Here is a 57,671-nt window from a genome sequence, read left to right as displayed (position 1 = left end):
AGCGCGTGATGCGGCGCACAAAGCCACCGTATCCCCGGGACAAGAATCCAAACATCTTATTAAAGAGGCGGAAGAACCATCCAAAGAGGAAATCGATGATGCGCTGAAACCAATCCTTCTTGGCCTCGGGGCTTTTCAACAAAAGGGCACACATTGCCGGACTGAGCGTCAGGGACACAAAAGCCGAAATCATGGTGGCCGCCGCGATGGTGATGGCGAACTGCTTGTAGAACTGACCGGAAATCCCCGAGATAAAGGCGGTGGGGATAAAGACCGCACTGAGAACCAGCGCAATCGCCACCAGCGCGCCACTGACCTCCAACATCGCTTTGCGGGTCGCCTCGAGGGGACTATCGCCCTCCTCCAGGTGGCGCTCCACCCCTTCCACCACCACGATGGCATCATCCACCACGATTCCGATCGCGAGCACGAGTCCGAAGAGAGTGAGGTTATTAAGCGAAAACCCAAGTCCAGCCATCACCCCCAGCGCTCCAATCAAAGAAACCGGAATGGCGAGCAAAGGAATCAAGGACGCCCGCCAGTTTTGCAGGAAAACCAGAACCACGATCACCACGAGGAAAATGGCCTCGATCAAGGTGTGATAGACCGAGTTGATGGACTCCTCCACGAAGATGGTCGGATTGTAGACAATGGTGTGCTCCAGCCCGGCGGGAAAATCCTTTGACAATCGATTCAAGGTATCCTCCACCTCTTGGGCAGTCTCCAAGGCGTTGGAGCCGGGCTTTTGCGTGATGCCGATACCGATGGCGGGCTTTCCGTCGAGATAACTTTCGCGACTGTAATCCTGCGAGCCCAGCTCGATGCGAGCGACATCCTTCAGGTGCACGATCTGTCCGCGCTCGCCGGTTTTGACAACAATTTCGCCAAACTCCTCGGCCGTTTTCAGGCGACCTTGCGCCAACACGCTCATCTGAAAGGCATTGCCTCCCTCCATGGGCTGCTGCCCAATCGTTCCGGCCGCGACCTGGACGTTTTGCTCCCCGACCGCACTCAGCACATCGCTGGTGGTCAATTGACGTGAGGCCAACTTTTGCGGATCCAACCAGACCCGCATGCTGTATTCGGCGGCGCCAAAGACGGTGACATTGCCCACCCCTTTCAAGCGCAGGAGTTCATCCCGCACCCGCAGGAAGGCGTAGTTGCCGACGAAGAGCTGATCGAGGGAACCATCATGGGAGCGCAAGTGAGCCACCAGCAAGAGGTCGGGACTCGCTTTCTCAGTCACCACGCCGGTCAGCCGCACAATCTCGGGCAGCTTGGGTTCCGCACGTGCCACCCGGTTTTGCACCAGGACCTGCGCCTGATCAACATCCGTGCCTTGCGCAAAGGTGACAGTGATGGTGACCGCGCCGTTACTGGTGCTTTGCGAGGTCATGTAGAGCATGTTCTCCACCCCATTGATCTCTTGCTCCAACGGCGTCGCCACCGTGTCGGCCAGAATATCGGGACTGGCCCCCGGATAGGAGGCGGTGACCTGAATAGTGGGCGGCGCGATCTCGGGATATTGCGCGACCGGCAAGCCAAAGTAGGAGATGCCTCCCACGATCATAATGACGATGGAGACCACCATCGCAAAGATGGGCCGGGTGATGAAAAATTGAGGTAACTTCATGGCTGGAAAATGGGGTTCGCGGGTGAGGCTCGGTTTACTCGGATGGGGAGGACTCCGGCTCTTTCTCCTGCAGGGGTTGAGGATTCACAGTTGAGCCGGGAAAGGCGGAGGTCAGCCCCGAAACGATGACGCGGGTGTCCGCTGGCAGCTCTTCCTCCACCACGCGCATGTCGCCTTGCAAAGGCCCCAAGGTCACGGGCACAACCTCCACGACATCGTTCTCCCCCACGGTGAGAATGGAGGTGAAGCTTTGCTGAGTCTGGATGGCAATCTCGGGAACCAAAGTCGCCCGAAACTCACCCCGACCCGGCAGGCGCACGCGGGCGAACATTCCTGGGGTAAGAAAGCCATCATCGTTATCGAAAATCGCACGCGCCCGCATGGTTGCAGTAGCAGGGTCAAAGGTGTTGTTCACGAAGTCGATGCGCCCTCGCCGGGGATACCCTTCATCGTCGCCCAACCCCATTTCAACCTCCACGCCGCCCTCCCGCGCCGACTCCCGCTTGCCCTGCTGGTTCAAGCGCATGTATTTCAGGACCGACGCCTCGTCCGCCTCGATGCGACAGTATATGGGATCCACCGAAACGATGGAGGTCAGCAAAGTCGACTGCGCGGAACCTCCGCTGATCAAGTTCCCTGCGGAAACAAAACGGTCAGCAATCCGGCCGGTGATGGGAGCCCGAACTTCAGTGTAATTCAGATTCAACTGTGCAATCCGAACCCGCGCCCGCTGCGAGAGGACTCTCGCTTCCGCACCAGCAAAGTCACCCTCGCGAACCTCGACATCCTCTTTCGCAATCGCATTTCTCTTCAGTAAAGCTTGGCCGCGTTCGTAGTTGGATTTTGCAAGGTCACGCTCGGTCTCAGCCTGAGCCAGATCAGCCTTCGCCGCTGCCAGTTCAGCTTCAAAAGGCTCTTTGTCGATGGTGAAAAGCAGATCCCCTTCTTTGACCAACTGCCCGTCGGTAAAGTTGATGGATTCCAGCAAACCGCCCACCCGTGAACGAACTTCTACTTCGCGCACCGCTTCGATGCGCCCCGTGTATTCATCCCAGGCAACAATCTCTTTCTGCACGGGATGGACAAACTTCACCAAGGCCGGAGGCCGGGCGGGTGGAGCTTGCGCTGACTCGTCCTTATCCTGACAAGACGCTAGACCTAATACGATTAGAGTGGGAATGAGGAACTGTGATTTCATGAAATGAGCTTACTAATATGTGATTGAAATGGGAGAACGTCGGCCAACTACCAGCGGCCACCGAGAGAGCGAATGAGAGTGATTGTATTGCCGAAATGAACCCCTCGTAGAACCGCTTGCTGACGTCGGGCGTCCAGCGAAGTTCGTTCGGCATCCAATACGCTGAGGTAGTTGGAGATGCCTCCTTCGTATTGCGCATCGGCGATCTCGCTAGCCTTCTCCGCCGCAACTACCGCTCGATCCAAGGCAGCCGATTGACTCAAATAAAATTTGCGGGCAGCCAGTGACGTTTCCACTTCCGCCAAAGCCTCCAAAACGGTTTGTTGATAATTTTCGAGAACCTCCTCATATCGGGCCTGCGCTCCGGCTAAGGCCGCTTCGTTGCGCCCTCCCTGAAGAATTGGAAGATAGACCTGCGGGCTGATACTCCAATAGCGGGCACCCTTGCTGAACAAATTCTCGATATCCGAAGACTGCAAACCCAGGTTGCCACTCAGGCTCAGTGACGGATAGAAGGCAGCTACCGCGACTCCCACCCGTGCGTTCTCCGCAGCCAGAGCTCGCTCCGCCCGCCGAATGTCTGGACGAGCCCGTAATAGCTCGGAAGGAACTCCCCCAGGCACTGATGGCGGCGTCCCACGCAAAGGAGCAGGGGGAACCCGAAAGGTGGTGGCGGGTCTACCAGTTAGGACCGCAAGCGATGCCTCTTGCGCAGAACGTTCCCGCTTCAAGCCTTCCAAATCTGCTTCACTTGATGCCAACAAGTTGCTCGCCTGAGCCACATCCAACTCGCTCACCGCCCCCAACTCGTGACGGTCCTTCACCAGCTTCAACGAATCCTGCCGGCTCTTCACCCCTTGGCTGACAATTTCGATTTCCTCGTCCAATGCCCGCAAGGTGAAATAGCGGGAAGCAGCCTCGGTCTCCAAAGAAAGTAAAAGCGCGTTCAGGTCCTCCTCACTGCCTTGCGCGTCGCTGACTGCAGCTTCCACCTGGCGACGAATCCGCCCGAAGAGATCAACCTCCCAATCAAGGGTCAAAGGTGCTGAATAGGTGTTGAAGGCACTGCCTCCCCCAGTCACCTGCCCGGATGTCCTTTGGCGGGAAACCCCGGGTGCGCCCCCCACTTGTGGAAGTCCCGCCGCCCGACTGATTCCGATGACACTGCGCGCTTGCTCCAGCCTCTTCAGACCAGCCTTCAGATCGTGATTATTACTCCGCACCTGGGTGATCAGGGTATTCAGCTGGGCATCGTTGAAGACCTGCCACCAACCATCGCGTTGCGCTGACGAGCGACCGTTCTTACTGCTCTCCCACCGATAACTGTCAGGCAAGTCCGCCTCCGGCTGCTGATAGTCCGGACCGACCGTGGCACAGGACACAAGGGCCAGAATACCTGCCAGGACTCCAACCCGGACCGCTGCACCATCAAAGGCTTGGATGCTTGAAATGCTGATAAGAGGAAAAAACATGGAATCGAAGGGTTCGTTCGGCCACCCGAAAAACTACACCCATTGGTTTACTTCCGATCCGGAAAAAGTAAACCGGAAAGTTTACTTTTACAAAAATCGCTTATTCGGTTAGATCTCTGCCATGGCACTTACCATGAGTGAAAGAAAGCGCCTGGCTATCATCCAGGCCGCTATCCACGAGTTCAACGCAGCCGGTTTCTCCGCTGCCACCATGAATGAGATCGCGGCCCGCGCCCAAGTCTCCAAGCGCACAATTTACAACCACTTCGAAAACAAGGAGGCCCTCTTCCGAACCATTTCAGAGCAAGTCTGCGAATCCGTGAGCCGTGCTACCGAGATGGCCTTTGATCCCGAGCGCAGTGTGGAAGATCAATTGACCGAACTAGCCAAGAAGCAAATCGACCTGGTGACCTCAAAGGACTTTCTCACCATGATTCGTGTCACTCTCCCCGCTCGCATGCGCTCACCCGAGCTAGCCGACGACGTCTTTGCTACCATTCGTCTGGGCGATACCGGCCTTGGCCGTTGGCTGGAACAAGCCAAACAACACGGAGCACTCGAACTCGAGAACCCCAAGGAAGCTGGCCGTTGCTTTTCAGCCATGATCTTCGAATTCGCCTTCTGGCCCGTCGTGACCAATATCGCTCCGAGCCCCACCAAAGCGGAATGCCGCAGAATCGTCACGGAGACAGTGAACCTGTTCCTCAATGGCTGTCGACTTCGCAAGTAGACCTCCCCGCCAATTCCTTTCAGGAAGAATCCCGAGTGAGCCTTAGCAAGCCCCTGGCATACTTGCGAATTTGCTTCCGCGTGGGATGGTCAGCCAAATTGGAGAGCATATCCGCAATCTTGACGCGGCAGGCAATGGGCGATGCAGCTATGCGCTCCAGATATTGGTCGTAGACGGCTTCGCGCGTCTTCGTCAACAGAACCACTTCCGCGACCAGGTATTCTGGAACCCCGGCCTCGATCAAGGATTCCGCCGATTCGCTGGTATCCTCAATGACATCATGGAGCCAGGCAACCACCTCCGCCTCGTGGTCTCCCGCTACCCGCTCCACCACTGCTCGAGGGTGCTCGATATATGGAATAATCCCTCCTCGCCGAAACTGTCCGTCATGAGCTTTCGTGGCTATTTCTTCGGCTAGTTTGACAAGCGCTTCCCGTTCCATCTCGTTCATCGATTCTTCCGCACCAGAGGTTAAACGTGGCGGCCGGCTCACGCCAAGGGCATTCCAGATCAGCTCTATCCTTTCAGTCCAGCTGACTTTAACGGCCTAGATACTGGGATGCCGAATATCGACAATACGGACAACGGGTTACCCGATGCTGAGGGAAACATCTCACGACCAATGCGATCACGAACTCGGGCATGAATGGCAGAAGAACCAGCATCCAGCCGAGACCCCGCCCGACCATTGCCCCATCCAGAAAGATGAGCGAAGCGACAAAGGTCAAAGCGACGAAAGCGGTCCACCACCCCGTTATCACAAAGGACAATTCATTCAGTTTCTCGGCGATCGGGTGCCTCCTGATTTCCGCGCGCCCTACAAAAGGAAGCGGCTTGCGGCAAGAGGGGCACAGCAATGAACCAGTATTCTCGCCGGATGATGTTCTGAACTTAACTTTTTCTGCGGGTATCAACTTAAGGCTTTTCTCACTCGGTTTGGTCTGTCTCCCGCCAACTGCGGCTTGGAGTCGGCCTCAAGTAAAACGAAGCCCCCGCATCGATAACATTACATTTGCCCTTCCGATTTGTAATCCGCGCGCCAAGAACTCGGGACGAGGCGCCTTCGGTCAAAAAGCAAACACATCAAAGGACATAAAAAACCCCGGGAGCCGAAGCCCACGGGGTTTTTGAAAAGTTGTTGGTAGGCGCGAGTTATGCCTTCAGCTTGCCAGCAAAGACCGCGTCTTCTCCCAAGGCTTCTTCGATGCGGAGAAGCTGGTTGTATTTCGCAATCCGGTCGGAACGGCTCATGGAACCGGTCTTGATTTGACCAGCGTTGGTTGCCACTGCGATGTGGGCAATGGTGCTGTCTTCAGTCTCACCCGAACGGTGGGACACGACGGAATTGTAACCGTGAATCTTACCCAGCTCGATGGCGTCAAGAGTCTCAGTGAGAGTTCCAATCTGATTCACTTTGATCAGGATGGAGTTCGCCACGCCGAGATCGATCCCCTTCTGGAGGAAGTCGACATTGGTCACGAAAAGGTCGTCACCCACCAGCTGAACCCGGTCACCAATCTTGTCGGTGAGCAACTTCCAGCCATCCCAGTCATTCTCGTCGCAACCGTCCTCAATCGAGTCGATTGGGTATTTCTCGCATAGTTCGGCAAGATACTCTGCCTGCTCGGCGGAAGAACGCTTGGCGCCGCCATCTCCTTCGAACTTGGCGTAATCGTAGACACCATCCGCGAAGAACTCGGAAGCCGCACAATCGAGGGCGAAAGTGATGTCCTCGCCGACTTTGTAACCTGCTTTTTCAACCGCCAGGCAAACCGTATCGAGGGCATCTTCGGTTCCTTCGAATGTTGGAGCGAATCCACCTTCGTCACCAACCGCAGTGCTCAGACCGCGGTCATGAAGCACCTTCTTGAGGCTGTGGAAGACTTCAGCACCCATGCGAACCGCCTCGCGGAAGGTTGGAGCGCCTACCGGGCGAATCATGAACTCCTGGAAAGCAATCGGAGCATCGGAGTGGGAACCACCGTTGATGATGTTCATCATTGGAACGGGCAGAACCTTGGCGTTTGGACCTCCAAGATAGCGGAAGAGAGGCAAACCAGCGGAAGCTGCTGCCGCACGAGCGACTGCCAGGGAAACTCCGAGCAAGGCGTTGGCTCCCAAGTTCTTCTTGTTCTTGGAACCATCGAGCTCGATCATGAGGCGGTCGATAGCGGTCTGCTGGGAAGCATCCAGGCCGATGATGGCTGGAGCGATCTTCTCGTTGACGCTGGCTACGGCCTGCAAGACCCCTTTGCCGAGGTAGCGACTCTTGTCTCCATCGCGGAGCTCGTGGGCTTCGTGCTCTCCAGTGGAAGCACCACTGGGAACTGCCGCGCGACCGAAGGATCCGTCGGCGAGCTTGATGTCCACTTCGACGGTGGGGTTACCGCGGGAGTCAATGATCTCGCGTCCGATTACTGCTGTGATTGTCGTTTCAGACATAAGTTTTTTGGTGTGTTTTTGGGTATGAATTGAAAAAAAGTTCTAACCTTTGTTATAGGCCTCGATGGACTTGATTACGCGAGTCTCCATCACTTCGGTTTCCAGGTCTTTCACGTCGACTTGTTCGCCGACCTTCTTGCCGATGAGAACCCGGCCAACCTCGGAGAGATAAGAGACAATGTTTTCCTCCGGGACACTGTCCCATGCTCCCAGAATGGTGTAGGTCTTCTCGTCTCCATCTTTCTCGAGAGTCACGATGGTTCCGATCGTCACGGCTGAAGTGTCAGGCTTCGCGAAGTCGGTGCCTTGTGCGTTCTCGAGCTCCTTCTCCATCTGCGTGCGCTGGTGATTGAGAACAGCTTCCTTCTGCTTGGCGGCGTGATACTCGAAGTTCTCACGCAAGTCACCGTAGGAAGCAGCCAGCTTCTTGTCCTTGAGGTTCTGCGGAATCTGATTGTTGACGAGGTCGGCGAACTCTTCCTTGCGCTTCTTGAGACTCTCCCAAGAAACCACGAGAGATTCATCCTTCTCTTCCTTCACCGCGCCGGTGACCAAATCCTGGGTCTCGGGGTGAGCCTTGATGACGCGTGCCATCAGAGACTTGCGATCCAACTCAGCAAGAGCCGGGCTTTGCAAAAGCTTGCGGGCAAAGTTGCGGGCCTCGTTGAGGTCGATGTCTTTCAAGAGGTCGGGGATGAGCTTCTTGTCGTCCATCAAAAGGTTCTGCAAACGAGTGCCCTTGCGAGGACCATCGTCGACGGCTCCAGCCTCGATTACGGAAAGCATTGCGAAACCAACTTCCGTCGAAAAGACCTTTGCCGCGTTGCCATTCCGCTCGCGGCAGATCCACATCAGGGCCTCGCCACTCAAGGTGCGGAGGGAGATCCCCTTCTTAATGTGCTTCAGCAATGGTTCAAACTGGTCTTCAGCCAAAAGCATTTTGGCGATTTCGTTGACCCCGCGAGTTCCGACTTTTTCGAAAACTCCCATCAACTTCTTGATCCAATCGTCGCCATAAGCAGCAGGAAAAGCTTCATAGATGCGGCGCTGACGAGCAGCGGCCAAAGAGGTGACCTGGGACGCAACATCACCATCGGCCAGACCAAGGGCATCGGGAATGCGCAGTGAACCGTCGGCCAGCTCGGCACCTTCAACTGCGGTAAAGAGCTCATCACGGCAGGCAAGAAGGTCGAGCGCTTGCCCCAGATGGAGACGAATCCCCTTCTTCACGGCTTCATCGATTTCCTTCGCGAGCTCCTGCAATACCTCAGGGTCAGCTTTCAGTCCGTCGGTTTCGTTCTTCAGCGAATCGAGAACTCCAATCTTGGTTTTCAAGTCCCGGGCTTCGCGGAATTCTCCGACCAACGACTCGAGAGGGCTCATGTTTTCATCACGCAGGATGAGAGGCTCGGTGCGCTTGGAAGGAACAACCACCCGACCACCCTCGCGAGCAATCTTTTTGGCTTTGTCCCACCACTTCTTATAATCTTCTTCGGGGATGATGGTCCCGCAGAGTTCCTTATCAACCGCATCTGGCTTCAAGGTTCCCCCGTGACTCTGCAACATTCGCACAATAAGTTCAGCAGGGTCGTTGGCGGCCAAATCGCGGAGCTCGCCCAGTTTGGCGACCCGCTCGGCGCGGAAATCATCATCGGCAAGGGGCTCGGTTTTGGAAAGGGCCAGCTTCAAGCCCATGGTCTGCGGCTCACGCTCACGCTCAAAATCAATCGTGACCTTCCCCCCAAATAAATCCCAGCTTTCTACTTTGCCAGCGCCCCAGCTTTTGTGCAGGCAAAAGGACCCGGGAGCTAACTCATTCAAACGGTTTCCAACTTCTTCGGTTAATCGACCCGCCTCTACGAGTTTCGCGACATCAGGATGCATCAGGCGAACCTTGCGAATACGAAAGACAAAAGGCAAAGGTTTTTCGCTTCTTTCTCAGCCCTTTTCTGAAAAAGTCACTTCTTCGTGTCTTTTGCCGGAGTAGGAACGCGCCTGACCCGTGGCAAAGCCCGGTCGTCCAAGTCTCTTTCCTCCGCATTGAGTAGAGAATGGAAAAGCGCACGCAATTTGCGCCGGTTCTTCTCGTCCAGCGATTTGGGCCACTGACTCTCGTCCGTGTCCTTGAGCAAGCCCTGGTGCAAAACATCGTTGCAATGGGTCACGCTATAGAGATAGCCCTCGGGAGATTTACTGAGACTCACAACCGAATCTCCTTCGGCGATGAAACCGGAACGCTTTCCGATATCCACCTGCCTCACGTAATCACCAGGGATGGGTGGCATGAACACTTCACCAGCCGCCTTCGCGATTTCCCCCGTGCGCTCGGGCCGTGTTCCGATCGTGAGGGGAAGAACGTGGGTTTCCCCCGCTCGCGAAATCGAAAGTTGGACCACGCTTCCAACTCCCTCCATTTTCATGAGAGCATAGAGTTGCCACTTGTTGGCGATGAACTGGTCATTGAACTTCCACAGCACGTCGAGGGGCTGCAAGCCTGCGGCACGCGCGGGTGATTGCGGTTCCACCTCTTCCACCAAGAGGCCGAATCCCTTCGGGACATCCTTGAGCTGGGCTGCGGTTCCTTTTTCCACCCAATCCAGATCAACCCCCAACCAGGGTCCTCCGGCTTGCTCGCGGTGTCCGCCTCGTCCGCGGGAAGGCCCATCGGCCAGCGCGCCGCACATGGAGACGATGAGGATAACTAGAGTGAATATTCTCATTACAAACTACTTGCCGCATAGAGCTCGGCATCGAACTCGCGCTGTAGGATCACTTCGTAACCCGAGTCTTCATGAAGCACCCGCTCCTCCTCGACCCCGGAGTAGCTCCACCCGCGGCGGGTTTCGCCAAATTCGTTGAGGGACTGAATCCCGAGATCCTCCCCGGAATCAATCCAAGTCCTCTTTTCCAAAACCGAAATCCCACTCGAGTGGAAATGGGCGTCCGAGGCCTCCAGAACCGCCACCGCATTCTGGCCCGGCCCCTTGTTAGCAAACATCCCCCCTGCTCCGAGCAAGACCACCGCGGCAACCGCACTGGTCCACAGATACGGCTTGCGCCAAAAAGAGACGGTAGGCTCCGCCGACAGACAAAACTCATCGATCACAGATTCCAGCTCAACGCGGGAGTCTTCGCTCAAACCTCGCGGCATCAAGCGCTCCAAACCGGCTTCGATATCATGCAGACTATCCATTGCGAGCCTCCTTCAAGTGACCCAGTTCCCGTTGCAAAAGCTCAAGCGCGTAGCGGTAGCGCGAGGCAGCGGTGTTGTGGGAGATTTTAAGCACTTCGCCAATTTCAGCGAAAGTGAGTCCGGACCAAACTTTGAGGCTGACGACTTCACGCAACTTGTCGCTCAGGCCTTCGACGGCCTCACGCAGCATGAGGGCGTCCTCATCCTCTTCCATCGCGGGGTCGAGCCAATGCTCGTCATAGTCATGGAACTGAATGACTTTCTCATCGCGCTTCTTGCGACGTCCTTTCTTCCGCCCCGCGTCCATGGCGACAAGTCGGACAACAGAGAAAGCAAGGGGAACATCCGGCGGACGATAGGCTCTCTCCTCTTGATAACCCCACAGGCGAATGAGCGAATCCTGGAGGACGTCTTCAGCCTCTTCGAGCGAGCCTGTTCGCTGGCGGGCATACATCAACAGGCGCCCTCCTTCGGACGCCAGCCAGGACTTCCACTGGTCTGCGAGCTGTTGCTGTTTGCGCTTCATGATTCCTTACAGGATAAGAAATGCCACAGAATCGCTTTCGTGTCTGTCTTTTCAGAAAAAAATGAGCACTTTTATTCAGCCGCGCGCCCTTCAATCAAAGGGTTTCCGGCCGCCATGCGATCACCCACGCATGGCGCAGCCGAGTTACCCCGCAGACAGGAAGCCCTCCGAGTGAAAGAAACGGCCGCTTACTTCACCTCCTCGATACGCCGGAGGACCTCTTGATACCCCTCCATGACATCCCCGAGATCCTGACGAAAGCGGTCTTTATCCAACTTCTTACCGGTTTCGGCATCCCACAGGCGGCAGGTATCGGGGCTCACTTCGTCGGCGAGAACAATTTCTCCCGAGCTCAAACGACCGAACTCAATTTTGAAATCGATAAGGCGCAAACCGCACTTTTGGAAGAAGTCGATTAGGACTTCATTCACCACCAGAGCCTGTTTTTTCAAAAGCGCGCATTCCGCTTCCGTTGCCAGACCCATCTCGCGTGCGTAATCGTCATTGATAAGCGGATCACCAAGTTCGTCAGACTTGTAACTGAACTCGACAATTGGAGTTTTGAAAGGAGTTCCCTCCGCAACTCCCACTCTCTTGCTGAAACTACCCGCCGCCACATTTCGGACAATCACCTCGACCAATAGAATCTCCACCTTCTTCACCAAAAGGTTCACCTCATCCAAATCAGCGTGAAGATGAGTCTTTACTCCTTTGTCTTCCAACATCTTGTATAGAAGCAAAGTGATCGCTTTGTTCAGCTTTCCCTTACTCTCGAAGACCGCCTTCTTCTCGGCATTGAAGGCAGTGGCCTCGTCCTTGTATTCCATGCGGAGGACTTCAGCGTCATCGGTTTTATAGAGGCGTTTTGCCTTTCCCTCGTAGAGTGGTTCCATGCCTCCTGCTCTATCGCCCCAAAGCCTGTCGGAAAAGCTTGAAATCTGTTCCCCGACCTCCCATGACCCTTTCCCGTCTTTCCCTCACAACTTCTAACAGACAAAACTCCCACCGTGTCCCATGCCGTAACCCTGCGCAGCCTATGCCGCGCCCCCGAGATCGGGGCCAATTCCTATCACCTGAGTTTCGGCGACACAAACATCGTGATCGATGCCGGGATGCACCCCAAGCAAGATGGAGACGAGGCCGTCCCGCAGTTCCACCTCCTCGACGCGAATTCCGTGGACGCGATCTTTGTCTCCCACGCCCACCTCGATCATATCGGCACCCTGCCGGTTCTCCAGCGGGAGCAACCCCACGCCAGGGTCTACATGACCCCTGAGGTCGTCGATCTGGCCGATGCCCTTCTCCACAACTCGGTCAACGTCATGACCAGCCAGGGAGACGAACTGGGAATCGACGCGTATCCTCTCTTCACCCACGGCGATCTCGATGAATTGAGCCAGGTTTGGCAAGGCCAGCACTACCGCAAGACCTTCGAGCCGTTCTGGGATCAGGACCTGCAAGTCACCTTCCGCGATGCGGGCCACGTTTTGGGCTCGGCGGGCATTCTTTTCGAAGCGGAAGGCAAGCGTGTCTTTTACACCGGTGACGTCCAATTCAATGACCAAACCCTCATCAAGGGCGCGGACTTCGAAGACCTGGGACCTCTCGACGCCCTCATTGTCGAGACCACCCGCGGCAACGCTCCCAGCTCGCCGGATTTCGACCGCGAGGCGGAAGTGGCCCGGCTGATCGAAGATATGACCGAGACCCTGCATCGCAATGGCTCGGTGCTGATCCCGGTCTTTGCGATGGGAAAGACTCAGGAAGTTCTGACCATGATCCAGAACGCCAAGGAAGCCGGCGATCTTCCCGACGTCCCAGTCACGATTGGCGGGCTGTCCACCAAGATGACAACCATCTACGACCGCTATGCCACCAACGCGAATCGCAAGCGTCCCGACTTTCGGATTTTACGCGATATGGAATTGCGCGCAGGAACCCGCCGACGCGGAAAGTCCGTTCCGATTCGCTATCAGGAGCAAGCGATCTACGCCCTTTCCAGTGGCATGATGTCGGAGCACACAGTCTCGAACAAGTTCGCCCGCAATTTCCTCCCCAATCCCGCGAACTCGGTCCACTTTGTCGGCTATTCCGACCCGTCGACTCCCTCCTACCACGTTCGTCAGGCCTCGACCGGCGACTTGATCAGCTTGGACGAAAGCAAGGATCCCGTGCAGCTCAACTGCCAGGTGGAAGAGTATCAATTCTCAGGCCACTCCACTCGCGAGCAGCTTCTCGACTTCATCGTCGCATCCGGTGCCAAGAAGATCTTTCTCGTGCACGGCGATCTCTCCGCCTCACAATGGTTCGAGAGGGAGCTCGCGGAACGGATGCCGGATGCGGAAGTCACCATTCCCGAGCCCGGAGTGGATTACACGCTTTAGGAGTCTCGCGACTCCTTGAGCTCGTTCACTTCCTTGCGCAACAGCTTCAGCTCCTTGCGGAAAGCAGGGCCATTGCGGGTAAAGACCACCGACTTTTTCTCTTCGTGGATTGGCACTGCTGGTACCCCCCAGTAGATTCCAGGCTTGGTGATACTCTTTGAGACTCCGGTCCGGGCTGCGAGGACCACGTTGTCCCCTACTTCCAAGTGCCCGGCGAGACCGCATTGAGCCGCGATAGTGACATTGTTGCCAATGGTGCAACTGCCAGCGATGCCGGTGTGAGCGACGATGAGACAATGCTCACCTACGACCACATTGTGGCCAATCTGCACGAGGTTATCAATCTTGGTCCCCTTCCCGATGGTAGTCTTGCCGAAGCGAGCGCGGTCGATGGTCGAATTCGCGCCCACCTCCACTTCATCTTCCAACACCACAATTCCAACTTGCGGGATGGAGCGGTGCCGGCCATCGACGAACTCATATCCAAACCCCTCGGAACCGATCACAGCTCCCGGCTGGAGCAGAACGCGATCACCCAATAGACAACGCTCACGCACCACCGAGTTGGCGAAAAGGATGCAATCCTCACCCACCACCGCATCACGCTCGATGACGACCCCGGGACCAATCTCGGTTCCTCTGCCAATTCGGGCCCCGGCCTCGATGACGGCATTGGCCCGAACCATCACCCCCGCCACTTCGGCAGTAGGGTCAACGTAGGCGGTCGGATGAACCTCGGCCGCAAAAGGACGCTTCGACTGAACAGCCTCACAGATTTGACTAAATGCGAGTGATGGGTTCTCCACATCGATCAGGACCATGCCTTCGCGAGCAATCGGAGCCTGGGGCACGACTAGAACGACCCCCGCCGCACTGGACAGGTAGTCATTGATATACTTCTCATTGCCGAGAAAGCTCAGGTCCTCGGGACCCGCGTCATCCAAGGCTGCGAACCCATTGACCCGAAAGTCAGGATCCCCGACACGTAAACGCCCTCCGCAGAGGGCGATGATCTCAGAAACTGTAAAATCCACTTGGGGTAAGGGCTGGGTTACTTCTTGGGAGCGTCTTTGTTGAGCTCTTTGAGAAGACCTTCCGTAATGTCGTAGGTGTCCTTGGAATAAAGAAGGACGGGCACTTGAGTGGTGCTATTTCCGGACTTGTCGAAGACGAAGTCATAATCATCAGCCTTGGCCTTCTCCTCGAGAAGCTTGGTGATTTCCTCCAAAATTCCGCGCATCTGACGCTGCATTTCCTCCTGGACCTGGCGACGCTTGCGGTCGAGATACTCCTTGAGAGAGCGGCTCATCGCAATGCCTTCCTGCTGCTTGAGTTGCAGCTGCTCGTAAATTTCCTTCTTCTTGGCTTCGTTGAGAGAAGGATCCTCGAATTGCTTGCGCAGGGTGTTGATTTCCTCCTCCAGCTCTTGAATCTGCTTTTGCTTCTCGTTGTTTGCCTTGGTGAGAAGAGCTTGCTTCTCATTCAACTCCTGCTGGGCCTCATCGGTGCGATAGTAGTCCTTGAGGAGACGCTTCATATCAACGGTTGCGACCTTAATTTCCTGCGCGCCCACTTGGGCGAAGGACATAACGGCGATAAGAGCGGCAAAGAGAATTCCTGTCTTCATAAACTATTTTTGGGTGGGACGATTTCGTCGGGCCAAGACGTTGAAGAGCTTTTGCCCTTCCGTCAACGATTCTGGCAGTCTTTTAACGTTTGCTCGCTGTAGATTTACTCAATTCTTTTCTCATCATTTCGGTCACATCCACCGCGTCACGACAAAACAAGATGGGCGCCACCTGACTGGAATTATCACCCGAAATATCGATGACCATATCGAATCCTTCAGCCTCTCCTTTCTTTGCCACAAACTCCACAATCTCAGCCAAAATCCCCTCCATGCGGCGCAGCATTTGCTCGTTGAGCCTCTGGTTGGCAGAATTCCGCTCGGCCAGCTTCTCATTCTCCGCCAATTGCAGCTCCCTCACCAAGACCGGAAGCTCCCGCTGGGCCTGCGCGATCTCGGTTTCAGTCGCATGCCCTTCCCGAATCTCCAATACGCGGCGGTCAACCACGCGCTTCTTTTCCTGAATCTCGTTGTTGGCGAGCTGGCTCGTCTTTTGAATCTCGGCCCGGGCCAAATCAATCTCCCGCTCGGCGGAAAGGGTCTTGGGATGGCTCTTGAACAGGCTTTGGATATCGACTGTGGCGACCTTGAACTTTTCCTCCACGGCAGGAAGTTCGGCCGCCGTCACCCCTTCCTGAGCTGTCGCCGTGTAGAGGCAAACAGTTGAGAGAGCGAGACAGGCGAATAGGCGAAAGTTCACAAGCCGCAGTTGAAAGTTGCCACCCCGCCATCGCAAGCGGAAACTGCCCGCCCGCCTGTCATCGATGAAGACTTCCACCAACGCCAGCGAACTCCTGTCCTTCCAATCCGAATGGTCCTCCCCGGTCGCCTTTGTCCCCACCATGGGCGCCTTGCACGAGGGGCACTTGAGCCTGTTCCGGCGCGCCCGCGAGTCGGTTGGTGACTCCGGCACGGTCGTGGCCTCCATCTTCGTCAATCCCCTGCAGTTTGATCGCCCCGGGGACTTGAAGAACTATCCCCGGACTCTCGACGATGATTTGGCCTTTTGCCGACAAGAGGGAGTCGACCACGTCTTCCACCCCAATGCGGCGGAATTCTACGCTCCCGATCACTCAATCCAAGTTCTCGAGAAAAGCCTCGCACAACATCTCTGCGGAGCCACCCGCCCGGGTCACTTCGATGGAGTTTGCACCGTGGTGCTCAAACTTTTCAATCTCGTCGCACCGGACTTTGCTGTTTTTGGAAAGAAAGACTACCAACAACTTGCCATCATCCGGCGCATGGTGCGGGACTTGTCCCTGCGAGTCGAAATCATTGCTGCGGAAACCTTTCGAGAGCAGGACGGTCTCGCCATGTCTTCCCGCAATCGCAATCTAACCGCCGATGACCGCGCCGATGCCCCTCGTCTGCGCAAGGCTCTTTTGGCAGCTCAAAACTTGGCCGTGACTGGCGAGCGCAGCCCGGAAAAATACCTTGCCGCCGCCCGCCAGCAACTGAAGGGAGCGCCGGAAAGCTTCCGGGTGGACTATCTCGAGCTCGTCTCGCGTCAAACCCTGCAGCCTCTGGCCTCCGTTAGCGAACCCGCCCTGATGGCAGTGGCCGCCTTCTATGGGGAGGTGCGATTGATCGATAATATCGAAATCACGGCACGCTAGCCGCCGCTCCCGCGTCATTCCCTCACTTCCGGATTGGACCTTGGCCAGACTCTGGGCAAAGCTTCTGCCGATGCTTGCTTTCTCCACCTGCTGGAACAATTCGCGCCACAGTGATGGCGAAGAAATGGTGGATGAGATTCTGGAACTGGGCTTCGACCATCTGGAACTCTCCCACGGAATGACCATTGCCAAGCTGCCGGGACTCCAGCGAGCCTATCAGGCGGGGAAATTCACTTGCGTGGGCGTGCACAACTACTTCCCCTCCCCGACGGAGGTGATGATCGACGCCCCGGATGCCTACGAGTTCACCTCCTATCGGCCGAACGAGCGGGAACGGGCGATGACGATGACCCTGAAGACCCTCGATATCGCGGCCGAATTCGAGGCCTCCTACGTGGTTCTGCACATGGGCTCCATCCCGCAAATGCCACACAAGAAGTGGACCGGCAAATTGACCACAATGGTTAAGGACGGGGAGCAAGACAACGCGGACTACGTCAAACACAAGCTCAAGTGCGTGAAAAAGAGGGAGAAGCACGGACCTCTCTATTTTGAGCGCGCTTGCAATACCTTGGAAACCCTGGCCGAACGAGCTGCCGAGCTGAACCTGAAGCTCGCGATTGAGTCACGCTCCAAGTATGAAGACATGCCGACAGAGCGCGAGATGATCGCGCTGCAAGAACGGTTCAAGGACCACCCCAATGTGGTCTACTGGCACGACTTCGGCCATGTCCAATTGAAGCACAATCTCGGGCTACTGGACCACGCCGACTGGTTGCGCAAGATGCAGCCCTATCTCTTTGGCGCGCATGTGCACGATGTCGAGTGGCCTGCCCGCGACCACCGGGTTCCCTTCACCGGCGAGCTCAAATACGACGAGCTCTTTCCCTTCTTCCCCAAGGACGCCCCCCTCACCTGGGAGCTCTCCCCCACGCGGAAGGCTGAGCAAATCAGCTCGGCTCTCGAGATTTGGAAAAAGCTTTATCCGGAGACCTTGGTCAAAAACATGCGGGCTCCGAACACCCCCAATCCCCAGGTCTAGTTCACAGCGCTGACAAGGACTCGAGAATCTCACGCGCAATTCCCTCCCGCTTCGGAAGGTCTTCCATTCGCTGGGGAGTATCAATATTGAGCGCGAAAAAGACCGCTCCCTCGGGGTGCTCCACCCAGCCAACCCACCAGCCCACGGAACCATTCCACCCGGTCTTGGCACGGAGAATCCAGCTCTTTTTAGCCTCCACAATCATCACGTCTTTGACCAAGCGCTGATGCTCCTTTGAAAAAGGCAACTGGTTGCGATAGAGCTTTTGAAGAAAGGCGATTTGCTCAAAGGCGGAGATCCGAAGGTCCCCTTCCAGCCAGAACGGTTGCTCTCCACTCGGGCTTTGATTTCCATAGCCAGACCTTTCCAAATACTCCTTCTCCCGTTCTTCACCTATCTCTTCGGCAAAGCGTTCATAGACCCACACCACGGAATTCCGCATCGAACTCCGCAGGTTCTGGTCACCATTCCACGCCTCCAGCCACCTCTTCTTTCCGTCCCAGGGAAACACTTGAAACTCGTCTCTAACAACCCCCGCATCGAGCGCAAACAGGGCGTGTGGAATCTTGAAAGTGGAAGCCGGACAGAAACGCGTCCCTGCCCGTCCGCGATCAAAAACCAGGGAGACTGGCTCGTCCTTCCGCTCATCGACAATCACGATAGTACCTTTGACATTTTGCCGATGAAAAACTTTCTCCCACTCCGGTTTCGCAGCCCCTTCTTCGCCCCATCCGGAAAGAGCTGTTAGAACGACGAACAAGAAAGCCTTCAGCGCGGGACGGAAATTGGACAAGGACATAAACAGTGTTGATAACCGGGAAGCGCCAGAATGGAACACTGGGCTGCCCATGACCATTCAAATGCGAGGGATCACCCTCAACCTCTTGGTCGACAGACTATCCGCACACGAACTTTGCTAAGAAATGTCCTTTCTCCAAAGGAAGAGATTTCGTTAGGGTCTGCCCGTGGGCAATACTTTCGGAACCCTTTTTAGAATTACGACTTTCGGCGAATCTCATGGCGGAGGGGTTGGCGTGATCATTGATGGCTGCCCTCCCGGGATCGCGGTCACTCAGGAGATGATTCAGCACGAACTCGACCGTCGGCGCCCGGGCCAGTCGGAGATCGTGACGCCCCGTAACGAGGCGGACTCTTGCGAGATTCTCTCTGGCATTCACGAGGGCTTTACCTTGGGCACCCCGATTTCCATCCACGTCCGAAACAAGGACCAGCGTCCGGGAGCTTACGACGAAATGGCGGTGAAATACCGTCCCTCCCACGCGGACTACACCTACGACGCCAAATTCGGTCGCCGCAATCCCAACGGCGGAGGTCGCTCCTCGGCCCGCGAAACCATTGGCCGCGTGGCGGCAGCGGCAGTAGCGAAAGAAGTTCTCAAAGTCCTCGCGCCCGGACTGGAGACCCTTGCCTGGGTCTCGCGTGTGAAAGACTTGCAGGCCAATGTCGATCCCGAGACGGTGACCTCGGAAATGATCGAGTCCAACATCGTCCGCACCGGCGATCCCGCGATGGTTGAGGAAATGATCGAACTCATCAAGGCCACCCGCAAGGACGGCAACTCCATCGGCGGCGTCGTGGAAGCCGTCGTGCGCAACTGCCCGGCGGGACTGGGCGCTCCGGTCTTCGACCGCATGGAGGCGGACTTGGCCAAGGCCATGATGTCGCTGCCTGCGACCAAAGGCTTCGAGGTGGGCTCGGGCTTTGCCGGCACCTACCTCACCGGCCGCGAGCACAATGACCCCTTCTACATGGACGGCGAACGCGTGCGCACCCGCTCCAACAACTCCGGTGGAGTGCAGGGCGGCATCACCAATGGCGAAAACATCGTCTTCCGCACCGCCTTCAAGCCCGTCGCGACGATCATGACCTCGCAGGAAACCGTCTCCTCCGCCAAGGAAGAGACCGAGCTCAAGGGCAAAGGTCGCCACGACCCCTGCGTCCTTCCCCGGGCCGTTCCGATTGTGGAAGCCATGACCAACCTGGTCGTTCTGGACCACCTCCTGCGCCAGCGGGCCCAGTGCGGGATCGCGTGACCAGCCTTTCGGTCTCCAGTTCGATTTCCAAGGACGTTGTTTCGGGTTTCGCTCTGCGAAAATCCGGATAAGCTTTTTGCCATGGACTTTCTCGACAAGATCCCGCTCGACCAGACGGCATTGACTATTGCGATGGTGGCCATCGTGCTCGCCTTCGCCCTCGTCTCCATCATCAAGGGCATCATCAAGACCATTGTCATGCTAATTAGCCTGACGATCGCAGCAGCTGCCTTCCTTTTCGGCTTCCTCCAGTCGCCTCCTTACATCGAACAGTTTATTCCCGAAGCGGCCGGCTGGATGCCTCTGCTGGCCGGTGGACTTTGTGCTCTCATGGCGCTCGTTCTCATCCAACTTTTCCTCGGGGTTATTTCAGGAAAGTCCAAGCCCAAGAAGAAACAGAAGCCTGCCAGCGACTCCGGTGGAGAGAGCAAAGGAGGTAAGACCAGCCGCAACCCACTCGCCCCCATTTTCGGGCTCTTTCTCGGAGTCGTTGCCCTCTACGGAGCGATGACAGCCCTCCGCTACTTTGGCACCGCGGCAGAACTGGAGCACCTCCAGACTTATGTCAACGAGGGGGCGGAAAAGGCTGGTGAGACCCCGCTCATCGTGCAAGCCAAGCAATGGCTCGACGACTCCCCCATTGCCACCTGGCAGGAGAAAATCGATCTGCTGAATACCTCGGACTACCGCGCCCGCTTGAATCTCGCAAAGCTCATCATCATCTCGGGAGACAAAGCCGACCTCGCGAAAGCCCTGCAGACTGAGGAGAACAAAGAAGTCTTCAAGATCCCGGAGATCAACGCGGTGACCCTAACCGGAGATGACTTGAGGAAACTCTGTAAAGATTACGACTTTCAAGCTCTCTTCGAAGACGAGCGCTTCCAACGCCTCACCAAGAAGCCGTCCACCCGCCGGGAGCTCTTGAAGGTGAAGCTCAGCGAGTTTCTGGGAGAAGAGAAGTAATCCTTCATTCATTAAGGCTCATAATCGAGGCCCTCACCCCGATGGCTGAACGGGCAATTGGCACCACCCATCCCCCCTGAGTGAGGTTGCCGTTGGAGTCATACTGCCCTCCGACTTCCCAACCGATCCCCGGGGTGTAGGTCACCATCCAGATCGCATATCGTCCCGGGCCGGAGAAGATTTCACCCCAGTCGGTCACGGTAATCGAGTAGTCGTGGCAACTGTCTTCGTTGAAAACCTTGCTCGTTCCACCAACCCAACTTCCACCCCAGGGATACGGTTTGGCCGCATCGTTGATGATGATTCCGACAGTCGTCGAGGGATAAAGATCATACCAAGAGAAAGTGATCTCCGGAGGTGCCCCTTGATAGGTCACCTTGTCCGGCGCCCCCGCGTAGTCCTCCTCTGGATACACCGGTTCCTCCGGCCGCGCCACCTGTTGGCCCAGACTTCCAGTGAACTCGTAGGGCAGGAAGGTTGGGTCCTCCATTCCCTCCATCTTACACCCCCAAACCGGCCACACCTGAACCGCGACTTCCTCAAGGGCGGCCCCTGCAAAACCAGCATCTGCCAGAGAGCGAACCACAAAGTGCTCTTCCCCTCTCGCCTTTTCCGGCCTGTCGGGGCTCAAGGTAGAGTAGAAGGTCAAGTCGCCGGCATCCAAAGGAAAGGTCCCATTCCCCACGAGAGACAATTCGGTATGAGCCGGACTGCTAACTTCGTTGCCCGGTAAAGAATTGGAGTGCTCGGGGTACGCTTCGGAAAAGCGCTGAAGCCGAACCTCGCGCGCCGCCAACTGCACCGCCGAGGGGTCGATCTCAAGCGAACCTTCCTCGAAAAGACCGCTCACAGTCACCTCCAACTCAATCGGACGATCCGCACGCACTCGGAGCGTCGTCGACTCCGTATCATGCGTTCGCACCGTCACTTCCGCCCGGGGAAGATAGGTCCCGACCGCAACTTGATCGAGATACCAATCCATAAAAGAAGGCTGGGATTGAATCGTTGACAGAATGAAGACCGCGCCCCCTTCTGGCACGGGTTCGCCAATGAGATGATCGTAGCCTTGGCTCGGCACGGTGCCTGGCATCCGCCAAATCAAGGGCGGGTTGTCGTCCGTGCTGAGCTCAACCATCTCAATGACATTGGTGTATCCGGCTTGAGCTCCCAGATACCCGGGAATAACCAGGAGAAATCCGCCCGCAACCAGGCGAAAGCAATTCGTTTTCATAGTGTTGTTCCTGTTCCGACTATTTAACGACTACCTCTTCCTCTTGATAGGGCCGGGTCGAGATCGGCCCCCCCCTGAAAACTGAGATAACGGTCCGTCCACACGTGGCAAAGCTCTTCCGAGTGTCCTCCGAGATGGGAGACTTTCCCCGAGCCTGCTGCAGTGAAACTCCATAGGTCACCAACCAACCACGATTGCGCTCGATGAACCGGTTGAAATCGAGATACGTCCCTTTCGACTCTGCCCCGAGCCGATTCTTGTGCTCGGGTGCGGCATACAACACGGCGCCTTTTGGCACACAGGTCCAATGGCGCTCGCTGACGATGATGGTCGAGCGGTCCAGGATTCCGGATTGGGTGGGATGCGATTTATTTTCCTTGGGCACGCTGGGCTTCAACTTGGCCTGACGAGCTTCAGAAGCCGCCCGGGCCGCCAAGAGTTCCTCCCGGCTCAACTGCCGGCCTTCCTGCCCCCAACTCCCTGAAGAACCCAGAGAAAGGGCAGCCACAATAGCTATCATATGCGATACTTGATTTTGCATGGTCATGTTGGGTTTCAGATTTGAGAAAAACCAAGTCGCCCCGCCTATCCCCATTCTCTTCCCCTAAGGTTTGAAAACTGGCAAAAGCAAGAGAACCCTCGATTCATCCTAGTCTGCACGCCAGCGGCAACGCTCACTGACATAGACATTTATGACACATTAACATCCAACAAAACAACACTTTCTGCAATTTAATGGAAATCAATCAAGTTATAAATATTCCGACTTTTCGCTATCAAAATTTGCCACGCTCGTTTTGAGCCCCCCTTCAATCGAAGTTCGCTAGCTCTCCGGGAAAAGTCAGTAGCGCCATTCACCTCGCCCGAGACCAGCGGCTCAAGAACGGCGGGCCGCGCTTCGAATCAGCCGAGCATTCGCCACCTCCTCGAGGCCTTTTCGGATCTCGTGAATCAGATCCTCGGGCAGCGGATGCTCAACCACCAGACCAAGGATCAAAATACCAAACTGCGAGGGCGTCGGAACGACCTCCAGAATCGAGTCTTCACCAATACGGACATGCAGACTCCCTAGCTCAGACTCCCCGGACGAACCGGAGCCGGAAGCCCCTGCCAGCGAGCGGGCCACTTGGATCAATTTCGGGTTGGACAGCTCGTCGATCAAAATTTTGCCCTCGCTGTTAGAAACGAAAAAGTTACGGACTCCCACCGGCCCCTTCAGCCATTTGCCAAATTGAATCACCCGGGCCAAAATCGGGTCGTCACCCGAGGGTGCAGGAGGACGCTTGAGCTTATTGACCGAGATCGGAGGGTGGGAAGGCGCGGCTATGGGCTCCTGGGCCTCCTCGACCTTACTCTCGATGTCGCTCACCCGCCGGAAGGGAGAATGAATCGGCCGGGCTTCCTGAACGGGTGGAGAGGAAACACTCACCGCCTCATCACCGGCGTCCGGAGAAACGGATGGCGGTGGGGTGGGACGGGCACTTCGAATCACTCCCCCGGCCCGACCTTCCGCCTGAGCTTTTTTCAAAAACTGGACCGCAGACCGCATCACGGACGGCGAAGGATTTGTCGACGACGCCTCCACCGCTGGCGAACTCGGAGCCGCCTGCACTTCCTCCTTGGGCGAGGCCGCCGGCACCTCTGCCTCAGAGAAGACGGGTCGCGCGGAAGCGGGTTGAACAGCAGCTTGGGAAGTCGTCTCTACGGGCGAGGCTGCCGGAGCAGGTGGCAAGGCCGTAGGAGCCACTGGTGCGGATCCCCGGGTAGGCTCGGCCTGCACCTCGCGGGCAAAGCCCTCGAACTGACTGCCAAAATCGACCTCAAGGCGGTCCAACTCGTGCCCGAAAGGACGGCTCAAGAGAGACTCGGCCAAGCGCCGCATCTCGTCCTTATCCACCCAAGCTGAAATCGAATCGCTCATTTTCTCTGCGCCATCGCGGTTAGCTTAGCCTCCACCTCCATTCGGACTCGATCGAAGACCGCCATCGCTCCCGCTCCGTTCTCCATCGCGCCCACCGGGAGCCCCCGGGCACTAGCTCGAATGAAAAGATCATCCCGGGGAATCATGGTTTGAAAGAGGAGCTCCGAAGGAAGAATGTCCTTCAAGGACTGAGCAGCCTCGCGACTCTCAGCCAAGCCCGGCTGCATCATGGTCAGCAAAAGGCCCAAAACCGACAACTCGGGATTGACCACCCTCATGCGGGCAAGAACCGACATCAGCTTTGGCACGGATCGAATACCCAGCGGCTCGGCCTGCTGCGGAATGATAACCGCCGAAGAAGCAGACAAGACATCCGCAGTCGCGCCAAAGAGACCAGCCGCGGTATCGACGATACAGACCTCATAGCCCTTGCCCTCCACACTGCGTAGAAACTCGCGAACCCGATGGAGGGTGACACCCATCTCCCCTCCGCCCAGCTCATAGTCGCTGGTTTGCCCCGCCGCGACCAAACTCAGGGTCTCCAGCCGGGTAGGCACAATCAACCGATCGATGGGGTAGACCGGATCAGCCATCAAATCATAGAACCCGGGCAGGACACGGGACTGCCGGGTCAAAGACAGCCCGACCGACCCCTGGGGATCGGCATCCACCAACAAGGTCTTTCGCCCGTTTCGGGCAAAAGAGTGCGCAAGATTGATGCAGAGGGTCGTTTTCCCGACTCCCCCTTTTTGGCTCGATACAGCTATCGTAATCACTTCGTTAGACGGAATACTTGTGCAGCCGGGCCTATCTAAAAAGCATTTTCTTGGGCAACGGGATGCCGTTGACATTCCTGAGCTGAGTTGTCATCAAAGAAGGGTGAAATTTCCCCTTGTTCTCCCTTCGATAGCTCTTTTGATCGGTCTATCAGCTTGCAAGGAGAATGACAAAGCCGAGGTCGTCGAAGAACCTGAGAATACTGAATTCTTCGAAACCGCACCCATCAAGGTCCCCGAGCTGAGCCGCAACGGTCTCGCGACCGAGCCCACCAGTTTTCTGCGCAAACAGGCGACGTCCAAGATCAATTGGCAACCCTGGTCCACCGACATCCTCGAACAAGCCCACGACTCGCAAAAGATGATTTTCGTCTTCGTGGGCTCCACCGTCCACCCCCTTTCCCAATCTCTGCTCACCCAATTGGAAAGCAAGTTCGGTCAGGAGATCAACGAGGACTATTTGCCTGCTCTCGCTGATTCTGAAAGCGACCCTTCGCTCACGCTCGCTTGCTACCTTCTCTCCAACGAGCGCCGGGACCCCATCTCATTCCCCTACCTCCTCTGGCTCAGCCACGAGGGCAACCCGGTCGCTTGGATTCCGATCAACGCCAGAAGCGGAGACGACTTTCTTTTAGGATTTCGCAATGCCCAGAACACGGTGCAAGCCATCCGGGAGAAGTCCAACCGCTACGTGATCGAGAACAGCCGCTACGACAATGATGGGCGTCTTGATCGAATCGACAAGGCATTGACCTTAACCGAGGAAGCGGAAGAACAAGCGAGCCAGGCCACCCTTTCGGAGCTCTTCCTCGCGGCCCAGTCCCTTTGTGATCTCTACGATAATCTCAATCAAGCCTTCGACAATACCGGGGGCATTCCGCCCGGGCATTTGATTACGACCTTGGCTCGCATCGCCCACCATCCGGCCTGCCCTCCCCGCCTGAGAGAAACTGCCACCGAAGCGACCCGAGACTCCATCAAACTCCTCGTTCAATCAGCCATTCGCGATCCCCTTGACAACTACTTCTTCGTTCGCCGAAGCAGCCGCACCTTTGCGATTCCCGCCTTGAGCAAAAAGCTCGAAACCCAAGCGGAAATGCTATCGGCCATGACCAGCAGCCCACAGACCCCGGCGACCGAACGCGCGGTGCGGGATCTCCTCGACGCCTTGGCCAACCGTCCCCTCTCAAACTACGCCGTGCGCCCCGGCGAAACCGAGGACCTCGGCTATGTCTGGAGTATCGACGAGCTTTCCAAAATCCTAAGCGAAGATGAACTGGCAATCGCCAAGTCCGCCTTCCAACTACGGGCCCTCGGCAATGTGCCCAATCCCGACGACCCGTCCCGAAAGTTCTTCCGACGCAATACTCTGGGACTCAAAAAATTCGGCGAAGAACTCGCCCGGGCCACCGACCGCAGCCCGGAAGAAGCCGAGGCCCTTCTCGCCAGCGCCAAAGATAAAATCCTCGCTCGCCGCAACGAAATTCTCCAAGCCAGCGATGGCACCCTTGTCGAAGGCACGTCCGTTCTAACCACCAAGGCCCGCCTCCTCACCGCCCTGTCGCGCGCTCAGTCCTCCAATCCCTCTCCCGCTACTTTGGCCGCGGTCGAGAGTCTGGGGAACGAGATCCTGACCCGCTTTCAACAGGAAGACGGACACCTCCTGCGCATTCCCAGCCAAGAGGGAAATCGAGCGGTGCCCGGCTTCGGATCCGATTACGCCCTGACTATCGACGCCCTTCTGGAATGGTATCGGGTCAGCTGGAATCCCGATCTCCTGCAAACCGCGAGCCAGCTTTCCACCATTCTGTTAGAAGAGTTTACCAACGAAAAACACCGACTGCTGGAAAGAGCTGTCGACGAGCAAGTTCTCACCTTCCCAAGCCATGGCGAGTCCATGATCTTCGGTCCATCTCTATGGGGCACCGCCTACGGAGTCCTCACTCGAATGGCCTCCCTGGGATTCGAACACACCAAACTCGCGCCAGTCCTGGAAGAGATCACTCCCTACCTGACCAGTAGCCTGAAGTTCTTGCCAGTGGTCCACACCGACTACCTCTATGCCGCAATCAACAACTTCGATGGTTACGTCCTGGTCCTTTCCAAAGACGCGGCTTCCAATGAGAAAGCGACCTTGATGAACCCTCTGGCGACGGCCGAATTCGATTGCGTCGCAGTCACTATCGAAGGCGATTCGCTACGGGAACTTTCCCCCTTGGGAGGCTCGGCCGGGGTGCTTTTAAAAGATGGTGAAAAGGTTGCTAGCTTCGCCGCGGCCTCGGAGATTATCGACGGTGTTCGCCGCGAAATTGCCAAGTAGTCGCAGCCAAAAAGCCGTTCCCAAAAATTGACAGTGCCACCCCCTGCTCGCACACTGCCGGTATGATTTTCCGGCGTTATCTCCCCCTTGCCCTTCCCCTCGCGATCCTGTCCTGTGCCGCTCCCAGCGCCTTGGGGCCTAATGGTTCGGTTGCTATCCGCCCCTCTTCACCCACTCTCGTGACACAAGGCGCGCAAGCCTTCAAACAGATGAAGGCCTCCAAGCGCCTTTCCACCAATGCGACCTACCGCAGCCAGGTCAATCGGGTGGCCAGTCGATTGACCCAAGTCATCAACCTGCCCAACGCCCAATGGGAGTTCGTGGTCTTTGAAGACTCCACCCCCAATGCCTTCGCCCTTCCCGGCGGAAAAGTGGGCGTCAATTCGGGGCTTTTCCAAATCACCCAAAACGACGCGGGCCTCGCCACGGTCCTGGCCCACGAAATTGCGCACGTGACCTCCAATCACGCGGATGCCCGTATCAAGAATCAGACCGGCATCGGTCTGGGCGCAGCGGTCTTGGGAAGCATCATCGGGGGCGAAAGCGCGGAGTCTGCCACCCAGCTACTCGGCAGCGCGGGCAACATTGCCTTCGGCCTGACCTTCTCCCGCTCCCAGGAGCTGGAAGCCGATCGCATCGGCACCCTCTTCATGGCCCGCGCAGGCTACGATCCCAACGAGGCGGTCGCCATGTGGCAACGCTTTGCGGCCTACAACAATGCCAACGGCAGTCAGGGCGCCGAGTTCCTCCGCACCCACCCCCTCAACGAAACCCGCATTGCCGCTTTGCGCGAATTCCTCCCCGTCGCTCAGAAGGAATACCGCAACTAACCCTCCCTGATGCCTCTCCTCGCCATCGAATCATCCTGCGACGAAACCGCAGTCGCCATCTACGGGAAATCTAGTAGTTCAGACAACAACGGCCTTCTCGCCTCTCTCATTTCTTCTCAAATCGAGCTCCACAAAGACCTCGGTGGCGTGGTTCCCGAGCTCGCCTCGCGCAACCATACCCAGCGTATCAGCCCCTTGGTCGCCGAAGCCCTGGAAAAGGCCGGCTTGGGCGCTCAGGAAATTGACGCCTTTGCTGCCACGGGAGGCCCCGGCTTGGCTTCCTCCCTCACCGTCGGGCACTCCTTTGCCAAGGGACTGGCGCTTGCTGCGAAAAAGCCCTTTCTCTCGGTCAATCACATGGAGGGCCACCTGCTCAGTCCCTTCGTAGGCGAGGAACAAATCCCTCCCCACCTCGCCCTCATCGTCTCCGGCGGTCACACTCTCCTCATTCGGGTTCGGTTGGTGGGCGACTACCAACTCTTGGGACAAACCCTCGACGACGCGGCAGGAGAAGCCTTCGACAAAGTCGCTAAGATGCTCGAGCTGCCCTATCCCGGTGGCCCCGAAATCGAAAAGCTGGCCAAGACCGGAGACCCCACCGCCTTCGACTTTCCCCGCTCGATGCTCAACGAGAACAACCTCGACTTTTCCTTTTCAGGGTTAAAGACCTCCGTCCTCTACACCCTCAAAAAGCTCCCCAATCCCCGCGAACGCCTTCCCGACCTTTGCGCCTCCTTCCAAGCCGCGGTCTTCGAGGTCCTCATCGCCAAGGCACTGCGCGCCGCCCGCCGGGAGAAGCTTTCCTTAGTCACTCTTTCGGGAGGTGTCTCCTGCAATGCGACCTTGCGCGAACAACTTTCTGCAGCCTGTCACGAAGAAGGCCTGACCTTTCGGTCCAGTCCGCCCAGTCTCTCCACCGACAACGCTGCCATGATTGCCTTTGCCGCCTATCACCGCCTGCGCGCGGGGCAGACTTCTTCTCTCTCGACCGACATCGATCCCAATCTCAAACTCGCCTAACAACTCTCTCGCCGTGCGTTACCCTGCTCTTATTTTCGACTTCGATGGCACTCTCGCCGACACCCTTGCTGCGGCGGTGGATGTATATAACGACTTGGCCGAGAACTACTCCCTGCGTCCCATTACGATGGACGAGATTCCCGCCCTGCAAGACTTCGAGCTCAAAGAACTGCTGAAGCATCTCGGAGTTTCCAAGCTTCGGGTCCCTTCTTTGCTGGCAAAAGGTCGCAAGGCTTTACGGGCCGACATCACCACCCTTTCCCTCAACGATGGGATGGAAGAGCTCTTGCCCAAGCTGCGGGAACACTGCACCTGCTTCGGGATCCTCACTTCCAATTCCACCGAGAACGTGGAGGCCTTTCTCGAGGCCAAAGGGCTGCGCGATCTCTTCACCTTCATCTCCAGCACTTCGAAGCTATCCGGCAAGCACAAGCACCTCCGCGCTATCGAGAAAACCTTTTCGCTAGAACGCTCCAAGATGCTCTACATCGGCGACGAGACTCGCGACGTGAGAGCGTCACAAAAGGCGGGCATCCACGTCGCAGCTGCAACCTGGGGCTTCAATTCACGCGACGCCCTTCTCCGTCAAAATCCGACCTACATGCTGGACGAGCCCAAAGATCTGCTGGAGGTCTGCAGCATTTCATAGGCTCTTGCTCGCCCGAACGAACTTTTTACAAGAGAAGGTCTCAAGCAACTTGGCCAAGCGAGAAAGTTGTCTCACGAAAAGACATCTACTGGCATCTCGACAAGTACTAGCCAACAAAGGAATGCTCGAGGCGATGTCCTCAGAACCTGATTCGTTTTCCAAAATCTTCGGCCCTCTCCCAGGCCTCTCGCTCTTGTTTCTAGGCGCTTCGCTGGCCCATGGACAGATCACTTACGTCGACGCGGATCCCTCAAGCAACACCACCCTCGCCGATGGAAGCGCGCTGCAGGATGAAACACACTACAGCTCCACGCTCAACAACGCTGACGGTCTCTGGAACCTGCGCAGCTTTGCCAACGAGAGCACGATCTTTGCCTCCAACGACTCCGGAGCAGAAGACTGTCCCCGCCTCCGCACCACCGTTACAGGGCTCGAAGCGGGAACGACTTACAACGTCTATGTCTACTTCTGGGGGGCAACCGGCGCGAACTGGAGACTGCGTGCCGGGCTGGAGAACCTTGACGGAGAACTCGATGGCTACAACAGTGCCCACACAACCACCTCCAGCTTCGCCACCTCCAGCTATTTGACCGACAATGCGGGCGGCTCCGACCTGAACCCTGGTCCGCTGACGACCGCGACCGATAGCGACCCCGCCATCGAAAACGGAGGCTACTTCAGCGGTTCGGTTGAGACAGCAGAAGGCAATCGGTCACTCTATCAAGTTCTCCTCGGCCAAGTCACCTCCACCGACGGAACTCTTTCGGTCTATGTGGACGACCTCGCGAATCAGAGTTCGGTCAACCGAACTTGGTTCGACGGGGTGGGATATCAGGCGGTTTCCGAGCCCTCCTTAACCTATCTCGATGCCGACCCCGAGCTCAACACCACTCTGGCTGATGGAACAGAAATGAACCTCACCGCGAGTCCAAGCAATCCGGAAGACTACGATTCTGACGCTTCCAGTGCCACCCTTCCTTCCAATTGGAAACTCCGCACTGGGTTCGCCAACGACTCCACCGTGCTCGCTGCCGCCCCAGCCGCCGACGCCCCCGTGCTCCGGACCGCTTTGAGAGGCCTCACCCCGGGTGCCATCTATGAAGTCAACGCCCACTACTGGGCAGTCGATACCAGCCAGAACTGGAGGTTCGCGGCAGGACTCCAGGCTGATTCCCTTTCCACAGGCGGAGCCCAGCTCGGCGGCGAGAATCTTGCAGGCTTCGATTCCTCCCTGCTCTTCATCAATGCGCCGGTTCTTCTCTCCGAGGACAATCGCTCGTTCTACCAACTGAATCTTGGTTACACGCGCGCTGACTCATCAGGCCAAATTTTCGCCTACATCGATGACGTGCCCGGCGACGGTCAACGCACTTGGTATGATGGCCTATCCTACGCGGAAACCAATCTGGACGGGACAGCCGACAACGATGGGGACAACCTGACCAACAACGACGAGGTCGACATCCACCAGACCAATCCCCTTCTGGCGGACACTGATGGAGACGGCTTGAACGACGATGTGGAAATCTTCACGCACCAGACCAATCCCTTGCTCGCTGATTCTGATGGCGATGGACTTTCCGATAGCTTTGAGGTGGCCAATCAGACGGACCCCAATGACTCCAACGACCCGATGCCGGTCGCTCCCCAGATCACGGTCGCTCCTGATGGAGTCTGGAGCTGGTTTTCCGAGGAACGCGCCATCTGGCACCTCGGCAAACTCTACACCGGCTACGTCCTCTCTGATGGGCGCTATGGTATCACTCAATACGATCCTGCCACCGGAACCTCCAGCGAGTCCATCGTGAGCACTGCCGCATCTCAGGAACAAGATGACCACAACGACCCCGTGATCACGGTTCTGCCCGACAATCGCTTGCTCGCAGTCTACGCGAAGCACAACACAAACACCCTCTTCTACTCGCGCACCTCGCTCGTGACGGAACCCGCTAGCCTTCAGGACTGGGGACCGGAACAATCCTTCAACCCCGCAGGCTCCAACCCGGTCACATATGCCAACGTCTTTCGCCTCAGCGAGGAATCCGACCGCATCTATAACTTTTTCCGCTGCATCCAGTTCAATCCCACATTGAGCTATTCCGACAACAACGGAACCAGTTGGAGCGAAGGGATTCACTTCATCGACACCGGGACTGGCGGCAGCCGCCCTTATCCAAAATACACTTCCAAAGACGGCAGCCGAATCGACCTCATCTACACCGACGGACATCCCCGGAATGAGAACAATTCCATCTACCACCTCTTTTTTGAAGATGGAGATTTCAATCAGAGTGACGGCACCCTGCTCAAAACTTTTGCGGACTTGGCGGCCGGCGATCCGATTGACCACGATGGCGACCAAGCCGACACCACCGGCCCCGAGCGCGGCACCGTCGTCTATCAATATCGCAACGAACCCTACGCCAATGGCGAAGACCAGGATGACTATTTGCCCGGCGGAAGAGGTTGGACTTGGGACATCACCTATCAGCCGAACGGCAACCCGGTCTGCGCCTTTCAGGTGAAAGTTTTCAACGTCACCGGCACTTCTGGGTTCCGCGATGATCGAATCTATTACTACTACGCCACTTGGGATGGAAGTCAGTGGAACAAGAAGCTCATCGCCCAAGGTGGACGCCCCCTCTATTCCGCTGAACGCTCTTACGGCGGAGGAATGTCCATTGACCCGGAGAACCCCAATGTTGTCTACATTTCATCCAATCACGAAGCCCCCGCGGATCTGGACCTCAACAACGCGAACCTCAATCCGACCGAGCGCTATGAGATCTATCGAGGTATCACCAACGACGGCGGCGAGACCTTTTCCTGGGAAGCAATCACCGCCAACTCACATGAAGACAACCTTCGTCCCATCGTCGCGGAGAACCACGACTATGACCGTCACGCGCTCTGGTTCCAAGGCACCTACAACACCTATACCGACTACAATACTGCGGTTGTCGGCATCTTCGAAGACACAGCCCAAGCGGGACTCGAGATTTTAAAAACAGGCTTTTCTGCCGACAACTTTTTCATCGACGTCAAGGATGGCACCGCAGGACGGATCGTCACCTCATCGAACGACCTTGACCTCCCTTTTGAGGAAGTCAGCGGGGTCTCGACTACCAATGACGAGAGCGGAAACCCCACTCGATTTTTGATTCCAGCCGCCTCGCGAGAGAGCGAATCTGATTTCTTCAGAATCGAGGAAAGCAGCAACTAGCGGTCAACTCGGGCTCCTCCACCGCAGACAAGCTTCTCAACTTCGGAGAGGCTGGCCATGGTGGTATCGCCGGGAGTGGTCATCGCCAGCGCGCCGTGGGCACAGCCATAGCTCACGGCTTCCAGCGGATCGTTGAATTTCAAGAAGCCATAGATCAGGCCACTCGCGAAGCTATCTCCTCCACCGACGCGGTCGAAAATCTCGAGGATATTCTCCCCCACGAAATCGCGCTTGGGCTGATAGAACTCACCATCGTGCCAAACCAGAGCCGACCAGTCGTTCAGCGACGCGGTCTTGGCTCCCCGAAGGGTGGTGGCGGTGACTTTGAAGTTCGGGAACTCCTTCACCGCTTGTCCAATCATGCGCTTGAACGAATCCTCCGGGAGCTCACTGATATTCTCGTCCACGCCCTCAACCTCGAAGCCGAGACAGGCCGTGAAGTCTTCTTCGTTGCCAATCATCACATCGACGTACTGCGCAATCTCGCGATTGACTTCCCGGCAACGCTCCAGACCGCCAAAGGACTTCCATAGCGAGGGACGATAGTTGAGGTCATAGCTCACCATGGTGCCATTTTCCTTCGCCACCTTCACGGCCTCGATGGCGACCTCGGGAGTGCTTTCCGACAGCGCGGCAAAAATTCCTCCGGTGTGGAACCAACGCGATCCCAAGCGGCCAAAGAGCTCATTCCAATCGATGTCTCCAGGCTTCAATTGACTGACGGCAGTATGACCACGGTCACTACAGCCCACCGCGCCCCGAACCCCGAATCCTCTTTCGGTAAAGTTCAGCCCATTGCGAACCTCGCGGCCAATGCCATCATACTTTTGCCATTGGATGAAGCGGGTATCCAAGCCACCTTGGAGAATCAGGTCCTCAACCAAACGGCCCACCGGATTGTCCGCAAAGGCAGTGACGATCGCAGTCCGCAGCCCGAAGCAACGGCGCAGCCCCCGCGAGACATTGTATTCCCCGCCACCTTCCCAAGCAGTGAACTGTCGGGTGGTGTGAATTCGCCCGTCACCCGGGTCAAGACGAAGCATCACTTCGCCCAAGGACACGCAGTCATAGGCACACTCATCGGCACTCTTAATCGTTAAACTCATAATCCTAATTTATTTAAAGTCGTGGTATCGTTAGCCCGCCATCAATCATAATGACCTGACCGGTTGAATAAAGAAATCCTCCTTCAGCCAAAGCGACGACCGCCTTGCCGATATCCTCGGGATAACCCCAGCGAGGAGTCACACAGAGTCCGTCCGCAATCAGCTTGTCATACTTCTCCGTCACCCCGGCGGTCATGTCGGTCTTCGTGACACCAGGTCGAACCTCGTAGACTGGAATATTAAACTCTCCCAGGCGAGCCGCGAAAAGCTGGGTCACCATTGCGAGGCCAGCTTTGGAGACACAATACTCACCACGATTCACCGAAACCACGGTGGCCGAGATCGAATTCACATTGATGATGCTCGCCTCGAAGTTTTCATCCGCCTGCTTCTGCTCGACCATCCAATTGGCCACCGCTTGGGTCAGGAAGTAAGGCCCTTCGCAATTGATTTTCATCACCCGCTCATAGGACTCTTGGCTCGTCTCCAGCACATCCTTGCGCTCGGCAGGCGCGACGCCCGCGTTGTTCACAAGGACATTGAGCTGCCCACATTCCTCCTTCAACTGGGCGATGATGCGACCCCGGGCCTCTTCATCACCCACGTCACCCTGGCAATATACAACCTTGGGGGCACCGGCTGCCTTGAGCGCATCCAAGACCGCAGTCACCTGCTCCACCGGACGCATACCGTTGATCGCGACGGTGTAACCCGCCCGGGCTAAAAACTCCGCACACCCGAAACCAATCCCCCGGGAACCTCCCGTAACAAAAGCAACTTTCATCTCTTTGTTCTACTTGGTCCAGAAGGTGAGATAAGGCTTCTTCTCAATGAGACGTTGCAGGTAGACCGCCAGCTCCATGAGGTGGTAGTCGCCCCACATGCTCGATTCCCCCGCCGCAATTTTCGAGCCCGCAGGCTTGGTATCCCACCCGTTGGGATTGTGGTAGATGGAGTGCAAAAGCAGTCCCTGATGATTGGGGTCCGTGGAGAGGTAGTTGTCGCTGAAGAGGCTCTGCGCCGTGACCAAGGCCGCCTTCTCATAGCGCTCGGCCTCTTCGGTTTCTCCTTTGGCTTCGAGATATCGAGCAAGTCGAAACAGCCCCTGAACTGCAATCGCGGAGGCAGTGGAATCAACTGGCTCGTAGTCATTGAAGGGCTCAGCCGGACGGTCGAGATAGTCCCCCAGCTTGTGCAAATTAGGTGCACCGGTGTCCCAGTAGCAAATACCGTCGGTAGGAGTGTGTTGCAGGAAAAAGTCAGCGGTAGCCTTGGCCCCTTTCAAGAGGAGAGCTTCCCATTTATCCCGACCACCCAGAGGCGCCAACTCCTCATCGCTCAACTGCTCGAGCAATTCGAGTTCTTCCGGGAATCCACAACAAGCCCATGCCAACCCACGCGTCCAAGTGGAAAAACCAGTGTAGCCCTGCTGCGAATTGGGACAGCGATAAGCACCGTCCTTCATGTTGAAAATGGCCTCATGCGTCGTGCGACCGCGGACATCCGGAGTGTCGTAGGAATCCCGTCCTTCGCCATAGAAAACGGAGAACAAGGCCGTGGACTCAATATGCTGAAGCGCCCGCTCAAGCAACGAAATCGGCTTGTCCCCTTCCGCCATCAGGCAGTGCCCGAGACGATGAGACTCCATCAAAATGCGGCAGGAACGAATGGTATCGACGAAGAGTGAGTGGGGACCATTGAAGGAGTGAATGAACCCTCCGCCCTGGCGCTCCGACCAGCGGGCAGCCTGCACCGCACCCGAAACCTTAATCGCCAGTTCGTAGAAATTTTTCTCCCACTCGTTGTTCTCAATGCGGCCTTCCAGCATCAAACGACGCAAGTTGCCGTAGGTCGAAAGATTATTGAATCCGTGGTCGTGGACCCCGATGTGCGAAACGTGGGAAGCCATGCGCTCCACCGTATGCTTGCGCCCGGATTCCAAGGATGACTCATCGCCTGTAGCGTCGAAGTGCAAGATAGCGATTCCGTAGCGGAAGCCCTCCGTCCACTCGGTCCATCCCCGCGTCGTGTATTTTCCACCATCAGTGAAGACAGGAGAACCCTTCCCCTCGTCGTAGTTGGTATCGATGGAAGTGATCTTTTGTTTCGCGAGTTCAAAAGTCTTTTCCAGCGCTGGTTTCAGATCGGCCAACTGCGGGGCCTTGCTTGTATCAATCATAAATTTGTTTCTGTGGTTAAAGGGGTGTCTTTAAAATCTTTGTTCTTTAAGCAGGTGGATGATCACCAACTCGCTATTCTCCAACACGTGGTAGGAATGCTCCAACACCGCGTCAAACTTGACCGATTGACCGGCCGCCAACACATGCTGCTCATGCGGAAACTCAACCCGCACCATCCCCTTTCGCACCCAACAAATCTCCAGCTCATCTCCGTGAGCTTCCGGATGCTTCAAGGACTGTCCCTCATTGGCGGTTGCATAAAAACAATCGATGCCTTGATAGGAGACTTTCTCAAAGTGAAAGGGACCCGATTCATATTCCTCAGCGTTCTTCAGATGGGCCGATGCGGATTCAGCGAGCGACAACAGGTCCGATGCCGCGAGATTGAAAGCACGCGCCAACTTGAAAAGAGTCTCCATCTCCATCAGGTTCTGGTTGCGTTCCAGCTTCGAGAGGACGGAGATGGACAAGCCTGATTTCTCAGACAATCCTTCCAAGGTTAGACCAGATTGCTTGCGAAGTTCTCGAACCACCGAGAAATCCAAGGCATTGATGGGAGCATCAGACATTTCTACAGAAAGAAAAAACAGGGTTACAATCAGCTCTCAAGAAAAAACGGCAGAAGTTTTATCAGCCACCGAAAACGCCTCTCGTCGATTCCCTATTTTTTATAGCAGCCGCAGCAGCCCTCTTACCCGATTCAAACCGAAAACGAGCCACACCCGGCAACAGCTTTTCCTTGGTCGAATTCAGACACGCCATCGAAACCGTTCTACCTGCCCCACCAAAATGACCCTCAAAAACCATTTTTACCCTATTTTTTCTGTTGAAAGAAAAAAAATAGGCTGTTTCATCTCTCCTACAAGTCCATGTTTGCTACTCGCTTAGTCCCAGTCGTCGTCCTCAAGAATCTCGCTCACGCCGAACCTCTTGCCGAAGCACTCCTTGCGGGAGGCTTGGACACTATCGAACTGACTCTTCGGACAGATTGCGCACTCGATGCCATCAAGCTGCTCAGCGAGAAGTATCCCCAGATTAAGTTGGGGGCAGGCACCGTGCTTGATGCCGGGATCGTGCCAAAACTCGTCGACCTCGGGTGCCAGTATGCCGTCTCCCCCGGTCTCAACCCCAAGGTCATCGAGGCCACGCAAAAGGCGGACCTGCCAATCTTTGCCGGAGTTGCCAATCCGACGGACATCGAGACCGCACGCGAGCTCGGGCTGCAAACCCTCAAGTTCTTTCCCGCAGAGCCCCTCGGCGGTGCCTCCATGCTCAAGGCGCTCATCGGCCCCTACGGCCACACCGGCATCAAGTTCATCCCAACTGGCGGCATTACTTTGGAAAAAGCACCGTCCTACGCCGCCCTCCCCGAGGTCGCGGCCATCGGTGGTTCCTGGTTCGTCGATGCCAAACTGATGGCGGAAGGAAATTGGGCGGAGATCACCAAACGCACCGAAGAAGCCATCAAGGCTATCGCCGAAAGCTCCCACTGAAACCCTCCTCTAACAACCAACCACTATGAGCTATCAGGACGTCGCCCTTCACACCTTCACCACCAAGCCTTGGAGCATTACCGAGTGCATCGAAAACTTTGCCAAGCGCGAGATTGGCGGGATCTCCATCTGGCGTGAAACGGTGGAAGACTGCGATTTAAAAAAGGTTCGCGAGCACTACACCGCAACCGGTCTCACTCCCGTTTCCTACGTGCGCGGCGGGTTTTTCACTGCCATTGAGGAGGCCACCCGTCAGGAGCACCTCGCGACCAATCGCAAGTGGCTGCAGGACGCGGCGGAACTCGGCATGCCCTCGGTCGTGCTCGTCTGCGGTGCCACCGTGGGCCAATCCCCCCTGACCAATCGCAATCAGATTCGCGACGGCATCGGAGCCATCGTCGGAGAAGCGGCCAAGCTGGGCATCGAGTTGCTCATCGAACCCCTTCATCCCTGCTACTGCGGAAATCGCAGCGCCATCCCGACCCTGAAGGCCGCCAATGATCTTTGCGAGGAAATCGCTGCACCTAATCTCAAGGTCGCCGTCGATGTCTATCACGTCTGGTGGGACCACGAGCTGGAGAGCGAACTGAAGCGCTGCGCTGACAATGGCTGGCTGGGCTCCTACCACATCTGCGACTACAAGGCCGAACCTGCCGACATGCTGTTAGACCGCGGCGTGATGGGCGAAGGCTGCTGCAACCTTTCCGAAGTCGACCAATGGGTCGTGCAAGACAACGGCTTCCAAGGCCTGCGCGAAATCGAGATCTTCTCCGCCGAATGGTGGCAGAAGGACCAACACGAATTCCTCGACCACATTCTCAAATCCTACGACGAAATCTACAAATAGGACCCACCCACCCCTCCACACCCAACCAATCTAACAAACTCCAATGAAAAAAATCGGCATCATCATGAACGGCGTCACCGGACGCATGGGCACCAATCAGCACCTTGTGCGCTCCATTCTCGCGATTCGCGAACAGGGCGGCGTCGAGTGCAACGGCGAGACCATCATGCCCGACCCCATCCTCACGGGTCGCAATCTCGAGAAAGTGAAAGCCCTCGCCGAAAAATACGGCGTCGAGCGCTACACCGACGACCTCGATGCCGCTCTGGCCGATGACTACAACGAGATCTTTTTCGACGCATCCGGCACTCCTTATCGCATTCCTTTTCTCGAAAAAGCCATCGCCGCCGGCAAGCACGTCTACTGCGAAAAGCCCACTGCCACCGAGTACGACAAAGCTCTCGCTATCGCGGAAGTGGCGGAAAAGGCCGGTGTCAAAAATGGCACCGTGCAGGACAAGCTCTGGCTCCCAGGCATCGTGGCATTTCAAAAACTGAAGGAGGAAGGCTTCTTCGGAGACATCCTCAGCGTGCGTGGCGAGTTCGGTTACTGGGTCTTCACCGGTCATGACGACAATCGTCCCCCCCAGCGCCCCTCCTGGAACTACCGGAACGAAGATGGCGGCGGCATCATCATCGACATGCACTGTCACTGGCAGTACGTCGTGGCCAACCTCTTCGGCGAAATCACCAGCGTGATGACGCACGCGGCCACCCACATCCCCGAGCGCATCGACGAGCAGGGCCAACCCTACAAGTGCACCGCGGACGACTCCGCCTACGCCATGTTCAAGACCGACACCGGCGTCTTCTGTCAGTTCAACTCTTCTTGGAACGTGCGCGTGCGTCGCGACGACCTTCTGGTCATGCAAGTCGATGGAACCAAAGGCTCCGCCATCGTCGGTCTCCGTAAGTGCTGGGCCCAGTCCATGGAGAACACCCCCGTCCCCGTCTGGAACCCTGACGTCGACAGCCCCATCGATTACTACGATGGCTGGGAAGAGGTTTCTCCCGGGGAATGTGACAACGCCTTCAAGGCCCAATGGGAACTCTTCCTCAAGCACGTGGTCTGCGACGAGCCCTTCCGCTGGACTCTGCGCGAAGGCGCGAAAGGAGTGCAGCTCGCGGAACTCAGCTGGACCTCTCACAACGAGGAACGCTGGGTCAAGGTCGAGTCCTAGTCCCTTTCTTTTCCCAGAGCCGCAGGATTCGTCCTGCGGCTCTTTTTCAATCTTTTGAGTAACCCGTCCACTCTGCAGCGTATAGAACAACCGATGAAATCCCTGTCTTTCCTTTTCGCCCTGGTCCTTCCGACCACCTTTCTCTTTGGTGAAGAACTCCTCTTCCGCGAAGACTTCAAGGAAGTCGAAGCCCACATCCCGGCAGTCAAGGAAGACCTCACCTCGCCCTTCCTCGGCTTCGAGCGCCTCGGTCCCGGCGAAAGCCAAATCAAGCTGTCCTATCATCCGGAGATTCCCAACGACCCGCACTATCTCTGGAACGGCCTTTGCCCCGGCCCCGTGCTCATGGCCTTCCCTTTCAAGGAGGTGACGGACCTCTCGGCGCCCGATTGGGTCTGCCGGCTCAACACCAAGAATTTCGGCAAATCGACTTTGCATCTTTCGATTCGTTCTGGCGGCAGATGGTATGCCCAGAAGAAGTCCGTAGCCACTGCGCGCGACTGGAACGACCAATTCCTCCCCCTTCACTCGGAAGACTGGTTCGAACTGGACCCGAAGAAAGTCACCTTGGGAAAACAAGCCAAAATACTTAATTTTAAAGCTATCGATGCCATTGGCTTTGCTGCTCCGGTCAAGGCGGATGGGAGCAAGGACTGCATCCGACTGAACTGGTTCGAACTGGTTCAAGACGCGGAAGCCAAGAACCAAGCCTCCCTCCTTCCGAAAGGAGAGTTCCTCGAAAACGAGACACCCTTTCTTCGCTCGGCATTGGTCTTCACCCACGAAGGCGAAACCCATCTTGTCAGGCGCGGGGTCCTGGTTCCTCTTCATCACGACAATCTCTGGGCCTGCTTCGACCCCGATCTGCTCCGCTGGGTCGTGGTCTGGAAAGCGCCCACCGGCAGGTCCCCCATCAGCTATGACTCCATGGCATCAGTCTCTTTTCCCGACAAGAAAGCCAAAGCAAGCAAAGCCCCGCGGTTGAAAGGTGAGGTCCTTCTCACCTTTCCCAAGAATCCTTACTACAAGGAACAAATCAAGGATACTCGCCAGACCACCCTCATCGACAGCGACCTTCCCGTGGGCCCCTCTGCAACCGGACGCTGGGAAGGAATCACGCTCTCCGGCAAACGACCAATCCTCAACTACACCATCGGAGGTCGACTCTACCGCGAACAAGTCTCTGCCAGCCAAAAGCACATTTTCGAAAACTTCGTGGACCGTCAGCGCGAGCCCGGGTTTAGCACTGGCCATTCGGGGGTCGCGATTTTCTACTCCGCAGATGGTCAGGTCCACCCTTCCGCTGCTGAATTTCCAGAACCCGCCAAACCGGAGCCTATCTTTCCCGAGACCTTCCGGGTCAAAAATCCCCAGGCCAAGGCCGATGGTCCCTTCACCGTTCGCAACCAGACTTTTCCGAATTCCGGTCGTCCCATTCGCTCGGTTGACATCGCGTTTCAAGCTGACGGCACCGCGCTGGTGTTGACCTTGGATGGTGACGTTTGGCAAATCAAAGACATCGAAAGCGACGAACCCGCCTGGACCCGGGTGGCAACCGGCATCTTCGAACCCATGGCCATCGAGGTGAGTGCCGACGGCAAAGTCTACACCCTCGGTCGCGATCAAATTACCCAGTTGATGGACTCGAACAATGATGGCCACTTCGACATCTTTCGCAATGCCTCCGACGCTTTCCTACAGACCATTCACACCCGCGACTACGCCACCTCCCTTGCGGTTGGTGCAGATGGCTCTTTCTATCTGGCAAAAGGCGGCATCACCAACATCGGCGCGAAGGGAATCGAGGACGAGCTCTCGGCTCACCGTGGCACCATCTTGCACATCACCGCAGACGGAATGAAGGCTACCGTGCTGGCTGATGGCCTTCGTTTGCCTTTTGTCGGCTTGCGAAATGACGGCACGGTCTTCGCCTCCGACCAGCAAGGCCACTTCATCCCCAGCACCCCCCTCCATCTCCTCGCCAAGGGCACCCCCTACCTCGGCTTCGAGCCCACAAATTTCCGAAAAGCCAAATCAGTTGTCGAGCCCCTGCTCTGGTATCCCTATCAGGCCAACCGCTCGGCCGCCGGCTTCTGCACCACCTCCTCCCAAGCCTTTCCCGATCTCGCGAACACCTTTCTACAGGTCTCTTGGAACGGAAGACTTTTTGCCATCGAGACTCCCGAGAGAGGCCTCCCCTTTTCCTGGCAGCTGCCTTTGCAACTGGACTTCCCCGCCCTCAATGGAGCGAGCCATCCCCAATCCGGACGCCTCTACGTCACCGGCCTCGGCATCTCGGGATACAAGCCCACCACCCCGGAATTCGTGGGCTTTGCCTCCATCGAGCAGACCCAGCCCTTCCCGACCCCGAAAAACCTCGCCGTTGAAAGCCAATCCATTGCGGTCCGCTTCAATCGCCCTTTCACCGCCAAAGAAAGCATCATTCCCGGCAACCCTCTTCTTCGCCTCTTCAATGTCCACCGAACTCCCAACTACGGTTCCGGTCACTACCTCTGGAACAACAAGCCCGGCGAACACTTGATCACGGCCAGCAAGTTTGCCCCTTCCAGCGACCGCCAACAGTTCGAGATGGACTTCGACGTCAACCTGCGCCGCTCGGATGTCTTCGACCTGCAACTCAATATCACTTCCGACACCACGAACTTCCCCATTCACCTCTATACCCGCCCCCATCACCTTCCGGAAGCATCCAGTCGCGACCTGAAGGCTCTGGAGGATGCGGAGCGTGATGCCAAGAAGCTCGACAAAGGAGACGCGGCTGTCGGCAAACCTCTCTTCACCCAATACGCATGTAGCGGATGCCACGCCCTAGATGGTCAGAAACTAACAGGCCCACCTCTCAATGGAGTGGCCGGCCGTCTCGACGTGGCTAAGCTGCGCGAGTCCATTCTCAACCCCACCGCCGAGATCGCCCCCGGCTACGAGCCCTCGATGCCTTCCTTTGAAGGAGTCATTCCTCCCCAGGACCTCGAGCACCTCTTGGAGTTTTTGCGCACGCTGAAGTAGAGCACGCTTCGCAATCACGCGGAATGACACCACGCCTTTCTCCAGCCTGACCAAGCGGGAGCCAAAGTCGCACAACGGCCCCAACTCCCCAGCGACAAGGCTTCCACCCATCCTCAGACCCAAAGTGGCCCTCTCTTTACCTCCGCCAGGTTGGCGTAGCTGATTGATTCTTCGTCTCTTTATTTGCAAATTTCTGAATCTAGCAAAAGATAGGGTCAAAGCGGAATGAGGAAGAAGATTGTGATTGTAGGAGCTGGGCCAGGCGGACTCGTCAGTGGCATGTTGTTGGCCCACCGCGGTTACGAGGTCACTCTCCTTGAAAAGGCGGGCATCGTGGGAGGCCGAAACGCGCCCTTAATCGCTGGCGATTATCGCTTCGATACCGGCCCGACTTTCCTGCACCAGAAGTTCACCCTCGACGAAATCTTTGCCGAAATTGGACGCAAGGCCGACGACCACATCAACTTTCAAAAGCTCGATCCCATGACCACTCTCACTTGGAATGGGGTGTCCTTGGATACGAGCTCGAACCAGGAAACGATGATCGCCAACATCGAGAAATCCTTTCCCGGCGAGGCGGAAAATTATCGCCGTTTCATGCGCGAGCACGCCACCAAGCTGGAAGCGATTTTCCCCTGTTTGCTCAAGCCCTACCACAAGTTCTCTACCCTCCTCGCCCCCCACCTGCTCAAGGCCTTTCCCTACGTCGCCACTCCCAAGTCGGTGATGGACGTGCTGGGTGAATACTTCGATGATGAGAGGCTCAAGCTAGCCTTCACCTTCCAAGCCAAGTATCTCGGCATGTCTCCCTGGAGCTGCCCGGGCCTCTTTAGCATTCTCTCCTACATCGAGTATGCCTACGGGATCTATCACGTCGAAGGCGGACTTTCCAAAATGTCCGAGGTGATGGCCGACATCTTTCAAGAAGAAGGAGGAACCCTCAGACTGAATGCCGAAGTCGCCTCCTTTGAATACAAAGGGGATAAAGTCAGCAAAGTGGTTCTCGCCGACGGCGAGAAAATCGAGTGCGACGACCTCGTAGTCAATGCCGACTACGCCCACGCCCGCTCCATGATTTTTGGAAAGAAAAAGGTCGAAGCGGAGACCCTCGCGAAGAAGAAATTCTCCTGTTCCACCTACATGCTCTATCTCGGGCTGGATAAAATCTACGAAGAGGAGCCGCATCACCACATCATCTTCGCTGACGACTACGGCCGCAACGTGAGCGATATCCAGAGTCAGAAACTCATCTCCGACGACATGTCGGTCTACGTGCGGAACTCCAGCATCAACGACAAGACGGTCGCCCCGGAAGGGCACTCGCAACTCTACATGCTCATCCCCACCATCAACAATCGCCACGGCGATCAATGGACCGACGAGCTGCGCAAAGAGTATCGTGAGAAAGTCCTCGACCGCGTCATCGCCAAGACCGGCATGAAGGATCTGCGAGACCACATCGTGGAGGAACGCTGCATCACCCCGACCAATTGGGAAGAGGCCGACATCTTCATGGGAGCCACTTTCAACTTTGCCCACACCATCGACCAGATGCTCTATTTGCGCCCGCGCAACAAGCTCCAGGGCTTCGAGAATATCTACTTGGTTGGCGGAGGAACCCACCCCGGCAGCGGTCTCCCAACCATCTTCGAGAGCGCGCGGATTTCCGCCAACCTCATCGACGAATCCAATGGAATTGAGCGCGAACGGGTTGATTTTTCGACTGAGCTCCTTGCGTCCACTACGGCGGCGGCTTAACTTGCTCCCATGAATCGACGATTCTTGGGCATCCTCTTTCTCACCTTTTCACTCGCCATGGGTAGCCTCCCTGCTGAGGCCACCGCCGAGGACTTGGGCAAATATCGCGCGTGGCACGATGTCTGTCTTCAGGGAGATGTGAAGACGATCGACCTGCAGATCGACAAGTTCGAACAACAGCTTGCATCTAATCCCAAGGATTCTCTGGCCAAAGCCTTTTTGGGCAGCGCCTGCGCTTTGCGGGCCAAGTTTGGGAAGTGGGGCCCCACCAAGCTGTCCTTTCTCAAGCGCGGGCGAAAGCTGATGGAGGAGGCCGTCTTAGCCTCCCCCACCGATGCCCGCGTGCGCATGGTTCGCGCTATTGCCTATTATCGCATCCCCAAGCGTTTTGGAGTTCGCGACACTTCGGTGGCAGACTTTCAGGCTCTCGTGCCCGCCGCGAAAGCGGGTGGCAAGCTCACCAAGGGTGAACGCCAAGCCATTCTCTACTATGCTGCCCATGCCTTTCGCGAGGAAAAGGTCGCCGGCTCCGAGGAACTCCTCACCCTCTGCCGCAAGCTCGATCCCAATTCAGAATACGGCAAGCTGGCGCATTGAAGTAAAAGAAGCTCGGCAGCTACTTCATCCACTTTCGCAATAGCTCCGTCTGCTTGGCGCGCGGAGGGAGGGATTCGAACGGGTCGTTGATAAAGTAACGCTTGGTATAGGTCCTTTCGTAACTAAACGCCCGCACACTGTCTTTCCCCCGATAGTGCCCATACCCGCTCTCCCCCTTTCCGCCAAAAGGAGCTTTTAGGTTCATCGCATGCTTCCCCACATCGTTGATACAAACTCCTCCCGATGAAACCCGTGTAGTCAAAAGCTCGACGAACTCCTCTTCTCGCGAAAAACAATAGAGCGCGAGCGGTTCGGGGCGTTTCGATAACTGCGCAAACAGCTCATCCTTGGTCTCGTAAGCGACGACGGGCAGGATGGGACCAAAGATTTCCTCCTCCATCACCTCATCATCCCAAGTGGTGCTGGCTGCGATTCTTGGGGCGAGATGGAGAGCGTCTTCATCATCCTCCCCTTTTCTCAAATCGCTTTCCCGGCAAAGATTTTTCAGTCGCTGATAGTGCTTCGAATTCACAATTGTCCCCATCTCCTGCTCCCAAGGATGCTCCTGCAAAACGGTCTGCAAGGCCTTCACCAATTCATCCTTCACTCCCGCTTCCACCGCGACAAAGTCCGGCGCGAAGCAAGTCTGGCCGGCATTGAATAGTTTCCCGATAAGGATTCGCTTGGCCGCCACCTCCAAGTCAGCCGATGCGTCGACCACACACGGGCACTTCCCTCCCAGTTCGAGAACATGAGGGGTGAGCTGACTGGCGGCCTTTTCCGCCACAATCTTTCCGACCCGCGTGCTCCCGGTGAAGAACAGGAAATCAAACCGGTGTTCCAAAAGAGAAGAGGTGAACTGCGCCCCCCCTTGAACCACCGTCACCCACTCGGGAGGAAAACAGTCCCCGAGCAGCTTTTCTAACAAGGCTGCCGAAGCGGGAGTCTCTTCGGAGGGCTTGAGGATGACCGTGTTGCCTGCCGCCACCGCCCCCAACAAGGGGGCTAGGGCCAGCTGCACGGGATAGTTCCAGGGAGAAATAATCAACACCCGCCCGTGGGGCTCCAAGCGAACCTCATTTCGACAGGGCCAGAAATAGAACGGACTGCTCACCCGACGGGGTCGCAGCCACCGCTTCAGGGACTTCCGCACCAAACGAACCTCTTGTAGCAAAAAGTAATATTCCGAGAGAAAGGCCTCCAAAGTGGGCTTGCCTAGGTCTTTCGCCAATGCTTCCAGGATCTCCTCCTGCCGCGCCTCCAGAGCCTTCTCGAAGCGTTCCAAAGCCTCCAAACGAGCCTCGAGGTCCCGTGTCTTCCCCGAATCGAAGAAGGTTTTTTGACTTTCCAGGAGTTGCTCGAGTCGGGCCGTGGGTGTTTCGTTCATCAGTCGGGAGGGGTTACCGCAAACTAAGGGCGGGCTATTCGTTGACAAGGGGTTATTCCAAGCAAACCATCACCCCATGCAAGCTTCTCGTGTGGCGGTCATTGGTGCCGGTCTTGGAGGAATGTCCGCCGCAATCTCCCTGCGGGCGGAAGGATATGAGGTGGAGGTCTTCGAGAAGAACCCGCAGATGGGTGGCAAGCTCAACGTGCTCGAGCAAGACGGCTTCACCTTCGACCTCGGCCCATCCATCTTCACCCTGCCCGCCATCTTCGAAGACCTCTTCAAGCGCGCGGGGAAAAAGATGGAGGATTACGTGCAACTCGACTCCGTGACTCCCCACTGGCGCAACTTTTTCGAAGACGGACTGGTCCTCGACCTCTTTGAGGAAAAGGACCTCATGCGGCGCGAACTCGACAAGCTTCCCGGTGACCCCGAACAGCATTGGAAGGAACTGCAGGGCTTTCTCGACTACGCCCGCGAGCAATACGAAGTACTCGACTCTGGCTACCTCAAGGAAGGACTCGACGGCCTTTGGGAGTTTCTTCGTCACTATGGGCTCGGGAAGATTGGAAGGGACATCGACTACCGCCCGACCATGTCCGAGGCCATCACGCAGCGCATCAGCGATCCCGCGATGCGAAGCATCTTCGAGTATTTCATCAAATACGTCGGCTCCTCCGCCCTCGCCGCCCCGGGCTATATGAACATGATGCCCATCATCCAGTTCGACTACGGTCTCTGGTATGTGCGGGGTGGAATGTATAAGTTGGCCGAAGGGCTCACCAAGTTGATGGAGGAAATGGGCATCAAGGTTCACCTGAGCGCCGATGTCACCGCCATCACCCGCGATGGCAAAGCCGTGAACGGAATCGCACTGGCCGATGGCAGCGCGCACCCCTTCGACATCGTGGTCAGCAATATGGAGGTCGTCCCGACCTATGAAAAGCTGTTGGGCGAGCCGCAGAAATTCATTCGCAAGCTCGACAAGTTCAAGCCCGCTTGCTCGGGACTCGTCATCCACCTCGGCACCGACCGAGTCTACCCCGAGCTCGCCCACCACAATTTCATTTTCTCGCAGAATCAGCATAAGCACTTCCGCACCGTCTTTGAAAAAGGCCAACTCCCTGACGACCCCACCCTCTACGTCGTGGCCCCAACCCGCACCGATCCAAGCAAAGCGCCGGCGGGTTGCGACAACATCAAGATCCTGCCCCACATCCCACCACTGAGTGACGACGGAAGCATCACCCACGATGACTACCTTGCTCTGCGCGAGCGGGTTTTGGACAAAATGGAACGAGTCTGCACCCCCGACCTCCGCAAGCACATCGTCACCGAGGACCTCTTAACTCCGGTCGATATCGAGCGCATGTATCGCTCTAACAAAGGCTCCATCTACGGGGTGGTGAGCGACTGGAAACTCAACCGCGGATTCAAGGCCCCGAAGACCAGCACCAAATACAAAAACCTCTACTTCTGCGGAGGGAGCATCAATCCCGGAGGCGGCATGCCCATGGTCGTGCTTTCCGGGCAAAAGGTAGCCGACCGCATCATCGCCCACCATTCCAGGGCCTAGCCGCGCGAGCCAGCCCCTTCCGCCATGCTCGCTGTCGCCCCCATCATCGCCCTTCTCCTCTGCCCTGCCCTCTGGCTCGTCTTGGGTCGCCCAAGATTTTTGAGCGAAAAAACTCCGCGCGAAAAGCCTGCTCGAATCTCGGTCATCATCCCGGCAAGGGACGAGGAAGACAATCTCCCCAAGCTACTGGATTCGCTGTTAGCGGGCAAAACCCAACCTCACGAAATCATCGTGGTCGATGATGGTTCCACCGACGCCACCGCCGCGATTGCGCGAGAACGAGGCGCAAAAGTGGTCGCGCCCGCCCCCCTGCCGGACGACTGGAAGGGAAAGCCCTGGGCCTGCCAAACTGGAGCCGAGGCCGCCACCGGAGACTGGTTGCTCTTCATGGATGCCGACACTTGGTTCGAACCCGGCGGATACGAATTCATTCCCCCACTGGCTCACGAAGACTGCGCCGTCTCGTCCATCTGTCCCTATCACCACATCCAAAGCCCCACGGAAGAACTCTCAGCCTTCTTCAATCTCATCATGGTGGCAGGTTCCAACGCCTTCGGCCTTCCGGCGTCTTCACGAAACAACTCCGCCCTCTTTGGACAGTGCCTTTTGATTTCGGCTGATAACTACAAACAAATCGACGGACACAAAAAAGTGCGGAACCAGATTCTGGAGAACTTTCACCTCGCTGAACACCTTCATCAGGTCGGCATTGCGCGGAACTGCTATCTGGGACGCGGCGTGATTGCCATGCGCATGTTCAGTGGAGGGCTCCCCAATCTCTGGCAGAGCTGGAAAAAGGGGTTCACCTCCGGAGCCAAGCAAGCCCATCCCCGGGCCCTCGTGCTCATCTCGCTGTGGCTCACCGCAGGAATGACCATTCTCGTCAGCCTGCTGGTGGCCGTCTTCACCCCGAGCGCAAGCCCTCTCTTTCTCGGTCTCACCGCCGCCGCCTATTCAATCTTCGCCCTGCAGTGTGGCTGGGCATTCCGGCAGGTGGGGCGCTTTTCTCCGCTGAACGCTTTCTTCTTTCCGGTCGGACTCATCTTCTATCAGGCACTCTTCTTCACCGCACTGTGGGAGAAGAAACGTGGCACCCAAACCAATTGGAAAGGACGCGATGTTAGTTGAGCTTCCGCCCCTTTGGATTGCCCTTCTCAATATCATCGGCATCCCCTGCACCCATCTCTTGTTAGCCTGGTGGTCCACGGCTCTGCCTTCGTCACTTTTCAGCCCCAACTCCTTTCTCTATCGAACCAGAGCTTGGGAACGCGGGGGAAGCCTCTACGAGAAAGTTTTCCAGGTTCGCTTGTGGAAAGACCGCCTCCCCGACGGAGCCAGTTGGTTCGCGGGATTTGCGAAAGGAAGCCTCAAGTCCCGCGACCCCGACTACCTCCGGCAGTTTCAAGTGGAAACCTGTCGGGGTGAATTTTCACATTGGGTCCAGACGATTGTTATTTCGCTTTTCGTAATCTGGAACCCCTTCCCCGCCAATCTCATCATCATCGGCTACGCCCTCCTTGCCAACCTCCCCTGCATCATCTCGCAAAGACACACTCGGGCCCGGTTGGGAAAATTGCTAATCGTTCTCGAGGCAAAGACGACTGCGAATGCGAGCCGACCGAAAGGCCTTTCCTAAATATTCGCTGATTCTTGTCGGCGTCAGGGATTGTTCACTTTCTCCCTCGCTCAAAGCAATCTCGGCCGCGCGACCACAAGCCCACGCTCCTACTCGCCCAGCCTCCAACGGCGAGAGACCTCCCGCTAACAGAGCTCCCAACACCCCCGACAAAGTGTCCCCCTGCCCCCCTGTTGCCATCGCGGGATGCCCGGTGGTGTTGTAGTGCAGCTTCGCCCCCGGTTCGGTTACGACCGTGCGGGAGCCCTTGAATAAAACCGTCGATCCACTCTGCTCCGCAAGTGCCCTCACTCTTTCCGCCCGCGTGCCGTGACTGGAATTCAGCCGCGCCATTTCCCCCGGGTGGGGAGTCAGCAGAACGCCCTTTCCCAAGCAATCAAAGCGCCCAGCCGCCGCAATCAAATTGAGCCCATCGGCATCAAGAACCACCGGGCATTTTCGTTCTGTTAGAACTTTGAAAAGCATTTCCCTCGAACTCTTGCTCGTTCCCAGCCCCGGTCCAATGACGATGGCATCTCCCCCAATCGTCGACCAGTCTTCCGGAAGAGTTTTCAGCATCACCTCAGGATCGAGCAAAGGCTGCAGTATCGGAGCCGCCTCACTTTTCGCATAAAGAGTCACCATCCCAGCCCCTCCCCGCAAGGCGCCCTGCGCACAAAGTACCGCCGCCCCCCACATTCCGGGAGAACCAGCCACAATGCTCACCCGTCCAGCCTGTCCCTTGTGATAGCCAAAGGCCCGCGGCGGCAAGAGCTCATTCACCGACTGCCCGGTCGTTAGCGAATCCGTTTTCTTAGGCAGCGGAAGCTCTTCGACCGGAATGAGACTGAGCCGACCTACAAACGGAGTCGCGGTGTCTGCAACCAGTCCCCGCTTCGGAACCCCTACCGTGAACGTTTGGTCGGCAATCACATGCCCTCCGCTACCAACATCCGCATTCAATCCAGATGGAAGGTCCATTGCGATCGTTTCAGCTCCATGGGACGCTCGCAACGAATTCATCTCGTCCGCCAATTCACCCAGGGGAGAGCGCAATTTTCCCGAAGCTCCAATGCCCACCAATCCATCCAACAGCAGGAGAGGTCCCGGGCGCAGGACTGGCTCCGGCTGCTCCTTCAATTCCGACAATTTCCGCTGACTCAACTCCGCCATCTCTGCCGCAGGGTAGCCTTGTCGAATTCGAACCGTCCACCCCGCCCCTTGCAAATGCCGGGCTACGACTAAAGCGTCTCCTGCATTGTGCCCTTTTCCCAGAAACACCATCACGGTCCCGGGCTGCAAAACGTCCTCGAGAATCAAGCGGGCCATTCGAAGGCCAACCTTTTCCATCAACTGTTCCGGAGTTGCTCCAGCAGCAAAAGCCTTCTCCTCCAGAGCTTGCATTTCATGACATTTCAGCATTGCCCACACTTAGCAAAGAGAACGCCAAACCACAATTGCGGCAGTTTTTCTTCTGATTATTGAAAACAAAAAAAGAGCGGTCAGAAGACCGCCCTTTTTAGGTAAATAATATCGTTAGCTCGAAGCCTTAGACCGCTTTCGGAAGCGGAGCTTCCTTTTTGCTGAGAGCCCGGCGCATCTTGTTGAGCGCGACGTTCTGCAGCTGGCGAATGCGCTCGCGGGTCACCCCGAACTCACGTCCCACTTCTTCCAAAGTCATGGGGGTGCGACCATTGAGACCAAAGCGGGCATCGATGATCTTCGACTCGCGCTCATCGAGGACCTCCAGCAGGTCATCCAAGTGACCATGCATGTTCTTGTCTGCGAGAGCATCGAAAGGATTTACCGCACGCTCGTCGCCGATGACTTCACTATAGCTGCCGCGCTCTTCGTCACCAAACGGTTCGTCAAGAGAGGTCGGACGCTGGGAAGCGCGCTTGAGGGCGGCTAGCTTCTGGCGAGGCAAGCCCAACTCTTCGCCCAACTCTTCGTCAGTCGGTTCGCGGCCCAGAGACTCACCCAACATGGACGAGATGCGACGCATGCGGGCAATCTTATCAACCATGTGGACAGGGAGACGGATCGTCTTCGACTGGTTGGCCAAAGCACGCTTGATTGACTGCTTAATCCACCACGATCCGTAGGTGCTCAATTTTCCGCCCTTGTTCGGGTCGAAGCGCTCCACGGCTTTCATAAGGCCGATGTTGCCCTCGGAAATGAGGTCGGAAAGTGGCAAGCCGTAGCCGGAATAATCCTGGGCGATCTTGACCACCAATCGAAGGTTGGCCTTGATCATGTGGGTCCGGGCTGCTTTGTCACCCTTCTTGATGCGCTCAGCCAATTCGACCTCCTCTTCGGGGGTTAGCAAAGGCGTTTTCGAAATCTCGCGCATGTAAACTCGCAAGCTGCTATCTGAATCGTAGTTGGACATGTGATCTATGGTTCTGCGAGAAAAGTCATCGTTCATATGGGGTAAGACTCGCTGCCTCACACTTTATTCCACTGTACTTTGACATTTCAGTTTTTGTGTTGCCGTTATCTTTGCAAATTCTATTCCATCCGCAAGTTTGGAATTAGAATTATTCTAATTACTGACAAAACCAACGGTTCTATCACGATTTCAGGACTATTTTTCAAAGTTTGTTGAAAATACCTTGAAAAAAAATGAGACAATCTGGCTCACCATGTCTCAAATCGCACGGTCAAAACGCCCCGATTTTGCAAAATGCAATCTATAGTTTGAGGCGGAATCTCAACCTAACCTTAAAAAAATTTCCCTATAGACGCGTTTTGTCTTCGGGAAACCAGACAAACTGGAAAAAGCTCCCCTTAGCCTAAGCGACTGGGTCGATTTCTTTGACCACAATCCGCATCCCATTTTCGCTAATAATGCGAAGCGGGGCTCCGGCAGCGACAAAATGATTCTCAGCAGTGACATCGAGCGTCTTCTCTTGGAATACAGCCTTTCCGGACGGGCGCAGGTCAGTACTAGCAACTCCGGTCCAGCCGACGCGCGATTCGGCACCTCTTTCGTCAGCGAGTTTTCCCGTGCCCCCTTCGACCGCGGCGGGCAAGAGGTAGCGATTCAAGAAGCCCACATTGGGAAGGAAGCGCATCAAAAGCGCAAAGAGAACGATTGAGCCCAATAGGCCGATCGCCAGAGCGGTTGACGGGCCGGAAATCGCTTTCCAGAGCCCGATATCGCCATCACCCCAATCCTGCCAGGAAAAGCGATCCACCATGGAAAACAAAAGAGACCCCAAGACCATGGCCACCCCCGTAAGCCCTAGAACGAAGGTTCCCGGGAATAAGAAGATATCAAGTAGAATAAAGATGATCCCCACTACAAAAATGGCCGCAGTCTCATACCCTGCAAGATTTCCCGCCACATAGTTCCCAAAGAAGAAGGTCGAGAATGCGACGATGGCAATAATCGCTCCGACCCCAAAGCCCGGCGTTTTCATCTCCAGGTAACCAGCACCCAGCCCAATTAGAATCAACACCGCACCGACCGTCCCAATCCAATAGGCGAATTTCTCGAAACCAGTCATTGCGGCAACCACCACTTCCGCTCCCTCCATCCCTTCCTGAATTAGAAGGTCTTCCACTGAGGTCGCGATGCCTTTGGCCAAAAGAGGCTTCCCTTCGAAAACGGTGGTAGCCTGAGCCGCCGTCAGGTTGAGCAATTCCCCTTTCCCAACCTTCACATCGCCAAACTCGCTTTCCTTGTCGACAATCATCATGGCCTCCACGACCTCGAAATTGTGCCCCTTGGTCTCCGCAACATTTCGAACCACCGATTTGAGCTTACCTTCAATCTTGGCCCGCATGGTGGCCTCAATCTCTTCCCCCGTTCCACTCACCACTGCGGCAGAACCAATGGTGGAAAGGGGCGCCATATAGATCGTATCGGTCGCAACTGCAATGAAGGCTCCCGCAGAACTCGCCTCAATATTAACAAAAGCATAGGATGGAACCTTGAGGGATGACATATCTTTCATCATCAGGTCCGTGGTCTCGTGAGCCAGGCCTCCCGGGGTATTCAGCTCGAAAATCACCGCCTTCGCCTTTTCCTCGTTCACTCGCTCCAAGGTTCGGCGAAAGAACTTAAAGGCCTGCCTATTGATTAGATCGCTTTCCCCCACCTTAATTACGACCACCTTGCCCTCGTAACTTTCTTCTTCAGACTTCCCCAGCGCATTGGGGGAAGGCTTGTCAGCAGCGGCTGCGGTTAGAGTCGTGACAAGGCTCAAGAGGAGCACAAGAAGGAGTTTCATGCTGGGAAGCTACACCTGAACCTCAAGATTTTCATGTCAAAAGACAGACACGAAAAAGGATTCGACAGCGGGGCGGATATTGGGCAACCTTCGTCTGTCCGAGGGATTCGACATCTCGTTTTTGTCGCTCCCGTCTGTTCAGCAACCGTCCAATCGTCCGCATCTTCGCTCGACGCTTCTGGTTCTCCGCTCGAACTCCACTGGACCTCATCTCCCTTTCTCGTTTTCATGAACGCACCCTGCGGCTTTGGCCTGCACTCCCCCTACCCTCACAACAAAAGCTTGGCCTCATGGCTGCAAGCTCGCTGATTGCCGTCCGCAACTCACGCTACACCACTTTCAACAACAGACTTATGGCCGACGAACCCCGCGACCTCATCCAGACCGAATTCGATACAAACGAAGGCGAGTCCTCCCCAGCTCCCGCCAAAGCCCCCGCCCGAAAAAAGGCGGTTAAAAAAGCGACTAAAGCCACCCAAAAGGTCGCAAAGAAGGCAGCCAAGAAAGCTACAAAGAAGGCTGCTAAAAAGGCCTCGGCCAAGAAGGCGGCAACAAGAGCTAAAAAATCCGCCCCAACACAAGAAGAGCCAGCCGAGAAGTCGCCAAAAACCTCTAAAAAGGAAGAGTCTCGCGAGGAAGCTCCGAAAAAAATCGAGATTCAGAACGAAAAGTCTTCCGCTAAAAAATCCCAGCCCATCGCCCGCCCTGCGGCTAAAAAGGCAGCCAAGAAGGCCACCCGCAAAGTTCTCGCCGTTCCCGAGGGGATGAAACCTCCCAAGGAAAAGGAAGAACCCGTGGTTGAGAAAACCATCGAGGTCAAGGAGGACGATATCCCTCGCCGGAATGGCCGCCCCATGGGTCGCGTGAAAGGCGGACCAGTGGGAAAGGCTGCTCAGCAAGATGACTCCAACGGTGACCGCAAGGAACGGGGAGACCGCCGAAATCCCAAGAACCGCGATCGTACCGACAGTGAAGGCAAAGGCAAGGGCTCCAAGATGATTGGCGACCCTTACGAAGTGACCGGCCTCTTGGAGACCACTCCCAAAGGCTTCGGTTTCCTGCGCGAATCCAAAGGAAACTACGAACAATCGAAGAGTGACGTCTTCGTTCCACCGGATCTTGTTCAACAACTCGCCCTTCGCGAAGGCCAATTTCTAAGCGGCAAGGCCCAGCAAGGTCCCCGGGGCCCCCAGATGGTCAGCATCGACATGATCAACGGGTATTCCCCGGAAGATGCGAAATCTTTCCCGCATTTCGACGAGTTGAAGGCCATTTTCCCAACCAAGCGAATCGGGTTGGAGACCACTCCTGAACGTTTCACCACGCGGGTCCTTGATATTCTCGCTCCTGTCGGACGCGGTCAACGGGGTCTCATCGTATCCCCTCCTCGGGCGGGAAAAACCACCCTTCTCCTCCACATCGCCGAGGCCGTGCAGGAACTCCACTCGGAGACCATGCATTTGATGGTCTGTCTCGTGGATGAGCGCCCCGAGGAAGTGACCGAATTCCGACGTCAATTACCCGACGCCGAAATCTACGCCTCCTCCAATGATGAACCCGCCCGCAATCACTGCCGTCTGGCCGAACTCTGCATCGAGCGCGCGAAGCGCCTGGTGGAAGCCGGACAACACGTCTTTCTTGTGATGGACTCCATCACCCGCCTTGCCCGCGCCTACAACAACACGATGGGTGGCAGCAAAAAAGGCCGCGGGCGTGGCATTCAATCTGGTGGCATCATGGCCGGTGCTCTGGAAGAACCGCGCCGCCTTTTCGCCGCAGCCCGGAACACGAAGGAAGCTGGCTCGCTCACGATTCTCGGAACCGCTTTGGTGCAGACCAATTCAAAGGCCGACGAAGCCATTTTTATGGAATTCAAAGGCACCGGCAACATGGAGCTCGTCCTGGATCGCCGAATCGCCGAGCACTTTGTCTATCCCGCAGTCGACCTTTTCAAGTCCGGCACCCGCCGCGAAGAGCTTCTCTTGCCCGAGCACACTTTACATAAGATCAATCTCATCCGCCGGGGCCTTGCTGGCCACCGACAGATTGAGGCCATGGAGCGGCTACTTTTCTTCCTGAAAAAATTCCCCAACAACGCCCAAATGTTGATGGAGATTAAAGGCTAGCCCCGAATTTGAGCCTACTCGGAAACGAGTCGCGCTCTCTGAGGCAACGACCCGTTTGGGATCCCGCGATTCCAGATTATCGCGTGCCTTTGGTTGGGAATTCCGGCACACTGGACCGGTTCCCTCGCCACCGTGTCCAACTACAACATTCCTGAATACGCCAATCCACAGCGCGGGCTCACCACTCGCGATGACGGACACTTCTTCTATGGCGACTTTTCGGAAGGATTCGATTTTCCCAAGCACAAGGTCCGGCCGCACCGGCACCCCTACTTCGAAATTTTCTACTTTCCAGCCGCCCAAGGTCAGTATCTGGCGGATTTCATCACTTACGACCTCGAGGGAGCCTGCCTCGTGGTGGTCTCCCCCGGGCAAATTCACGGTTGGCCCCATGGGCACTTGCTCAAGGGTCACATGCTGGCCTTCGATGAGACTTTTCTTGCCGATCACGGTCAGCATGAGGACCTCCTGATTCGCCCCCCGCTGTTCTACGAGCCCAACTCGAGCAGCGTTCTCCCGCTGCCGGAGAACTCGCTCATCCCCTCGCGCATCCAGTGTATTGCCAGCGAGTATGGCTCGGATTCCTGCGACACCCTGACCGCTCTTCGCTCCTTGCTCAGCCTCCTCATTATCGAGGCTCACCGTGTCAATCCCCATCAGGCACCCACCACCAGTCCCGCTTCCACCCGAATCTATCAGCAGTTCCTCAAGCTCTTGGGTCGCGACATCTCGGAGAAGCATCTGCCTGGTGACTATGCTGCCGCCCTCGGGGTCAGCACCGACTACCTCAGCCAATGCGTGCGCCAGAATTGCGGCCACGGCGCGGGAACACTGGTGCGGAGAAGAACCACTCTGGAGGCCAAGCGCCTGCTCGCCCACTCCAGCCTCACCATCGCAGAGATTGCCTACCAACTGAACTTCAAGGACCCTTCCTACTTCAGCCGCTTTTTCAAAAATCAGGTCGGCTGCTTACCAAATGCCTTTCGCAGTCAAGCCGAAGGTGCTTCCAGTGCAAGCTAGCCCCGCGCATCTCGGAAAAACACCATTTTAAGAAGCCTGTTCACCAGCCGGGCCGTTAGCGCGCTACCCCATGGTCGTCTAGCTTGCTTCTGTCCATGGAGCCCGCGCCTTTCTCTTCGGAAAGGTTGTTTCCGCCAGGCGCCAGTCCTTCTTAGAACCGAACAAATCACCAGCCCTCCCAACAACATGAAAACCAAACTCCAAGCACCCAAGCTTCAGAAAGCACTCACCACCGGTTTACCGCTCGCGGTTCTCGGTCTGGTGACAGTCAGTAGCAGCGACCTATTGTTCGGCGCGGAGGAAGAAAGCAAAAGCAAAGCCCCCACTCCGACCCAGAATGAGATCGTCCTTTCCAACGAAGTGGAGTGGACCCCGCTCAATCCTGCCCGCGGCGACAAGGGCCCCCAAGCGGGCACTCTCTGGGGCGACCGGGCGGCCAATGAACAAACGGGATTTCTCATCAAGTTCGCCGATGGCTTTTCCTCCCCGCCCCATATTCACAACATCACCTACCGGGGCGTAGTGATGTCGGGAGAAGTCCACAACGACGACCCCGCCGCAGAGAAGATGTGGCTGCCAGCAGGCTCCTACTGGACCCAACCCGCTGGCGAGGTTCACATCACCGCGGCCCAAGGGGAAAACAACATGGCCTTTCTGGAAATCGAAGAAGG

49 protein-coding genes (2 of these 49 cut by a window edge) are annotated in these 57,671 nt (G+C 56.5%); 23 read left to right on the top strand and 26 right to left on the bottom strand.

Going from position 1 to position 57,671, the window contains the following annotated elements; translation table 11 throughout:
* The 3 genes in view from IE099_RS13470 to IE099_RS13460 are tightly spaced (at most 47 nt apart) and all read right to left on the bottom strand, a layout consistent with a single transcriptional unit that may run on beyond the window.
* Nucleotides 1–1,633, bottom strand: the 5' portion of a protein-coding gene (locus IE099_RS13470; RefSeq protein ID WP_189570711.1) for an efflux RND transporter permease subunit. 1,541 nt of this gene lie to the left of the window's left edge; the window shows 1,633 of its 3,174 coding nt (coding positions 1–1,633); it begins with the start codon at nucleotides 1,631–1,633; its stop codon lies beyond the left edge, outside the window.
* 34 nt (nucleotides 1,634–1,667) lie between these two features.
* Nucleotides 1,668–2,831 (bottom strand): efflux RND transporter periplasmic adaptor subunit, encoded by a 1,164-nt coding sequence (locus tag IE099_RS13465; RefSeq protein ID WP_189570709.1) that lies wholly within the window; start codon nucleotides 2,829–2,831, stop codon nucleotides 1,668–1,670.
* Nucleotides 2,832–2,878: 47 nt separating this feature from the next.
* Entirely contained in the window at nucleotides 2,879–4,303 is a 1,425-nt protein-coding gene (locus IE099_RS13460; protein ID WP_189570707.1) for an efflux transporter outer membrane subunit, read from the bottom strand.
* Nucleotides 4,304–4,424: 121 nt separating this feature from the next.
* On the opposite strand from IE099_RS13460, the gene IE099_RS13455 reads away from it, so the two are divergent.
* Nucleotides 4,425–5,033: a TetR/AcrR family transcriptional regulator gene (locus IE099_RS13455; protein ID WP_189570704.1), complete on the top strand. Its 609-nt coding sequence runs from the start codon at nucleotides 4,425–4,427 to the stop codon at nucleotides 5,031–5,033.
* A gap of 19 nt (nucleotides 5,034–5,052) precedes the next feature.
* Here IE099_RS13455 and IE099_RS13450 read toward each other — a convergent pair whose 3' ends face one another.
* The 7 genes from IE099_RS13450 to purC all read right to left on the bottom strand — a co-directional run bounded on the left by IE099_RS13450 (nucleotide 5,053) and on the right by purC (nucleotide 12,087).
* Entirely contained in the window at nucleotides 5,053–5,484 is a 432-nt protein-coding gene (locus tag IE099_RS13450; protein ID WP_189570702.1) for a GTP pyrophosphokinase, read from the bottom strand.
* Between the two features lie 701 nt (nucleotides 5,485–6,185).
* Entirely contained in the window at nucleotides 6,186–7,475 is a 1,290-nt protein-coding gene (eno, locus tag IE099_RS13445; protein ID WP_189570700.1) for a phosphopyruvate hydratase, read from the bottom strand.
* A gap of 42 nt (nucleotides 7,476–7,517) precedes the next feature.
* Nucleotides 7,518–9,395 carry a GreA/GreB family elongation factor gene (locus tag IE099_RS13440; RefSeq protein ID WP_189570698.1) on the bottom strand — a complete coding sequence of 626 codons (1,878 nt, stop codon included), beginning with the start codon at nucleotides 9,393–9,395 and terminating at the stop codon, nucleotides 7,518–7,520.
* Between the two features lie 38 nt (nucleotides 9,396–9,433).
* A complete protein-coding gene (locus IE099_RS13435; RefSeq protein ID WP_189570696.1) occupies nucleotides 9,434–10,195 on the bottom strand; it encodes a PDZ domain-containing protein in 762 nt (253 codons plus the stop codon).
* Entirely contained in the window at nucleotides 10,195–10,668 is a 474-nt protein-coding gene (locus tag IE099_RS13430; RefSeq protein ID WP_189570694.1) for a hypothetical protein, read from the bottom strand. The genes IE099_RS13435 and IE099_RS13430 overlap by 1 nt, the downstream gene beginning before the upstream one ends.
* On the bottom strand, nucleotides 10,661–11,194 hold the full coding sequence (locus IE099_RS13425; protein WP_189570692.1) for an RNA polymerase sigma factor: 534 nt from the start codon (nucleotides 11,192–11,194) through the stop codon (nucleotides 10,661–10,663). The genes IE099_RS13430 and IE099_RS13425 overlap by 8 nt, the downstream gene beginning before the upstream one ends.
* Before the next feature lie 188 nt (nucleotides 11,195–11,382).
* Nucleotides 11,383–12,087 (bottom strand): phosphoribosylaminoimidazolesuccinocarboxamide synthase, encoded by a 705-nt coding sequence (gene purC / locus IE099_RS13420; protein WP_189570690.1) that lies wholly within the window; start codon nucleotides 12,085–12,087, stop codon nucleotides 11,383–11,385.
* 114 nt (nucleotides 12,088–12,201) lie between these two features.
* On the opposite strand from purC, the gene IE099_RS13415 reads away from it, so the two are divergent.
* Nucleotides 12,202–13,578: an MBL fold metallo-hydrolase gene (locus IE099_RS13415; protein WP_189570688.1), complete on the top strand. Its 1,377-nt coding sequence runs from the start codon at nucleotides 12,202–12,204 to the stop codon at nucleotides 13,576–13,578.
* Here the strand turns inward: IE099_RS13415 and lpxD are convergent.
* The 3 genes from lpxD to IE099_RS13400 form a co-directional block, all read right to left on the bottom strand.
* Entirely contained in the window at nucleotides 13,575–14,612 is a 1,038-nt protein-coding gene (lpxD, locus tag IE099_RS13410; protein WP_189570685.1) for a UDP-3-O-(3-hydroxymyristoyl)glucosamine N-acyltransferase, read from the bottom strand. The genes IE099_RS13415 and lpxD overlap by 4 nt on opposite strands.
* Nucleotides 14,613–14,629: 17 nt before the next feature.
* Nucleotides 14,630–15,205 (bottom strand): OmpH/Skp family outer membrane protein, encoded by a 576-nt coding sequence (locus tag IE099_RS13405; RefSeq protein ID WP_189570683.1) that lies wholly within the window; start codon nucleotides 15,203–15,205, stop codon nucleotides 14,630–14,632.
* Between the two features lie 82 nt (nucleotides 15,206–15,287).
* Nucleotides 15,288–15,905, bottom strand: a complete 618-nt coding sequence (locus IE099_RS13400) for an OmpH/Skp family outer membrane protein (protein ID WP_189570681.1) — start codon at nucleotides 15,903–15,905, stop codon at nucleotides 15,288–15,290.
* Between the two features lie 64 nt (nucleotides 15,906–15,969).
* Here IE099_RS13400 and panC point away from each other — a divergent pair, with 64 nt between their 5' ends.
* Both panC and IE099_RS13390 read left to right on the top strand, forming a co-directional pair.
* Entirely contained in the window at nucleotides 15,970–16,821 is an 852-nt protein-coding gene (gene panC, locus IE099_RS13395; RefSeq protein WP_189570679.1) for a pantoate--beta-alanine ligase, read from the top strand.
* 70 nt (nucleotides 16,822–16,891) lie between these two features.
* Entirely contained in the window at nucleotides 16,892–17,863 is a 972-nt protein-coding gene (locus IE099_RS13390; protein WP_189570677.1) for a sugar phosphate isomerase/epimerase family protein, read from the top strand.
* A 1-nt stretch (nucleotide 17,864) separates the two neighbouring features.
* On the opposite strand, the gene blaOXA is transcribed toward IE099_RS13390, so the two are convergent.
* Nucleotides 17,865–18,662: a class D beta-lactamase gene (blaOXA, locus tag IE099_RS13385; protein WP_189570675.1), complete on the bottom strand. Its 798-nt coding sequence runs from the start codon at nucleotides 18,660–18,662 to the stop codon at nucleotides 17,865–17,867.
* A 166-nt stretch (nucleotides 18,663–18,828) separates the two neighbouring features.
* On the opposite strand from blaOXA, the gene aroC reads away from it, so the two are divergent.
* Together aroC and IE099_RS13375 are read left to right on the top strand one after the other, a co-directional pair.
* Nucleotides 18,829–19,917: a chorismate synthase gene (gene aroC, locus IE099_RS13380; RefSeq protein WP_189570673.1), complete on the top strand. Its 1,089-nt coding sequence runs from the start codon at nucleotides 18,829–18,831 to the stop codon at nucleotides 19,915–19,917.
* An 81-nt stretch (nucleotides 19,918–19,998) separates the two neighbouring features.
* Nucleotides 19,999–20,880, top strand: a complete 882-nt coding sequence (locus IE099_RS13375) for a hypothetical protein (protein ID WP_189570671.1) — start codon at nucleotides 19,999–20,001, stop codon at nucleotides 20,878–20,880.
* A gap of 4 nt (nucleotides 20,881–20,884) precedes the next feature.
* Here IE099_RS13375 and IE099_RS13370 read toward each other — a convergent pair whose 3' ends face one another.
* From IE099_RS13370 to IE099_RS13355, 4 genes are all read right to left on the bottom strand, one after another.
* The gene (locus IE099_RS13370; RefSeq protein ID WP_189570669.1) at nucleotides 20,885–22,111 is read right to left on the bottom strand and encodes a hypothetical protein; all 1,227 of its coding nucleotides are present in this window, start codon (nucleotides 22,109–22,111) and stop codon (nucleotides 20,885–20,887) included.
* A 19-nt stretch (nucleotides 22,112–22,130) separates the two neighbouring features.
* Nucleotides 22,131–22,652 carry a hypothetical protein gene (locus IE099_RS13365; RefSeq protein ID WP_189570667.1) on the bottom strand — a complete coding sequence of 174 codons (522 nt, stop codon included), beginning with the start codon at nucleotides 22,650–22,652 and terminating at the stop codon, nucleotides 22,131–22,133.
* Nucleotides 22,653–22,988: 336 nt separating this feature from the next.
* The gene (locus tag IE099_RS13360) at nucleotides 22,989–24,032 is read right to left on the bottom strand and encodes a hypothetical protein (protein WP_189570665.1); all 1,044 of its coding nucleotides are present in this window, start codon (nucleotides 24,030–24,032) and stop codon (nucleotides 22,989–22,991) included.
* A complete protein-coding gene (locus IE099_RS13355) occupies nucleotides 24,029–24,808 on the bottom strand; it encodes a ParA family protein (RefSeq protein ID WP_189570663.1) in 780 nt (259 codons plus the stop codon). The genes IE099_RS13360 and IE099_RS13355 overlap by 4 nt, the downstream gene beginning before the upstream one ends.
* A 103-nt stretch (nucleotides 24,809–24,911) precedes the next feature.
* Between IE099_RS13355 and IE099_RS13350 the strand changes: the two genes are divergently transcribed.
* From IE099_RS13350 to IE099_RS13330, 5 genes are all read left to right on the top strand, one after another.
* Entirely contained in the window at nucleotides 24,912–27,128 is a 2,217-nt protein-coding gene (locus IE099_RS13350) for a DUF255 domain-containing protein (protein ID WP_189570661.1), read from the top strand.
* A 62-nt stretch (nucleotides 27,129–27,190) separates the two neighbouring features.
* Nucleotides 27,191–27,958 carry a M48 family metallopeptidase gene (locus tag IE099_RS13345; RefSeq protein ID WP_189570658.1) on the top strand — a complete coding sequence of 256 codons (768 nt, stop codon included), beginning with the start codon at nucleotides 27,191–27,193 and terminating at the stop codon, nucleotides 27,956–27,958.
* Between the two features lie 9 nt (nucleotides 27,959–27,967).
* On the top strand, nucleotides 27,968–28,978 hold the full coding sequence (tsaD, locus tag IE099_RS13340) for a tRNA (adenosine(37)-N6)-threonylcarbamoyltransferase complex transferase subunit TsaD (protein WP_189570656.1): 1,011 nt from the start codon (nucleotides 27,968–27,970) through the stop codon (nucleotides 28,976–28,978).
* 13 nt (nucleotides 28,979–28,991) lie between these two features.
* A complete protein-coding gene (locus IE099_RS13335) occupies nucleotides 28,992–29,627 on the top strand; it encodes an HAD hydrolase-like protein (RefSeq protein ID WP_189570654.1) in 636 nt (211 codons plus the stop codon).
* Nucleotides 29,628–29,760: 133 nt separating this feature from the next.
* Complete coding sequence (locus tag IE099_RS13330) at nucleotides 29,761–32,850, top strand: BNR-4 repeat-containing protein (RefSeq protein ID WP_189570652.1); 3,090 nt, start codon at nucleotides 29,761–29,763, stop codon at nucleotides 32,848–32,850.
* Here the strand turns inward: IE099_RS13330 and IE099_RS13325 are convergent.
* Genes IE099_RS13325 through IE099_RS13310 form a run of 4 tightly spaced genes read right to left on the bottom strand, consistent with a single transcriptional unit; the run spans nucleotide 32,847 to nucleotide 36,705 of the window.
* Nucleotides 32,847–33,959 (bottom strand): PfkB family carbohydrate kinase, encoded by a 1,113-nt coding sequence (locus IE099_RS13325; protein ID WP_345778124.1) that lies wholly within the window; start codon nucleotides 33,957–33,959, stop codon nucleotides 32,847–32,849. The two genes, IE099_RS13330 and IE099_RS13325, sit on opposite strands and share 4 nt — an antisense overlap.
* Nucleotides 33,960–33,969: 10 nt before the next feature.
* Nucleotides 33,970–34,740 (bottom strand): 3-ketoacyl-ACP reductase, encoded by a 771-nt coding sequence (locus IE099_RS13320; RefSeq protein ID WP_189570648.1) that lies wholly within the window; start codon nucleotides 34,738–34,740, stop codon nucleotides 33,970–33,972.
* 9 nt (nucleotides 34,741–34,749) lie between these two features.
* Nucleotides 34,750–36,135, bottom strand: coding sequence for a glycoside hydrolase family 88 protein (locus IE099_RS13315; RefSeq protein WP_189570646.1), 1,386 nt, complete (start codon nucleotides 36,133–36,135; stop codon nucleotides 34,750–34,752).
* 30 nt (nucleotides 36,136–36,165) lie between these two features.
* Entirely contained in the window at nucleotides 36,166–36,705 is a 540-nt protein-coding gene (locus tag IE099_RS13310) for a helix-turn-helix domain-containing protein (RefSeq protein WP_189570644.1), read from the bottom strand.
* A 300-nt stretch (nucleotides 36,706–37,005) separates the two neighbouring features.
* Between IE099_RS13310 and eda the strand changes: the two genes are divergently transcribed.
* The 6 genes from eda to IE099_RS13280 all read left to right on the top strand — a co-directional run bounded on the left by eda (nucleotide 37,006) and on the right by IE099_RS13280 (nucleotide 45,038).
* Complete coding sequence (gene eda, locus IE099_RS13305; protein ID WP_189570642.1) at nucleotides 37,006–37,629, top strand: bifunctional 4-hydroxy-2-oxoglutarate aldolase/2-dehydro-3-deoxy-phosphogluconate aldolase; 624 nt, start codon at nucleotides 37,006–37,008, stop codon at nucleotides 37,627–37,629.
* A gap of 25 nt (nucleotides 37,630–37,654) precedes the next feature.
* Nucleotides 37,655–38,476 (top strand): sugar phosphate isomerase/epimerase family protein, encoded by an 822-nt coding sequence (locus tag IE099_RS13300; protein ID WP_189570640.1) that lies wholly within the window; start codon nucleotides 37,655–37,657, stop codon nucleotides 38,474–38,476.
* A 43-nt stretch (nucleotides 38,477–38,519) separates the two neighbouring features.
* Nucleotides 38,520–39,656: a Gfo/Idh/MocA family protein gene (locus IE099_RS13295; protein WP_189570638.1), complete on the top strand. Its 1,137-nt coding sequence runs from the start codon at nucleotides 38,520–38,522 to the stop codon at nucleotides 39,654–39,656.
* Nucleotides 39,657–39,749: 93 nt separating this feature from the next.
* A complete protein-coding gene (locus IE099_RS13290) occupies nucleotides 39,750–42,683 on the top strand; it encodes a c-type cytochrome (protein WP_189570636.1) in 2,934 nt (977 codons plus the stop codon).
* A 225-nt stretch (nucleotides 42,684–42,908) separates the two neighbouring features.
* On the top strand, nucleotides 42,909–44,441 hold the full coding sequence (locus IE099_RS13285; protein ID WP_189570634.1) for a phytoene desaturase family protein: 1,533 nt from the start codon (nucleotides 42,909–42,911) through the stop codon (nucleotides 44,439–44,441).
* 9 nt (nucleotides 44,442–44,450) lie between these two features.
* Nucleotides 44,451–45,038, top strand: coding sequence for a hypothetical protein (locus IE099_RS13280; RefSeq protein WP_189570632.1), 588 nt, complete (start codon nucleotides 44,451–44,453; stop codon nucleotides 45,036–45,038).
* A 19-nt stretch (nucleotides 45,039–45,057) separates the two neighbouring features.
* On the opposite strand, the gene IE099_RS13275 is transcribed toward IE099_RS13280, so the two are convergent.
* Nucleotides 45,058–46,425, bottom strand: a complete 1,368-nt coding sequence (locus tag IE099_RS13275) for an aldehyde dehydrogenase family protein (RefSeq protein ID WP_189570630.1) — start codon at nucleotides 46,423–46,425, stop codon at nucleotides 45,058–45,060.
* 76 nt (nucleotides 46,426–46,501) lie between these two features.
* Between IE099_RS13275 and IE099_RS13270 the strand changes: the two genes are divergently transcribed.
* The 3 genes from IE099_RS13270 to IE099_RS13260 are packed head-to-tail and all read left to right on the top strand — an operon-like array spanning nucleotide 46,502 to nucleotide 49,637.
* A complete protein-coding gene (locus tag IE099_RS13270) occupies nucleotides 46,502–48,001 on the top strand; it encodes a phytoene desaturase family protein (protein ID WP_189570628.1) in 1,500 nt (499 codons plus the stop codon).
* Nucleotides 48,002–48,025: 24 nt separating this feature from the next.
* Nucleotides 48,026–49,129 (top strand): glycosyltransferase, encoded by a 1,104-nt coding sequence (locus IE099_RS13265; RefSeq protein ID WP_189570625.1) that lies wholly within the window; start codon nucleotides 48,026–48,028, stop codon nucleotides 49,127–49,129.
* Nucleotides 49,119–49,637, top strand: a complete 519-nt coding sequence (locus IE099_RS13260) for a glycosyl-4,4'-diaponeurosporenoate acyltransferase CrtO family protein (RefSeq protein ID WP_189570623.1) — start codon at nucleotides 49,119–49,121, stop codon at nucleotides 49,635–49,637. Before IE099_RS13265 ends, IE099_RS13260 begins: the two co-directional genes overlap by 11 nt.
* On the opposite strand, the gene IE099_RS13255 is transcribed toward IE099_RS13260, so the two are convergent.
* From IE099_RS13255 to IE099_RS13245, 3 genes are all read right to left on the bottom strand, one after another.
* The gene (locus tag IE099_RS13255; RefSeq protein WP_189570621.1) at nucleotides 49,578–51,038 is read right to left on the bottom strand and encodes an NAD(P)H-hydrate dehydratase; all 1,461 of its coding nucleotides are present in this window, start codon (nucleotides 51,036–51,038) and stop codon (nucleotides 49,578–49,580) included. The two genes, IE099_RS13260 and IE099_RS13255, sit on opposite strands and share 60 nt — an antisense overlap.
* A 127-nt stretch (nucleotides 51,039–51,165) precedes the next feature.
* Nucleotides 51,166–52,008: a sigma-70 family RNA polymerase sigma factor gene (locus IE099_RS13250; protein ID WP_189570619.1), complete on the bottom strand. Its 843-nt coding sequence runs from the start codon at nucleotides 52,006–52,008 to the stop codon at nucleotides 51,166–51,168.
* A 403-nt stretch (nucleotides 52,009–52,411) separates the two neighbouring features.
* Entirely contained in the window at nucleotides 52,412–53,854 is a 1,443-nt protein-coding gene (locus IE099_RS13245) for an NfeD family protein (protein WP_189570617.1), read from the bottom strand.
* A 290-nt stretch (nucleotides 53,855–54,144) separates the two neighbouring features.
* Here IE099_RS13245 and rho point away from each other — a divergent pair, with 290 nt between their 5' ends.
* From rho to IE099_RS13230, 3 genes are all read left to right on the top strand, one after another.
* Nucleotides 54,145–55,980, top strand: coding sequence for a transcription termination factor Rho (rho, locus tag IE099_RS13240; RefSeq protein WP_229809518.1), 1,836 nt, complete (start codon nucleotides 54,145–54,147; stop codon nucleotides 55,978–55,980).
* A gap of 132 nt (nucleotides 55,981–56,112) precedes the next feature.
* On the top strand, nucleotides 56,113–57,000 hold the full coding sequence (locus IE099_RS13235; protein WP_189570615.1) for a helix-turn-helix domain-containing protein: 888 nt from the start codon (nucleotides 56,113–56,115) through the stop codon (nucleotides 56,998–57,000).
* 186 nt (nucleotides 57,001–57,186) lie between these two features.
* Nucleotides 57,187–57,671, top strand: partial view of a DUF4437 domain-containing protein gene (locus IE099_RS13230; RefSeq protein WP_189570613.1) — the 5' portion only. It continues 445 nt past the right edge of the window; 485 of the gene's 930 nt are visible here — the first part of the coding sequence; the start codon lies at nucleotides 57,187–57,189; the stop codon falls past the right edge of the window.

This window comes from Roseibacillus persicicus (genome assembly GCF_014651675.1).
GTDB lineage: Bacteria > Verrucomicrobiota > Verrucomicrobiia > Verrucomicrobiales > Akkermansiaceae > Roseibacillus > Roseibacillus persicicus.
Note: the sequence above shows the minus strand (reverse complement) of the source record. Positions and strands in the feature narration are given on the sequence as shown.

Coding starts and splice junctions, on each gene's coding strand:
- tsaD (WP_189570656.1), top strand. CDS start 27,968: ATGCCTCTCCTCGCCATCGAATCATCCTGCGACGAAACCGCAGTCGCC.
- IE099_RS13430 (WP_189570694.1), bottom strand. CDS start 10,668: ATGGATAGTCTGCATGATATCGAAGCCGGTTTGGAGCGCTTGATGCCG.
- IE099_RS13330 (WP_189570652.1), top strand. CDS start 29,761: ATGTCCTCAGAACCTGATTCGTTTTCCAAAATCTTCGGCCCTCTCCCA.
- IE099_RS13265 (WP_189570625.1), top strand. CDS start 48,026: ATGCTCGCTGTCGCCCCCATCATCGCCCTTCTCCTCTGCCCTGCCCTC.
- IE099_RS13455 (WP_189570704.1), top strand. CDS start 4,425: ATGGCACTTACCATGAGTGAAAGAAAGCGCCTGGCTATCATCCAGGCC.
- IE099_RS13465 (WP_189570709.1), bottom strand. CDS start 2,831: ATGAAATCACAGTTCCTCATTCCCACTCTAATCGTATTAGGTCTAGCG.
- IE099_RS13460 (WP_189570707.1), bottom strand. CDS start 4,303: ATGTTTTTTCCTCTTATCAGCATTTCAAGCATCCAAGCCTTTGATGGT.
- IE099_RS13405 (WP_189570683.1), bottom strand. CDS start 15,205: ATGAAGACAGGAATTCTCTTTGCCGCTCTTATCGCCGTTATGTCCTTC.
- IE099_RS13260 (WP_189570623.1), top strand. CDS start 49,119: ATGTTAGTTGAGCTTCCGCCCCTTTGGATTGCCCTTCTCAATATCATC.
- IE099_RS13425 (WP_189570692.1), bottom strand. CDS start 11,194: ATGAAGCGCAAACAGCAACAGCTCGCAGACCAGTGGAAGTCCTGGCTG.
- blaOXA (WP_189570675.1), bottom strand. CDS start 18,662: ATGTCCTTGTCCAATTTCCGTCCCGCGCTGAAGGCTTTCTTGTTCGTC.
- IE099_RS13255 (WP_189570621.1), bottom strand. CDS start 51,038: ATGCTGAAATGTCATGAAATGCAAGCTCTGGAGGAGAAGGCTTTTGCT.
- panC (WP_189570679.1), top strand. CDS start 15,970: ATGAAGACTTCCACCAACGCCAGCGAACTCCTGTCCTTCCAATCCGAA.
- IE099_RS13450 (WP_189570702.1), bottom strand. CDS start 5,484: ATGAACGAGATGGAACGGGAAGCGCTTGTCAAACTAGCCGAAGAAATA.
- IE099_RS13435 (WP_189570696.1), bottom strand. CDS start 10,195: ATGAGAATATTCACTCTAGTTATCCTCATCGTCTCCATGTGCGGCGCG.
- IE099_RS13310 (WP_189570644.1), bottom strand. CDS start 36,705: ATGTCTGATGCTCCCATCAATGCCTTGGATTTCTCGGTGGTTCGAGAA.
- rho (WP_229809518.1), top strand. CDS start 54,145: ATGGCTGCAAGCTCGCTGATTGCCGTCCGCAACTCACGCTACACCACT.
- IE099_RS13275 (WP_189570630.1), bottom strand. CDS start 46,425: ATGAACGAAACACCCACGGCCCGACTCGAGCAACTCCTGGAAAGTCAA.
- IE099_RS13365 (WP_189570667.1), bottom strand. CDS start 22,652: ATGCAAAATCAAGTATCGCATATGATAGCTATTGTGGCTGCCCTTTCT.
- IE099_RS13370 (WP_189570669.1), bottom strand. CDS start 22,111: ATGAAAACGAATTGCTTTCGCCTGGTTGCGGGCGGATTTCTCCTGGTT.
- IE099_RS13315 (WP_189570646.1), bottom strand. CDS start 36,135: ATGATTGATACAAGCAAGGCCCCGCAGTTGGCCGATCTGAAACCAGCG.
- eno (WP_189570700.1), bottom strand. CDS start 7,475: ATGTCTGAAACGACAATCACAGCAGTAATCGGACGCGAGATCATTGAC.
- IE099_RS13250 (WP_189570619.1), bottom strand. CDS start 52,008: ATGTCCAACTACGATTCAGATAGCAGCTTGCGAGTTTACATGCGCGAG.
- IE099_RS13280 (WP_189570632.1), top strand. CDS start 44,451: ATGAATCGACGATTCTTGGGCATCCTCTTTCTCACCTTTTCACTCGCC.
- IE099_RS13375 (WP_189570671.1), top strand. CDS start 19,999: ATGGACTTTCTCGACAAGATCCCGCTCGACCAGACGGCATTGACTATT.
- IE099_RS13295 (WP_189570638.1), top strand. CDS start 38,520: ATGAAAAAAATCGGCATCATCATGAACGGCGTCACCGGACGCATGGGC.
- IE099_RS13270 (WP_189570628.1), top strand. CDS start 46,502: ATGCAAGCTTCTCGTGTGGCGGTCATTGGTGCCGGTCTTGGAGGAATG.
- eda (WP_189570642.1), top strand. CDS start 37,006: ATGTTTGCTACTCGCTTAGTCCCAGTCGTCGTCCTCAAGAATCTCGCT.
- IE099_RS13300 (WP_189570640.1), top strand. CDS start 37,655: ATGAGCTATCAGGACGTCGCCCTTCACACCTTCACCACCAAGCCTTGG.
- IE099_RS13390 (WP_189570677.1), top strand. CDS start 16,892: ATGCTTGCTTTCTCCACCTGCTGGAACAATTCGCGCCACAGTGATGGC.
- purC (WP_189570690.1), bottom strand. CDS start 12,087: ATGGAACCACTCTACGAGGGAAAGGCAAAACGCCTCTATAAAACCGAT.
- IE099_RS13320 (WP_189570648.1), bottom strand. CDS start 34,740: ATGAAAGTTGCTTTTGTTACGGGAGGTTCCCGGGGGATTGGTTTCGGG.
- IE099_RS13290 (WP_189570636.1), top strand. CDS start 39,750: ATGAAATCCCTGTCTTTCCTTTTCGCCCTGGTCCTTCCGACCACCTTT.
- IE099_RS13360 (WP_189570665.1), bottom strand. CDS start 24,032: ATGAGCGATTCGATTTCAGCTTGGGTGGATAAGGACGAGATGCGGCGC.
- IE099_RS13345 (WP_189570658.1), top strand. CDS start 27,191: ATGATTTTCCGGCGTTATCTCCCCCTTGCCCTTCCCCTCGCGATCCTG.
- IE099_RS13285 (WP_189570634.1), top strand. CDS start 42,909: ATGAGGAAGAAGATTGTGATTGTAGGAGCTGGGCCAGGCGGACTCGTC.
- IE099_RS13245 (WP_189570617.1), bottom strand. CDS start 53,854: ATGAAACTCCTTCTTGTGCTCCTCTTGAGCCTTGTCACGACTCTAACC.